Here is a 52,162-nt window from a genome sequence, read left to right as displayed (position 1 = left end):
AATACGCTCAATTATCTTTGTTCCGATGAGCGTACTTATGACAACGGAAGAATACCTTTTGGGGCGGTTCGGGCCATTGATGAGCATCGCGGATATCGCCTCCCTGCTTGGTCGTTCCGCCGACGGCGTCCGCGTTGCCCTTTATTCGAATACCGATGTTTCGCGGCGGCTGAAGCCGACGATGCTTCGCGTTGGGCGTCGGGTGTACTTCCGTACGTTGCAGGTCAAGGACGCGCTGCAACTGGACATTCCTATCTGAGCCGCCGTGGTGGTGACTATGACCGATGCCGTCATCATCAAACGCAAGGTCCGCAGCGACTTCACCATCCTGCCGAATGACCTTATCCGTGACTCACGGCTCTCCTGGGGAGGACTCGGGTTACTCGTATATGTCCTGCATTTGCCAGATAACTTTCGGCTTCGCCTTTCGCATCTGGCGAAGCTAAAAAAATGCGGGCGGGATGCCACAAGGGCAAGGGTGAAGGAGCTGGAAGCTGCAGGCTATCTCACAATACGTCACAGACGGAACGAACGCGGCCAGTACGAGAGTACGGCTTGGGAGGTAACAGACGTCCCCGGGGACGAGTTGGCGCCGGGTACGGAAAAGCCGAACACGGTATATCCGCAGCCGGCCACGCCTACGTTGGAGAAGCCAACGCTAATAAATACAAATACAGAACAAGAACAAGTATCAACAAATACCACTACTACTTCGGCCGAATCTTCGGATTCTCCACTGGTGCTGCCGCAACGACTATCTGCCTCTCAGGCAGCAGCCATTCGCAAGGAGCTCGATCAGCTTCCGAAGGCGGATGCGCAGTTGATATTGAGTGAGCTCGCTTGGGCGATGGAGCGAGGCAAGATCCAGCAGACGCCAGTGCACTGGGTTGTTGGCGTGGTGCGCAAATTTAGGAACGGCAACTTCAATCCTACGGCAGCTAGAAAGACAACGCGCCAACAGGTGAATCCAGACCAGCGATCAGAACGCCCCACCGCGGCTGCCAGCAGAGCCGCAGCGGAGCGCCACCTGCCAGAGATTCGGGCAATGCTTGCCCGCTGGTCCGAGGGAGAGAAGCCATGAAATCTAGTCCAATTCTCAGCGTTCAACTCGGCTACGACCTGAAGCGAAAATGGCGTGATCACTGTGCGAAGAGTGGCGTTACGCCCAGCGCCGCTGTTCGGCAGGTCATTAGACACCTTCTCGGCAATGCAACGCAAAACCATGCCAGCGCACATATCGAGCGCGACCAGCCTGACACTTCACGCCGGCGACTAGAGCTACGACTCACTGAGTCCGAATTGGCAAAGATTCGCGTGCTTGCGGATAGCCTGGAGATGTCGTCCAACCAATGGGTGGTCAATCTCGTTCGAGCCAACTTGACCGCTGAGCCGCAGTTCGGCATGGTGGAGTTGCGAGTGCTCGGCGAATCGAATACCCGGTTGCTGGCCATTGGCCGGAACCTCAATCAGATTGCACGTCGGATCAATGCAGACAGTAGCGAGCATGTGATGTTGAAGGTCGAGCATATCGGAGCCCTCTCCCGACAGATTGTCGCTCACACCGAAAAGGTGTCGGGCATGATCCGCGCCAATATCGATCGGTGGAGGCTGAAATGAGCCGGGTGATCGATGGGATTCTGAAGGAGTGGGGAGAGCTGCTGTACTACGCGCCGGTGAGAGGCCGGTTAGCGAGGCGCACAGTCACTCATTCGAGAGTTACACAGTCCATCAAGCCTCTTAAGGCCGCCGGTACTGCTCGCATCCGCGAAAAGCTTGCCCTGACCACGCACCGGGTCCCAGAAGTGATGGTGAAAATTTCCGGTGGCGGCAAAGGCATGCGCCAAATCAAAGCGCATCTGGACTATATCTCTCGCAACGGTTGCGTCGAGCTCGAAAATGAGGACGGCGAGACTATCGTTGGCCGGGAGGCCGTGCGCGACCTTCGCGATGAATGGAAGAACGGGCAATACGGCATCCCGGAGGAGGGACAGCGCAGGGAAGCACTCAATATTGTCCTGTCCATGCCCCCCGGTACGGATAGGAGGGCAGTCAAAGAGGCTGCTCGCGCTTTCGCGGCGTCGGAGTTTGGCGCGAATCACGCCTATGTCTTCGCTGCCCACGATGACGAAAGGCACCCGCACGTGCATCTTTGTGTCAAATCGCTCGGCATTGACGGCTCACGACTGAACCCGCGTAAAGCCGACCTCCAGCATTGGCGAGAGCGCTTCGCAGAAGCATTGCGCGACTGCGGCATTGAGGCAAACGCGACACCGCGGATTGCGCGCGGCGCGACCCGGCGCGCGGAGAAGCAAGCCGTATGGCACATGGAGAAAGATGGGCGCTTCGAAGCTGTCAGGGAGAGGCGGGGCATCCACGGCGCGAGGCAAGACAATTTCAGCGCAATGAGGAAGGTGGTATATGCCTACGGCAAGCTCGCAAGAACGCTGGTGCCCGGCAATGCGGAAGATCAGCGACTTGCGCTCGCAATCACCCGATTCGTTGGCGAGATGCCGGTTGCGGGCCAGCTGCGCAGCCGGTTCCGTTCGACTGAGCACAAAAAGACGGCCGTCATCGAGAGGGGATCGTCGGAAGCTCGTGCTGATCTTCATGACAGAGAGCGCTGAACGCTGGAGGGAAATGAGATGTCGTTACGTTTCAAGGACCTGGAAAGCTATTGCGATAGCCTCGAGCGTACTGGCGATGTGCAAGTCATCCTACGCGCCGACTATCGGAAAGGATTTGCTTTGGCTGTGTCTGACGGCTCCGTTGAGCTTTCGGTAACAGATGATGGCAATCAGCCATATCGATTCAGAACGGTGGAGATGGCATTGGATGAGCTGGCAAATATCCCCTACCTATCCGAGCGGATTATCGTTGACCGTCAAGCATGGTGGCCGTAAGGCCGCGCGGCGAAGTACTATTTGAACCCGCATCCTTTACTAGGATGTTTCTTTAACTCCACGAGCGCTGATACCCGCCCTAACAACGCGTTGGCGTACTGGGTGCCGGCCTGAAAAGAAGGGCCTGACGATTGGGGACCAATGCCAATCTGACTCGCTGAAAGTGGCGTGACATACGGGTACCGGAAAAGACGGACCCTGACGAACTACGGAAAGACGTGTTGTGATAGCCCTAAGAGCGCCTCGCGCGTGCCGGGTACCGAGCCGAAAAGAAAGCCCTGACTGACGGGAACAGCTACCGTCCGGCGTTCGCCCTCAACTCTTCTTACGGGTGGCGAACATGAAATCTCTCCCCATATCTCTTGTCCTGGCCGCCGGCATGGCTATGTCGCCGGCCACGTTCGCACAAATTCCTGTAACCGTCACCAGCCAAGCGACGGACTCGCCCATGACTGTCGCCGAGTTCGCCGCGAACACGGCCCGGTGGGCGCAACAGGTCGAACAGATGAAGTCGCAAATCGACCAGATGCGACAGCAGTATTCGTCCATCACGGGTTCCCGTGGCCTCGGAACGATCATGAACAACCCGGCGCTGCGCGACTATCTGCCGAAGGACTGGCAGGGTGTCTACGACGCCGTGAAAAACGGCGGCTACGACGGCCTGAGCGGACGAGGGGCGCAAATCTACGCCGATAACAAGGTGTTCGATAGCTGCGCGTTCATCAAGGCCGACGACGCGAAGAAGGCGTGCGAGGCCCGCGCCGTGAAGCCGTCGCAGGACAAGGCCGCCGCGCTCGACGCCTACGATGCGGCGAAGGGCCGGCTTGCCCAAATCGACCAATTGATGGGCAAGATCAACGATACGCAAGACCCGAAGGCCATCGCGGAACTGCAAGCCCGCTTCGGGGCCGAGCTGGCCATGATCCAAGCCGAGCAGACCAAGCTGCATCTGTATCAGATGGTCGACCAGGCCGAAGAAAAGGTGCAGGCGCAGCGGCAACGCGAATTGAATGCCAAAGCAGGCGCTCGGCGTGGCTGGCTTCTGCCACAGCTTACGAATTAAGGGAGGGCGGTCATGATCTACGTTCTCTTGGGTGCGGTTTCGAGCCTATACGCGGCGCTGGTTATAGGCTTCTGGTGTGACGTACGTCGCTTCGGAAAATCGAAGGAAACCATCGCCATCGGTGCCGAAATAAATATGTTCGCTATGGATGGAGTGTCCGTCTACTTGGCCTTCATGGTCTTCTATTTCGCTGCTCACGACTGGTTCGGCTTCACACTTCCGCTGTTTCATGAAGGCCGGCTCATGAGCTGGCAAGCAACGCTCCTAGCTGCCGCGTGTGCAATCACAAGCGTGTCTATCGGCTATTTCAACGGGCTTGAAAGGTTCGCTACGCCGACTCATGCCGGCCGCCGCGAAGCAACGCTACGCTTCCTCGCGTCCCGCCAAATCATTCAAGCCGCCGAGGTCGCTCACGCCTTGGAGGCGCTGCATCAGCATGAAGCTCGCCTCGGCTCCAGCCGAGTCATCGATGTGGAAACGCAGAAGGTGAGGAAATGAAAAAGCCCGCCCTCTCCCTCGTTATCGTCGCCGTCCTGGCCGGCTGCGGCGAGAGCACGCCCGTCCAAACAGTCGATTGGTACAAGACCCATGACACGCAACGAAAAGACATGATCGCCAAGTGCAAGAGCAGCCCCGGCGAACTGGCGGCGTCTCCAAACTGCATCAACGCTCAGCAAGCGCAGAACGAGAAAGACCTTTCGCGACGGGGCTATCTGAAGCTGCCGCCGGTCGATTTCAGCAAGAAAGGGGAATGACATGAACCCGATGATTTTTCAGTTCATAGGCCAGTACCTCGATGCGGCGCTGAATCCGTTCATCAGCGGAACTGTGCGTGAAGTCATTTCGACCTTCACCCCGTTTTTCATTGGTGGTGCTGCCATTCATCTGGCGCTGGTGGGCTATTCCATTGTTTGGGGCTATGTCGAGCTGCCGTTCTCTACATTCATCAAAACGTGCGCCAAATACTTGTTCATCGGTGCCCTGGCGCTGAACGCGGCAACCTACTTGGATTGGGTCATCGGTAGCATCCAATCGCTGGAGACCGGTTTCACCTCGGCCTTTGCCGGGACAGGTGCGGGGGCAAATTCCACGTCGGTCTATTCGGTCGTGGATACAGCGCTCGGCAAGGGATGGGGTATCGCCGCCGACCTTTGGGAGAAGGCCGGGAATCGCGGCATAACCGAGATGGGCACGATGTTCGGGGAATACATCAATGCCACCATCATCGCGCTTGCAACGGGCCTGATTGGAGTGCCGGCCGGCGGCATGATCGTTGTGGCGAAAGCCGCACTGACAATCATGCTCGGCATCGGTCCGGTTTTCGTGGCTCTGCTGCTCTGGCCTGCCACGCCGAGGTTCTTCGATAGCTGGTTCGGTCAGGTCATGACATACATTCTGCGCATCGCCCTGGTGGCGGCCGTCATGGGGCTGGCCTTCAAGGGCTTTGACGTACTGATTAACAGCATCGATCTCGACAGCGATCAAAATACGCTATTCACGTCACTGGTGCTGACCACCTTCACCGTGGTCATGTTCTGGCTGATGGCCGAAACTAACAACGTCGCCGGCCAGCTCGCAGGCGGCATCAGTAGTGCGGCCGTGACGTTACGAGGTATGGCTCAGGGCGCAATGGCACCGATGCGGACGGCGGCCAGGGTAGTCAACGGACCAAGCACGCGCCGCGATATGCAGTCGGGAATGATGGTCACCGCCGGACGCACTAATCACTTGATGGCAGGCAATACGCTCTGGAATCCGGCCTACCGCCAGCATGTGATGCAAAACGTAGGCAAGAACTGGGGGCGCGCCAGCGGTGGCAAGATCGAGAAGGGTTGAACAATGAGGGATAAACCGCACGACGATGCATGCGTTGGCGGTAAATCCCTCGATCTGCACCACGGCCCCGCCGAGGCGGGGCCTTCTTGTTGGTGACAACGGATCTTGCTCGAGCGCGCGATCGCGTCACCATCCGGCCGGAATGGTGACGCCGGCAGCTGCACCAGGTCGACAATCTGTCACCAGTCCGAACGCTCCGCGCTTCTCTTGGGCAACCCCTTCGGTTGCATCCCGCGTCCGATCTTGCCGGACTGGCTGCGGGGGCAGGCCCGGCGGCTTCGCCTTGTTCCTCCCCCTGGCCGATAGGCTGGATGGCTTTCAGGGGCATCAAGGGTAAAGGCTTCGCCCGGAATCCTCGCCCGGTCCCTGCGCTGCGCTCCGGGCTGCGGCCTCCGGTCCCGCCCTTGACACCCCTTCCAGCCGAAACCCCGCCAGGATGCACCAGACGGCCCCACAGTGCCGAGCGGATGACGGGTCAAGGGGTTGGTGCGGCCCGCAGCCCGAAGGGCGAGGACACGGCCCCTTGACGCGGCAGGAGCGACCCCACGCCTTACAGGCAGGGGGCAGACAAGGAGGCGAAGCGCCCCGCCGGCTGCACCCCTGACGACAGAGGGCGACTCGCTCCCTTCCCGCTGGCGGAAGGGCGGGGGGATGGGTGGTAGCGCCGAAGGCGCTTTCAATCCACTACCATTGAATTGATCCGGTTTTTCCCAAAACAAGACAATTTCAGCGTGGTGGGCTACCGGGTCAAGGCCTCAATGTCGGGTTTCAAAGGAAGGGAGGCTAATCCTGCCGGACTCCGTAGTTAGCGCCGCCCCATATTTACGCCTGCCGCTCATCTGGCCATTCGACTACGATCGACCCTCGCTTCCGCACCGCGTGCTGAGGGCAAAGCAACTCGTCATCCGGCATCAGAAGGTAAATACCGCTCTCATCGGCGGGCTTGGGCCGCATGCTGGGCGGCCGCGCCTCTATGGAGCTTAGCCAGGCCGTGACGCGAGCTAGAGCGTCATCGTGGGCCGCCGCAGCAGCTAGCTGTTCATCGTCGATGCCGGCGACAGGTGGGAACACCCGCCGCCCCAACTCACGACCATTCAGCAGAAGGCGCAATAGCCAGCCACCGCCCTGCTGAGCTGGGCGAGCGATCAGTTCGTAGCCATAGTTTTCAGTTGATTCCAACATCTCGGCTCCTCGGGGCGTTTCCTGCGGGAACACGTCATCTTCGTCAGCACGAAAATTTCGTCATGACGAAATTTTTAGAGGGGAGGGAGACCATTGCAAGAAGGGAATGATCCCAGCCGTGGGCAGCGTGCCACCTTGAGCATTCGCCATCTGGGTCATGGCCGAAATTTCGTCATGACGAAGAAAACGCGTCAGCTGTGGACTAGTGCAGGATAGGCTATCGCCGGTGTTTGTCATATATGACGGGTGATATTATGTGCGGACGATACTTTTAATAGGCGCAAGTGTTCGCTTCACGGGGCTATGAAGCGGATGCCGAAGATTGGTAGGGCGTCGGTAAACTTGCCAATGTGCAGAAGATGAGGGGGGCCTTTTGAAACCGCAGATTGTGGAGCGAGAACAAGAGCACGCGGGCCATCAGTGGACCGTTTGCATAAATATCTGCGACTTGCATAACGTGGACGATCCTACGGTCGCACACATGGTCGCTGCGGTACGCGACGCGTATGGCGAAGGCGAGATCTTGGCTGAGCTCGCGGACATCGAGGCCGATCCTGCCGTCGCCCGAACCTTCGACGTCGAGTCTATACTTGCAGGATTTCGCCGCGGGTTGCCGGCGCCGGACGCTGAGGCTGGAAAGCCAGCAAATTTAAGGAACTATCGTTCTGAAACGTCCGAGTTTGTAGCGCGTGAAACATTGAGAATAGTGTTCGACGTGACCACTCCACCGACCCTGCATGCAACGAAGGGCAATGCTCTCCAGCCACTCCTCGGATACGATGGTTGGGGATTGTTGACTGACGAGGATAGTCCAACGGCGCTCGTGCTGATCCAGGTGAAGGGGAGCGATGATCATGCATCTCCTCCCGCTGTGGCGGAAGAACTAGCAGCAGAGTGTCAGCGGGCTGCGACAGAGATTGACAAGCTGGCGCACGCGTTGTCGGCGTGTCTGTTGCGAGTAAAGGGAACACCGCTGGCCGTGCATTTGCTCGAGATGCTCGAGGCGGTGGGGCGGGACGAGCTTCCTGCGATGGTCGTTGCACCGGTGGTCGTTCGCGGGCAAGTTACAGCACAGATGTCGGATTTGCAGCCGTTGAAGGCCTTGTTATCTACACAAGCCCATCCGGTTGCTTTGGGGGTCTCAATCACGATTGGCGCACCGCTAGAGAGGCTGGGTTACGAAGTTATGTCTAGGGCTCGTCAACAATGAGCCTCGATCTCGCTCGTCTGTACGAAAGTGGGGATCTTCTTGAAATTCACAGTGACATCGACTCCACGCTACTCTCGAAGCGCGTCAACCAGAGCGACAAATCGGCCAACGGAGTAAGTAAGCTATCCGTAGCCGCCAACATGGCCACATCGGTACTTTTCGATGGCATGTCGTTGGATGAGTTCTGTCGGGAGGGTTCTAGCGCCGCTGGCGGAGCCACGCTTGAGTGGTGTGTCTCCCATTGGCGCGCGTTCCTGGAGGCGATAGAGAACAATGGTAGCGATCGAGCATCGCTTGATGATCTGCTGTTTTTTGCCGCAACAGGCATTCTGAATCAGCGGCAGGCAGAGGTGCGTACGGCTCTGCGTGCGGAATTCGCACGTGGCATAGTCGATCGAGCGTATCAGCAGCGGAAATCAAAAAATGATTGGAGAGATGTCTGCAGGGTGCATATTGCATGCGCTGTTCTCTTCTTAGTGCGTCAATCAAATCATGCCGACTTGAAGTTCGCGCACAGCGCAATTGACGCTCTCGTTTCCCTTCAGGAGCAGCATCGATCGGAGATTGAATCGCTTGCTTCAGGGGCGACAAAGAGCGGACTGTTGGTGTTAGGGCTTTACCATCTTGCGCATGCGACGACTCGGACTGCTTTGTATCTGATTGCTGGTCGCGTGGAAGGCGAGGATGGCAGAAGTACAAATTTTGAGCCTGAGTTGCGTCGACTACTTGTGAAGGCAGAGGAGCTGATCGAGGCCAGTAGCTCCACTGAGCATCTGATTTGGATGCGCGCGGTTGGCGCGGCGCTATGGAAGATCTTCGACGATTCCATTTGGCGGCAAGCTATTGGCTTGTCGAGCACTATCGATGGCTTGGTGAGCGAGCTCGCCAGGCGCGATCATCCTATTTTTAGTCTTCTGCCATCGCAGCAGGAGGCGTTGCAAGAGCACTTTCTGGATAGTGCGCAGGTGGCCGTCGTACTCCAAATGCCCACGAGTGCTGGCAAAACACTGCTGGCAGAATTCGCTATTCTGCAGGCGTTTGAGGCATATAAAGATGAGACGCGGGTAGTGTACATTGCGCCGACTAGAGCGCTATGTACTCAAACTTATAGAACGCTCGCAAGCGATCTGTCTCCACTTGGAATACAGGTACAGCTTGCGAGCAGTGCGTTCGAAGAAGATCCGTTTGAAGCGTCATTGATTTCTGAAATAAAAAGTGGCGTCGTTATATCGACGCCCGAAAAAATAGACTTGCTACTAAGGGCGCATCCCGAGTGGTTTAATACGGTTAAGCTCGTGGTCGTCGATGAGGCACATCTGTTAAGCGACAACGAGCGCGGCGTGCGCTTGGAACTGCTGTTGGCAAATCTGCGTCGTGAGCAATCTACGGTTCGCTTCTTGCTTCTCACGCCGTTTGTTGACAATGCTGATCAAGTCGCGAGATGGCTAGGCGGCAATCGTGGCGCGCCTATCAATATTAGATGGCGTCCCGCGAGACTGATGATCGGTCTTGCAAAAGCTTCGAGAAGGTCTAGGCGACTCAATTTCTCCATCGATTGGAAGGAGCCGCACGCACAGCGATCGAATCCAAAGCCACTCCATATTACGATCGAAGAAGATATGCCGAGCGGTACGGCGACTGATCGAGTCGTTGCATTGCACTCGAGATTTAGTCGGCTCGGCCTCACTTTGGGTATGTTTCCGTCCTCACGGGCGCAAGCGGAAGAGGCGGCCGTCAGAATTGCAGATCAGTCTTCGATTGAAGCCGCTGAAGCTTCGCCGGAGAAGCAATTCGCTATCGCGCTGGCAGAAGCCGAATATGGCGACGACAGTGCATTGGCATATTGCCTTAGGAGGGGCGTTGCTTTCCATCATGCGGCGCTTTCTCCGGAATTAAGATATTTGGTCGAAGAGCTCGGTCGGTCGAGGCAGTTGAGCTTTCTTGCTGCTACAACTACGTTAGCGCAGGGTATTAATTTTCCGGTTGCGACGGTGCTGGTGCACTCTATCCATAAGCCATTTGCTGGTGGAGATTTGACGCCAAGCGAATTCTGGAATATTGCGGGCCGTGCTGGGCGTGTTGGCTTGGCGGATAAAGGGTTTATCGTTTTTGCAAACAGTGGCCATCGCGAGAAATGGGAGAAATACACTCGACACTTGTCTGAATCTGTTGTTTCGGCGCTTCTGAGTGTGCTGGCTCTGGCAATTAATGAGCCGTCTCTTAAAAATGCATATAGGAAGTTTCCGCAGATTCGCCCGTTTCTGCAGTATCTTGCACACGCAGCCGCAAATATGACAGTGCGCGGCGCATTGACGTCGCTTGAGGAAATTTTAGAGGCAAGCTTCGCGAATTCTATCGCGCCTGGTGGAGCGGCCCCACGTATCTGAGGACACAAGGACTCTCTTAAAATAACGGATAGTCTTGTGCCTATCAGTAAGCCTAATCATTACGTGGAACCCATCGAAATTCTGACCGAGCCGGAGCGCCGTCGCGCCCACCACGCCACGCCGACGTGCGTGACACCGGACAGATCGCCAAGCCCGCCGATGCGCTGAACACTGCGCGTCAGCCAAGGGAATGCGCCGCGCCCACGCACCCCCAGCACATCCCCCGTTTGGATTCGCTCCCGCACTTCTTCGTAGGTCATGGTTCCCTCACTTGGCAGATTGCATCAATTGGGCGAAGGCGGCCTCGGCCTGGGCTTTCATCCCATCGAGCACGGCGGCCACCTCTTCGGGGGTCTTGGCAGCAGACACGGAGTCCTGCGCCTTGCGCTTCAATCCGTCGATCAGCCCGACCGCCTGGGCGAAGAAGTCCGCGTTCTTGATGACCTTCTGCGTGAAGATGTCGAGCGTTTCGCCCTTGATGCCACGCGCCGTGATCTCGGCTTGGAAGGCCGCTTTCTCGGCATCGGTGGCCGTGCCCGCTACGATGGCCTGCGCGATGCGCAGCTTGTTGTTCCAGCCCGCGATTTCCGCGTCGTCCGGCGTGCCCGCGATCAGGGCACGCTTGGACTTGGCAAAGGTGTTGATGCGGTCGAGGGCGTTGGCTTTGGCTGCGTCAAGCAGCCCGGCAACCTTCACCGGATCAAGCGCCCACACGCCGTCTTTCCATGAGTGCGCCGCGCTCGGCATGGCCTTGTCGGTTGCCCCAACGTCAGCAGGTGTTTTTCCGATCTCTCCGATGGTTACCGGACTACCGTCTGTGGTGTTGAACAGCGCGACGCCGCGCCAGTCGGCTTTCGCCTGCCATTGCCCACCAGCGAAAACGGCCACTTCACGGGCGGCTGTCTTCGGCGGCTTGGCAGTGGTGGCAAAAGCGGGGAGAAGAATCACTCCCGGTTCAAGCGGCGACTCGTCTGCTGGCATCTCGTTGATGAACTCGCCGGTTTGCGGGTGGTAGTTGTAGATGGTTTTGTTCATGGTGTCCTCGATCAATACTTGATGCATGCGAGCAGCGCAACGTTGCGTGGACGCGATGTGAATGCAATGAGTCCGCTAGAACCACTTGGGGTCAAGGAAGTTTGCATGTACACACCGGATGTGCCTGTAACTTGGCTGTCCATGTTTTGTGCGATGTTGTCGTTCGGATATGCGCCGTTCGAGTTAATCGGATGCGACACCAACCTTCCCGAAGATGAAGACGACGCATAGACGTACAGGGACGGGAACCGCGTACCGGCTTGCGCAGAGCCGAATGATCGACCTGAATCAATGCCCCGCCCATCGTCAAAGCCGCGCAGGAACTCGCCGCGTAGGTCTGGCAAGTTGAAAGTGGTCGAACCATCGCCTGCGCCGAAGGTGGTGCCAATAGCGGCGAAAAGAGCCGCGTAGGTCGTCCGCGAAACCGCTGCTCCGTTGGCCTTCATGTAGCCAGCCGGTGCTGCGCTCATTGCGAAGAACTGCACTTCGCCGGGCTGCAAAGCTGCAAAGCCCGACAGCTTCACGTAGCGCTCGTCGCCGGTGGCAATGCTGATTTTCTGGAGAAGTGTCTCGGAGAGGATCGGTGCACCGCTGACCGTCGAAATGTTGCCCGCCGTGATCGTGCTCTGGCCGTTGGCAACCGTTACGACGTACAGGCCGACATAGCCAGAGTCCGGCGCTGGCGTAGATTGCGTCCCGGTGGTGGCAGCAATGCCTGCTTTGACGTTCACAGTGCAGACGCCCTTGCGAACAGTGTTCTGCGCGGTACCGCTGTTATTGGGGCCTGCGTACGCCTGCGTCGGGTTGCTGGCGTTGTAGTACGGCAGCACAACGGCGTTGGTGTCGGTGTCCTGATAGGTCGCCTGCACCAGATAGTTGATGCTCTGGCCGCTGGTGGCCGGTGCCGGGCACGACAGCGTGGCCGCGTCCATCATCAGCCCCTGCTTGAGGATCTGGTGCGTCGTGTCAGCGGCCAGCGAACTGTAGGCCGTGCCGTCGAGGTTCTGGAGGCTGTAAATCTCGCCGGGCGCGACTTGCACCTGCATCGAAGCGGGGGCGGTCGGCGTGCAGGCGAGGCCATTCACGAGCGTGGAAGTGCCAAGCACCGCCGCCGCCAGTTTGCCTAGGCCGATCAGGGCGAATCGGTTGGTATCCAGAAGGTCTGTTTCCAGCGGAATCTGCCCCGGATAGATCATCTTTCTGTCCATTGAAGCTCCAGAAGTAAAAAAGCCCGCTTAAGGCGGGCTGGTGATCGAAAGGGAAAGCGGCGAATCAGTTGGCGATGCGTGTCCAGATGGTGGTGCCCACCGGCTTCACGCTGTCGATGGCGGCGTAGATGTCGTCGTCCGTCACCGCCCCCTGAATCATGTTCATCGAGGCGATCTCTGCCTGTGATGCTTGGCCGTAGCCGCCGGTCGATACGCCATAGCCCGCCACGTTCGGGATGCCCGTGCTGGTTGGCCGGAAGGCGGTCACGAATGCCTGGAACGGCAGCAGCATGGAGCCGTAGCCCCCGGCGACGCCGTACCCGATCAGCGGGCCGCCGTAGCTGCCCGTGTCGAGCGGTCGTTGCGGCTCGAACACCACCGGGGCGCGGCCTGTCAGGTCGGTCAGCACATTCACCAGCCCGTTGCGGGTTGCCCGCTCACGGAACAGGTTGATGATGATGCGGTTCCTGAACGATGCGTCGGACTGCCCGGACTTGCGCAGCAGCGACGACCCGAAGAAGTCAGCCGCGATCATGTCCAGCCAGCCATCGGTCGCGGTCTTGATGCGGGTTTGCAGCGCCGCATAGACGATCAGGCCATAGACGAACGACTTGGCGTAGGCGAAGCCACGCAGCAGCGCATCGAGCACCGGCGTGTCATCGCTGAACCACTTCGGGATCAGCGCCTTGATGCGCTGGAACTGGTCTTGTTGGTCACCTGTTGCCATATCACGCCACCGAGATTGTTCCGGCCTTCACGACTTGCTTGGGCGTCGTGGCGATGTCCGCCGTGCCGCCATTGAGCAGCACCGCCAACACGTTCGTCACGCCCGGCGATGCGTCGTAGGCCACCTGCGCCAGCCGCGACCACGCCAGCGGCGTGCCCAGCGGCAGCGAGTTGATGTAGTTGGTCAGCGCCGAGGCCACCAGCGAGGCCGTGGCGATGTGGTCATAGCCCGCCGCCGTGGTGACGGTCATGCCGACGTTCGCGGGCACCACCGTGGGCGCGAACACGCCGAAGGTGCTGGTCACCGGGCGCACCGCGTCGATGGCGTTGTAGACCGTCGCCAAGAACGTCGAGGACGGGTAGCCCGTGCCGTCATCCACCACCAGATAGAAGTAGCCGTTCTGCGTCGTGCCGTTGTACTGCTGGTTTTCGACCAGCGTGTAGGTGATGCCCTGCTTGAGCGACGTGGCCGCGTAGCCCACCGCCGCCTTTGTTGCCTTCGAGAGGCTGGCAACGTAGGCCACGAACCGGGCACGCAGCGCCGAGTCGCTTTCCGCGTCCGCGCCGTTCGTGAAGGCTGCCCCGTTGGTCACGCTGTCCACGCCGGGGATGGCTTGTCCCAGGGTGTTGATGCCATTCACCGAGGCATTGCCTGCGGCCCCCACGGAAACGGCCAGCACAGGGGCATTCACCGAGGCATTGCCTGCGGCCAGCACATAACCGCCCAGGGCGGCGCTGTAGGCCGGGTTGGTGGTGTCCACGGTCACGGCGTACTGCTGCGTGCCGTCGGCGGTCTGCACGATGGCACCCACCGGCACCACGGCCTGCTGCGTGGGCGTGAAGCGCGAGAAGGTCACCACGCCACTGGCGGCGCTGGCCGGTAGGCGCGTGAGGCCGTAGTCGGCGACCCACGAATCCAGATCGGTGCCGCTGGACGTGGCCGCCCGCGTCGTCGCCAGCAATTGCAGGATCAGCCCCTGCAACCAGAGCGCCACGGCGCTGTAAGCCTCGACCACAGAGCGCAGGATGCTGCCGACCGACAGATCGACCAGCACCTTGCTGGTGCCGCCTTGGATCGCCGCGACCTGTTCGCGCACGAGGGTTTGAAAGTCCTTGGCCTGTAGGTTCGCCATATCACTTGCTCACGTTGAAATTGAGATTCACGGGCTGGCCGGAGGCCGCGTCGTGGTACTGGATCGACACAGCGAACCCCCCCCCCACCCCTGCCCTGACCGGCGACACGGTGATGACGGGTGCCGGGGTCTTGGCAACGGAGTCCTCCATCTGAATCTGCCCCCGAATGATGGCGCGAATCTTGGGGATGTCCGCCGGTTGGCCGACGTACTTGGGCAGGCCCGCCCCGTATTCCGGGTGGAAAAGGTAGTCGCCGGGGTTCGTCAACAACCGGCGCAGCACGCGCTGCTGCCCGCGCAGCGTGCCATTGGCCGCTTGCAGGTCGCCGGTGCCGGACGGTGACAGGTCGCCGCCCACGTACTGGCTGAGATCGTTCAGGTTCATTGCGGTTGTCCCGTGTTGCCGCTGCCCGGCTGGACGCCGTTGTGCGTGTGTGTCTTGAGACCGATGCCGTCTGCGGTGACATTGCCGCCGGTGACGGCCAGATTGCCCGCTACGGTTGCGCCAGAACCACCGCTCACGGCCATGCCGCCCTGCCCGGTGATCTTCCCGGTAATGAGCGCGGTGCCGTTGATCTTCACCGGCCCGGTGTGATTCCACTGCGCGGCGCTGCTGGTGATGTTCCCCGTCACGGACACGTTGGCATTGCCCGCCACGGTCGCATTCAGATCGGCAGCCGCTTGGAGTTCGACGCTGCCGTCATTGTGAAACTTGAGCAGCGACCCTGACTTGTGCACCAGCCAGAATTCACCGGATGGGCACGGCAACGGGCGGTCTGCGTCGTTGAAGAAACGCAGGCCGACACTGCCGACACCGGCGTCGTCTTCCTGAAAATCCACCTCAACGGCATCGCCAATCGAGGGCGGGCAGAAAAGCCCCCACCCTTTGCCGATCCACGCCGACTTGAGCGGAATCCAGCCGGTTGGCACGTTGTCCGGTTGCAGCGCAACCTTGACCGCGTAGGCGTTCGGGTCGTAGCTGGTGACGATGCCCTGCCGCGTCGCTGCCCGGCCTTGTGTGGCCTGCTGCGCTGCGGCTTTTTGTGCGTTGAGTAGATCCCGCATCATTGCGTTGCCTCCAGTTCCGGCCCGGTGTTTTTCGCCCGGATGTTCATGCGGTAGCCCTCGTTCATGCTCATGGTGCGGGTGACGCTCTCCGGGTAATAGACCTGATCGAACGTCGTGCCCGTCCCGCGCATGAGCAGCGTCTTGGAGCAGTCCAGCACGTTGTCGGCTGGCAGATAGCCCGTCAGCCGCATTTCGTGCGCGATGATCTGCCGGTAGATGCTCTGTGCCCGCTGTAGCGCCTTGTCCTGCGTCAGCCCGGCGATGGTGTAGCGATACACCTGCGTCTTGGCTGCTGCCTGACCTGGCTGCACCGCCTTGGCTGCCTTCGGCCACGAGGCCGTGAAGCCCTTTTTCTGCTTTGCGTTCCAGCTATGCACCTCGACGGTGATGCCCTTGGCGATGGTCAGGGCGCGGGAAAACTGCAAGCTGATCACGTTGGCGACCGGGTAGCCACGATCAAGGCTCGGTGGCTCCCAGGCGATCACATAGCGGTCGGTCTGCTCCGATGGCCGAGGCTCGAAGTGCAGTTCCTTGCCCTTGACGTACAGGGCGAAGTCCTCGACGTTCGCCAAGAACGTCAGCAACTCCCACTCGCTTTGCTGCTGCGTGGTGCTGGCGTGATCGTCCTTGTAGTAGTCGCCCGCCTTCGTCTTGGTGGCTGTGACCACCGGCGTCAGGCCGTGCCGCTTTGCCAGCGTCGTAGCGATCTGGCTGGCCGTCTGGTTGGCGAAGTGCTCGCTGGTCTTGGTGTCGATCAGCGCCGCCGTCAGGTCGCGCCCGGACAGTTCGATGGTGCCGCGCACCGGGTCGAACATCACCTCGTCAGTCTGCCCGTAGATCAGGCTGTCCAGATCGGCGGGGGTGTAGTTCTCCGGGTCGTCGGGGAAGCCCGCCAGAATCTCGACCATCATGCTCGACTGCTCGGCGAACCACGCCGGGTCACGGGTGGCCGGGAGCATCGAGACAACGAACACGACGCGGAAGGTGTCCGCGCTGCGGTAGGCGTTGTTGTCCACCTCGAACGAGACCCACCCGGCGATCACTTCGCCGTTCAGCTTCACAGCGCCGCGAGGCTGCCGTGCGTGCGGCAGAACGGGCAAGGCGTTCAGGTCAGGCATTGAGCACTCCGTCCGTCTGGTTGTTGTAGGGCGGGATGGTCAGTTGCGCCACGCCGTTGACCTGCGGGTCTTTCAGGCCGTTGGCCTGGGCGATGGCCGTCCATCCCATCGGGTTGCCGTATTCCTTGGCCGCCACCGAGTAGAGGTTTCCGCCCGCCACGGCCACCTGACGGGTGCCACTGTTGATCGTCCCGATGTTCGTGGCCATGCGCCCTAGCACCCGGTCGAGGTTGATCAGCGTCGGCGACTGATTCACTGCGTTGATCTGGCCGAGCAGCTTGTTGGCCTGCTGCGCGATGGGGTTGCCCGGCAGGATGCCGCCCAAGGTGGTCACGTTCTGGATCACCCCGTTGGCCGACTGCATGAGGATGCCTACCTGTGCCCGCACCGCTGCAATCGGCTGGAGCACGCTGTTGATCGTGCTCTGTGCCGCCTGCGCGAAGCTGCTCACCGTAGAAATGGCGCTGTTCAGCGTGCCCATCAGCGAGGACAGCGTGCCGTCTCCCACCGACGATGCCAGCCCGTTCGCCTCGTCCATGTCGTCCGAGATCAACTGGTCGATGCTCGGCGCGGCGATGTAATCCACCGGGTCGGTTAGGTCTTCGACCACCTCGCACGAAATGCGGTACGGCAGCCGGTAGTACCGCTTGAACTCGCAGTGGAACGACTTGATGACCACCGTGAAGGCCAGCGCGTCCCATGTCAGCATCAGCGGCAGCCCGGCCTTGCGCAGCCCGTCGATGTACAGGGCACGCTCGAGCGCGGTATCGCCCACGAAGTGCCCCGACCACTCGACCGGCATGGGCGTCGCGCCCATTGCGTCGATCACGCGCACGCCGCCGACCAGTTCATGCACGTTCAGGCGTTGCTCACCCCCGAAGGGAATCTGCTCGGGGATCTCGAAGCGTGCAAACTCGAAATCACCGAGCACCAAGGTCGTGTCTGGTTTCATCGTGCATATCCAAGTCCGACCGGCCTTGCACCCATCGTTGGGTCAAAGGTCGGTGCGCCCATGCCTGGGCGGTTGGCTTCGCGTGCTTGGTACATCGTGGTGCTGCGTGCAACCTCACGACCATCAAGCTGCGAAACCACCGTCACCTGCATCGGGCGCTCTGTTCCGGGTTTGATGTAGGGGCTTCCCGACTTCTGCGGCAGGTTCGCCTTGGCGTAATCGTCCGCAAAGGTGAGCCGGTTCAACTCCATCGCCTTCGGCAACAGCTTGTTGATGCCCTCGATCAGGAAGTTGAACAGCGACTGCCAGCCGCTCAGGTACATGTGAATGAAGGTGTGGAACCCGGTCTTGATGCTCTCCCACAGTTCCAGCAGCTTCGGCTTGATGCTGTCCCAGTTCTTCCACAGCAGAAAGGCCGCGACAGCGATGCCGGTGACGATCAGGCCAACCGGGTTCATCAACAGCGCACGGCCAAGGAACAGCACGGCCTGCCCAGCCAGCCGCAGGCCGGTGCCGATGCCCGACATGAGGCCGCTGAAAACCGCCCCCAGGCGAGTGAATTGCCAGACGACGACCAGCGCCTTGAACGCGGCAACCACCAGCAGAATGCCACCGGCTACAACGGCAAGCCCTGACAGTGCAGCGAAGCTACCAACCAGAATCTTTGTCAGCGTCGAATGCTCTTTCAGCCACGAGGCAGTAGAAGCCAGCAGCGGATTGAGGAAATTCAAGCCCTTGATAAGCAAGTCCAGAACACCGCCGCTCTGCCCGAGGGTGAGTTGCAAGTCTTCGACCTTCTTGTGGTAGTCCTGTAGCGTGGTCAGCCGCTTGCCTTCTGGCGTGTTGAGCATCTGCGTCGGATTGAGTGCCTTGTCATAGGCGGCAAGAGACCCGTCAATCGTCGGCATCTGGCTCATGATCTTGTTGTAAATCTTCGCCCCGTTAGTGCCGAATAGCTGCGCGTTGACGCGCTCTCGGTCAAGAACAGACGAAATTCCGTGCTGCTCATAGACCTGCAACATCTTCTTTGCAAATCCGGCGGCATCACGCTGCATCAGCGACAACAACTGATCGTTCAAACGAACGCCGCCGTGGTCAGCTACGCCAATCCCAAGTTCAGACAGAATGCCCTGCATCTTCTTGGGCGGCAGCGACATGGCGCCACTCATTCGAGTGAATGCAGTCCGCAGGCCGGTGCCGACGGTGCTGCCGCCAAACTCGCCGATGATTGGTTCCAAGCCCCCGAAGATCGCCCGCATATCCATTGAGTTCGTGGCAGAACTTCCGTATGCGACGAACTGCTTTAGCTGGCGCTCGTCAATCATGCGACCGCTGGACTGCACGGCTTTGAAAATACCGTCGGCGATTTCCGCCGCACGTTTCGGGTCGGTGATACCGCCCATGATTTCGACAGTCTTGTTCAGGTTCTGCATCGCCTGATGCGCCGCAGCCTTGCTATGACCGCTCAACATCTCGCTGGCAGACTCGTACCGGCCAAGTACGGGGGTCATGATCTTGGCCGCGTACAGGGCGTGCTCGCCATCCATCCCGGACTCACGGAATGCGCCCTGCGCCTCGGTGAAGTGGCGAATCATGTCCAGGCGCGACTGCCCCATGATTTTTTGAGCGTCGGCGAATTTCTGCGCCTCTTGAAGCTGCTTGTCACCTAGACCTTGCTGGCGAAGCGTCGCCAACTGGCGCTCATACTCAATCGCCTTTTCGAGAGGTTTTTCGAGCAGTTTCAGGCCAAGCCCACCGGCAGCCAGAGCGCCACCACCCAAAAGGGTCATTTTCCCAATGGTGGACAGGCGCTTTTGCAGTTCTTCCGCGCTCCGGTTGGTTGCGATAAAGTGGCGGGACATGGCGGCCAGTCCTGCCGTCACGTTTTCCAGCAGTGAAATTTTCACCGCTACTTTGTAGGCTTCGATGCTCATGAATATCCTCGATAGAACACAGGAATGGCTTGCTGACCGAGTGAGTTGGGTGCAATACCCGAACTTGCGGAAGGCCGTCAGCAAGCCGGACTGGAAGCCCTATCGAGGCAACCCGTTCATACTCACGGACGAGAACCACACGACGGATAAAGCCCGCCTGTCGTGGATGGCAGCGATTCCACTGCTGCTTGTTTCACTCATGGCACTCATGATCTTGGTGCCACTCCTGCTATTCGGCTTCGTGTTCGTTTGGGGCGCAGTCAGCAGCCTGTTCTAGACCTCGTGGTCGTACTCCAAGCTGGCCGGGATTGACCCGCCGCCCAACAAGCCTTTCACCACCGCGCCGCCGACGATCTTTCTGATCGCCTCGTGGTTGTGCTCGACCGCAGGGCCAAGCACCGGGCGCGGGGGCTGTTTCGTTGTTCCAAGTTCAAACCACACCAGCCTGTCGTCGTTGGAGCCGATCACGGCTTCCAAGCCCTGCGTCTGGTGCTCGATGGAGTCGCGCATCTGCCCGCTGCGCAGGCCCGGATCGTTTTCCGTGTAGCCCTGCCGCACGCGGTCTGCCTTGGTGCTTTCGGCCAGTTCTTCCCATGCCGGGAACGGGCCGACAGCCTCTTGGTACTCGCCGATTTCCTTCTTGGCGGTGTGCTCGATCTTCGTGGCCACCGCCTCCAGCCCCTGATGAAGCTGGAACACGACGCCAGCCTCCAAGGTGGCAATCTCCGCAGCGAACGCCGCGAGGCTTCCGAACTGCTTCATGGGTTTTGCTCCTTGAAGGACATGGTGTTGAGGTCGAATTCAGCGCCTTGGAACTCGCTGAACTTGATCGCCATCCACTGGCGTCGTGCATCCGACACCGCCAGCCAGTTGCTCAGAGTGTCGTCAGGGACACCGAAGGCAACCGACGGCGGGATGCCGTTATGGACGAGCCACAAACACTCGTTTGCGGCTGCGTCCGTCAGGAGTTTTTTAGCTCTTGCCCCTGCTGCTCGGTGACAGCAACCCCGGCGAAGTGCTCGGCAACGCCGCGCATCGCGCATTCGTTGCCCTCGTCGCCCAGGCGCATGTACAGGGCGCGAAGTTCGCCCTCGGTGCTCGGCGTGGCGACCGGCTGGTCGTCAATCGCAGCCACAAACTTTAGGTGGGCGACCTCGGCCAGATAGAGCACGTTTAGGCGGTCGCTGCCTGCTGCCTTGGCAAAGTCGAGATTCGCCAGCGGGCCGGGTTTTTTCAGGCGGATGATGCGGCCAAGTGCATCGGTGACGGTGAAGTCCTTCGCGGATGCGGCAGGCTTGGCTGCGGGTTGATCGGACGGGTTGATGGTTACCTTTGCGCCGCCGACTTGGGCGGTGTGCTCTGTTCCAGACATTGCAACTCCTTGAGGGGATGAAAAAGGCCGGGATCAACCCGGCCCGTGGTGGGAAAACTGCCGCTTACGCCTGCTTGATGCGACGCGATGCAACGAAGGAAATCTTCTGGTGCACCGACTTATCACCAGACCAGTCGCCCGCGTCGTCGTACTTGAGCAGCACGCGCTCATAGCGGTACTGCGACACCTGGCCGTTCGGCTCCACGATGGTCTGTTGCAGGGTGGCGGGCGGTTCATCGACGCCCGCGTAGAAGTTGGCCTCGAGCTTGGCGAAATACACGTCCAGTTCGGGGCCGCGACGCTCGGACTCGAAGGAACCAGACCAACCCTCGTAAAAACGAAGGTGATCCACGATGCCGTCGATGCCTTTCAGCTTCTGATCGGTGGTGTCCTGCTTCGACGTGAACTTGGTGACCTTGCCCATGTTGAGGCTGCTGCCATCGGGCAGGATGATCGCCAGCGTTACGTCGCGCCCAAGCGAATAACCGTTTTGACTCATTTGACGCTCCTAGAAACGGAAAACCCCGCCTGGGGCGGGGTTGGATTGATGGGGGATTACTGCGGCGTGATGCTGGCGACGCTGACCTTGACCGACTGACCACCCTCAACGTTAATGATCAGCTTGGTGATCACCGACAGGTAGGTGACGCGGCAGTCGATCTGCATGTAGCCGAGCGCGACGCGGCTGGACGGGTTGTTGTTCTTGTCCAGTTGGATCGAGAACGGCTGCTTCTGCGGGTCGTTCACGTCGCCGATCATGCCCTGCTGCCAGAGGTTCGACATGAAGGCGTTCACCGTGCCGAAGGCGTCGTTTCGGGTCTTCGGGCTTTGCAGACGACCGACGTACAGGCCCATGCCGCCGTTGAGCGTGTAGGCGATGTAGTTGGTCATGCGCGTGTAGTTGTCGCCGTCGATGACCGCATTGCTGCTGGTGTTGACGCCGATGCGCACGCCGAAGCTGTTGCCAGCCGGGATCGGGTTGGTGATCAGGTCGATGCCCGCCTGTGCCAGCGCCTGCAACTCGGCCTGCGAGTAGGTCAGGTTCTGGTAGCTCTTCTGCGTGCCGACGATGCCGTACAGCGGCTTGTTCAGGCTGGACTGCTCCGGCGACAAACCGGACAGGCGGCCAGCGACAAAGCCCTGGGGCGAGATCAGGCGCGTCTGGCTGTTCACCGTGTCGAGGAAGTAGACCCAATCGCCGAACAGCAGCTTCATGGCGTAGCTGTCGATGCCTGCGGTGGCCTTGACGCTGATCGCGTTGGTGATGGTGTCACCTGCCGGGCCGGTGGCGATCATGTAGATGCCCTCGGACAGGCCGAACGCGACCTGCGTGCTCCACGTCGTGCTGTCGTCGCAGTCGGTGAGCATTGCCACGCTGGTGTAGGTGCCGCGCAGCGCGTACATGCCCTTGCGGGGGATCGTGTCCACGCCCACCAGCGTCGCGCCGGTGATGGTGGCGGTGCCATCGGTACCGCCTGCCAGCGTGTAGGTGGCTGCTGTCGGTGCCGTAGTGCCCGCGCCAGCGGTGGCGACGACCAGGCCGGACTTGCCGCGCAGACCGTCGATGCCGTTGTTGATGGCGCTGGCGATGGCGACCCACAGGGCGTTTCCGGTCAGGCCCGCGCCTATGTTGTCATAGACCTCGGGCACGAGGCCGGGCATTGCCACGACCGCCTTCCAACTGTTCGCCTTGCTGCCGTTGGCAATCGTGACTTGCAGCGAATTGCCGAGGGTGCCGGTGTACTTGGCCGTGAAGGTGATGCAGTTGGTTTGGACAACCACCGAGGCCGCCACGTCGGTGCCGTCGGTGACGCGCACGCAGCGCATGTTGTTCGCGCCATTGAGCACGGCGGCCCACACAGCGGTGCCCATGTCGTACTTGCGGGCTTGGATGTTGCCGAACTGCTGAACGTAGTCGGACAGGCTGCCGACGATGGTGGGCGCGTTGACCGGCCCCCATTGGGCGGTGCCCACGATGCCGAGAATGTTGGTCGGCAGACCATTGAGAAAGTTTTCAGACGGCGGAACGATCTGGACGTACACGTCCGGGACGTAAAGCGCCGTGGTGTTGATTGCACCTTGCCGACTGACTGGCATGTTATGCCCTCCGAAATGAAGAAACCCCCGGAGGCTTGCGCCTGCGGGGGCTTGGGGTTATGGGAATCCGGGGTTACTTCTTGGCGACGTCCTTGTCGGGCTTCGGTTCGCCGGGAACCTTAACCGCGTAGTGCGCCTGCTCGGAGTCCAAAACCCTCTTGATTTCGGCCTCGTCGGTGATTTCGTCGCCGACGGCGTAGCCGCCGAACGGCTGGATGACTTTCAGTTTCACGATTGACCTCACGTGATGATGGTTTTCGCCGGGCCTTGTGCATCAAGCGTGGGGCCGACACTGACGTTGGTTTGGACGTGCTGGATCGCATAGTCCGTTTCGCTCTGCGTGGTGGCGTAGTTCACCGCGTAGAACAGATCGCGCCGGTAGATGCCCTGCTTCTGCTGGCTGTCGTCCTGCACCGAGTTGGCGTAGGACATGACCCCCTGCGACCCGTCGGGGAACGACAGGCGGGTGATGCTCGCCAGTGCGCTGTCGATGGCCTTGGCGACCGGATCGCGGCGCTCAAAGCAACTGGCCCACACGGTGATCTGGAAAGTCCGGGTTTGACGCCGAATTTCCCGAACGCTCACGCCTTGCATGCCGTCGTTGCTCTGCTCCTGCCAGTCGCCGTCACCGGCCATCACTGTCGTCACCCGATCACCGGGGCGCGGGAAGACCGAGATATGCACCTTGCCGCTCCGCAAGTCAGCCTCAAGCTGCTGCGGGACGGGCCAACCCTGATAAATCAGGATCGGGCAGTTGCCCACGGATGGTTGCGCGGTGCCGTTCGGGTAGGCGGCCTGGGCGAGAACATCAACCAGCGCCTGAGCGACTTCTGTGATGTCTGCCATTACGGATGCACCTCCTGCGCGTTGATGCGCCAGCCGATGTCGCTCTGCTCTGCGCCCTCGACGGCATACCGTTTACCGAGGTCATCGGTCAGGATGTCGCCGGAGCGCACCACCACCGGAACAGATGGCGGCATGAGGATGCGCCAGCCGGAGCTCTTCACGGCACCGGGCAGCCCGACGGCAGCCTGACTCTTTCCCCCGAAGAGGATGGCGCACGGCCATCCCACGAATGTGCCGCCGTTGTTGGCCGGGTTGAGGCCGAGCACATCGACCGATTCGGTCGGCGAATCGCACAGGCCGCTGTAGCCCACCGCGCCCACGGCCCCCGGTGCGCCCTGCGGGGCGGCACGTGAGAGGCGCACGGTGCGGTTGCAGTCGATGCAGATGATCGGCAAAAGCTGCTGCTGCGCGGCGATGTACTTCACGTCCATCGGATTGACCGGATGCACGAGGTAGTCGCCCGGCTGCGTCAGCCGCCCGTCGAAGTCGCCATACCAGAAGGCGTCCCCCGGCATGTTGGGCGACTTGTAGGTGTTGTCGCCCGCGTTGAATGCGGCCTTGATCGTGGCGACCTGATTGGACAGCGGGTTGCCGGTGCCCGTGGGCCTGAACACGTTGTAGTCCAGCCCAAGGCGCAGCGCCGCTTTCGCCCTGCCCGCGTAAATCTTCGCGTGGATCTGGTCAGCGTTCATACCACCACCGTCATGCCGCCGCCCTTGCCGAGGTTCGGCCCAGGCGGAATGCCAAGGAAGCCGCACATCTGCCGCCGGAAGTCGAAAAACAGCGCCCGGCGGTCGCGGTGCTCGTTCTTGTTGTGCACCCACACAGCGGCCTGATCGGTGTCGAGGTTCTGCGTGGTCTGATCAACAAGGTCGGTTTCCAGCGTCCGCAGGCGGGGCAGAAAGACCGTGCGCAGCGTGCTTTCCTCGTCCGGCAGCAGAGTGTTCAGCTTGTATTCGAGCGTCCCGTAGGCCGTCGAGAAACGGTAGCCGGACGCTGGAAGTGCCTGCTGGCCGTAGTTGCCATAACCGGCAAACCGGCGAACGTCCACTTTTTCAGCGTCTGCCAGCATGGCGGGTTACTCCAGCGGGGCTTGTCGCTCGACCAGCAGCTTGATGACAGCGGGGTCGGTGACCACCTGCCCGGCCTGCCAGAAGTGGTGTTCGTTGGTCGCTTCGTTGATGAAGCCGTAGGGGGCGGCCATCGTCACGGACTCGGGCAGCGGGGTCTCCTGGGCAGGAGGTGCCGCCGGGGGCTGGTTGCCCTCGTTCGGGTTGGGTTGTGCCGCCGACTCGTCCGCTGCGGTCGTTGCCGGAGCGTTGTCCTGTGCGCCTTCCGCGCCGGTCTGGACGACTTCGCCAGCGTTGGCCGTGGTTTCGTCCGTCGTGGCTGCCGGTGCCTGGGCGGTGTCGGTTGCCTTGGGTGCCGCGTCCTGCGCAGCCTTGGTGCTGTTGCCTTTTGCCATTTGGTTGCCCTCGTTCGGGTTGGGTTGTGCCCGACCACCGAAGTGGCCGGGCTTGGGGTCACGCAGTTACCGCTTAGGCGGCGTGCTCGAGCACCACCGCACGCTTGTAGTAGGTCTGCGAAGCGGTCGGGATGATGGTGCTGTTGGCCGTGGCGTCGGTCGGGGCAACGAAGCCGCCGATCCAGAACCACGCCTGCGACACAATCTGCTGCAAGCGGTCAATCGGAGCGCGAACGACCTGCACAACGTCGTCCACGGTGTGAACCACGCTGTTGATGCCGCTGGCGTCGATGGCGCGTTGCTCCATACCGTCGAAGTCGCCTTCCACCAGAGCGCCGGGGGCGCACAGGATCGGACGGCGGACACCGGAGGGGATGGCGGCGCTGGCAGCCTGAACCGGGGCTTCGGTCGTGGGGATGAAGTTGCAGCCGAGGAACTGGAAGACCTGGCCTTGCTTCATTTCCTGCGAACCGTACTGACCTTGGAAGGCCAGCTTGAAGTCATGATCGGCCCACAGTTGGCGCATGGACACGTTGTCGAGGTACAGGTTGAAGAGTTCGTTCTTCATGCCCGTGTTGTTGCGCAGCAGCGCGACAGCATCCTCGATGGTTGCCAGCGTCAGCTTGTCGGCGGAAGTCAGCGCGGCGACCGAGGCGGTGGCCTGAGTCGCAGAACCGCCGACGTACTTGCCGTTCGGACGAATCAGCGGCGCAGCGTAGGTGCTGGCGACCACGTTACCGGCGGTGCCGTCGGCCACGGTCACGTTGGAGGCGAAAGTCAGCGTGCCGGACACGCCGTTGATGCCGCCGCCGGTGATCAGCGTGGTGGTGACGTTTCTGCCGTCAGCGGTCACGCCGATGCAGTTGTAGACGTTGCCGCCGACCAGCACCGGGAGGGGGTTGCCAGCCGAGACGGGCAGCATCTTGCCGCCGGACAGCGCCACGCCGAAGCCGCGAATGTCATCCACTTGCAGCGTGGTGGAAGCGCGACCGAGGGTCACGCGCACGCGGGTGTTGCCGCCCAGGTGGGCATTGAACAGCGCGTTGCGGGCCAGACGGTCGAGCGACTGAGACGCCTGAATGCCGTTGACCTGCGCGTTCTTGAGGAACTGGTTGGCGATGCCGACCTGCGAAGTCACGGTGTTCAAGTCGATGGCGTCGCCGTACTGGTCGATGCTGAGGGTGTACTGCTCTACCGTGAAGGACGAGGGCGTGATGCCGTTGTCCATGTTGGTGTTGGTGCTCGGAGACAGCGGGGTCGTCACCGGAGCCTTGAGACCGTTGCGGGTCTTGGTCACGGTTTCGCCGACGTTGATCTTGACCGGCTCGCGGTCGGCGACCGAACGAAAGCCGAGCGAAGATGTCAAGGCGTCCTTGAACTCGCGCTCCAGAAAGCCCTGCTGGATGATGGGTTGCAGGGCGGTGGGCATGTTCTGAATAGGCATGTGTCACTCCAAAGAAAATGAGGGTTTGGGTTCATCCCCACTGGTGGCCTGCACCCGATGGGATTGCACTTGGCCGGGGAACTCCGGCCAAGGCGTGGTTACTTGCCGCCCTTGAGCGCAGCCGCTTTCGCAGCCGCGTACTCGTCGGCGGACATTTCCGTCGCCTTCTTGGGCGTCGGAGGGTTGGGGTCGGGAGCCTTCCCAGGGTGGGAAGTCGTCGCCGGTTGCCCGAACAGATAGGGCTTGTCCTTTTTCAGCCCCTCCATGAGGGCGTCAGCACCTTCGAGGGTGCCGTCGTCCTTGAGAGTGACCTTGGAAAGGTCGGCCAGCTTCAACCCGTCGAGGTCAATCATCCCGGCCTTGAGCGCAGCGGCTTTCAGTTCGGCGCGGATGATGCGAGAGTTCGCGTCGGCCTTGGCCTTCGTGGTCGTTTCCTCGGCATCTTTCAGCGCCTTCTGTGCGGCCTCTTCCTGCTCCTTGGCCTTCGTGCGGTAGTGCGCGTTTTCACGGCGCAACTCCTTCACGTAGTCCGCCGAGAAGGTTTCCGGTTCCTTGGGCGTCGGCGCGGCAGGCGCTGGCGTCGGAGCCGGTGCTGGGGTCGGGTTCGGGTTGGGGTTATCGTTCGGGGTGGTCATCAGGACACTCCAATAAAAAAGCCGCCATCAGGCGGCCAGTTGCAGATCCCGCATCAAGCGGGGGTGGGGGAAAAATCAGGCGTCGTACATCAACAGCGACAGCAGCATCTGGTTCGGCACCGTGCTTGCAATCGTGATCTGGACGCGCACCTTGTTCCCCACGGGGTAGAGCTGCATCAGGATCGTGTTGCTGTTGGTGCTCGAGGTCGAGCCGGTGGTCTGCACGGTGTTGGCCGTCTTGATCGGCAGCACTGCGGCAATGGGCAGCGCGGGATCGACCGTCTGCGCGGTCACCACATCGGGGTTGGTGGTGTCCGACCGCTTCGAGACGACCAGCGTCCGCGCCCATTCAGGGATTTCGGTGTCGAAATACAGCACGTCGCCAACGGCCAAGCCGGGCACGGCCTTGACGTTGTAGTGACGCTCGGAGCGATACGCGCCATAGAGCCGCTTCATCGTCTCCTGCACGAGCGCACCGGCCACGGTGTCGAGGTTGTAGGTTGCCATGTTGATCCTCAGTCATCAGATTCGGGGTTCGGCTTCGGCTCCGTGGGAGTCTTGGCCTCTGGTGCGGGCGGTTCCGCATTGATCTTGCGCACCTCGTCCTGCGGGTCTTCGATGTCGTAGCCGTCGGCCAGCGACTTGACCGCCGTTTCCTGCGACAGCAGGCCGCCCGTGCGCAGGGTCGTGAGCGTTTCGGCTTGGGTCTGCTTGTCGGCGTAGGTCGGCGCGTACCAGGCAGGCCAGCGCAGCGTCAGCTTCGCCTTGGCGTTGAGCGGTTCGATTTCCTCGCCGTTCACCTTGAGCGGGTACTTGGCCGAGGCCGCCACGATCTTGCGCAGCAGGGACAGGAGCGCCCCTTCGCCGTAGTTGATCCGCAGCTTGTCGGCCAGCCAGATCAGGGCTTGGTTCATCAACTCCATCGCCCGGCCAGACTGCGCCGCGCTCACCTTGTCGGCGTTGGCGCGGTTGCCGTGGATGGACTCGAGCGCCAGTTCGCGCAGCATGCGCACGTACTCGATCACCGCTTGCGCCGCCGTGCCGTTGATTTCCAGCATCTTTGCGTCGCCCTCGGCGCTGACCACGATGGCATTGCCGCCACCCTTGACGATGGTGCCCTGTTCATCGACCGCCGGTTCCTTGATCAGGAGCGTGGGGTCGGACGAGTACTTGAGGCCACGGCCAGCCTGCGAAAGCTGGTAGTCGATCTCGATGCCGGTGTCGATGGCCTCACGGTTGAACGTGCTCGCGCCGTCTGCGCCCTTGCCGCCGGGCAGGTTCTTCACCCACTCGGCGGGCACAAAGCCCAGGCCGTGCTGTTTGGTCTTGGCGGTGTCCACCACAGGCCCGGCTTTTTCGTCCTTGACCTTCCACGGCAGATACCACGTCTCGGCCTTGTCGTCCCACACACGGCGGAACCAGAAGTCAGCGGCCAAGTCGTCGTCGGCGATGGCGTAGCCGCTTTCCTTGAGCGCCCGCCCCTTCACCTTGTACTGCTCGGTGATGGAGGCCAGCGTGTCGGGGGCGTCGTCGCGCCACACCGGAGTGAGGAACTGCGTGTTCTTGGCCTCGAAAAACACCCGGCCACTGAGCACGCGCATGAAGATCGCCACCGACCCGACGGAGCCGATGGTCGCGGCCTCGATCATCACTGCGTTGAGCTTCGCTTCCTTGACCAGTTCGGTCAGGGTGTCGCGGGTGGTCTCGTCTTCGCAATCCACCGAAGGGAAATGCCCCTCGCTGAACAGCAGCGACACCGAGTCATCCACAACGGTCTTGCACAGTGCGTACTTGACCGAGGGGCGACGGTCGCGCAGCGGGATGTACTCGCCAGCGTCGGTCTTCTCGGTGTGGAAGTCGTGAGGCAGATGGTCGTACAGGGTGCCCTCCAGCACCCGCGTCAGCGTGTCGATGACGAATTGACGCTCCGGGTAGTCCCGGTCGCGGTCAATTTTTGAAGTGATCGTTTTGAACATCGGTTCGGTTCCAAGGTGGCCGTGCCTGCCGCCGCAAAAAACTCGCACAAGGCTAGGAAAGGAGATCGGCTCGTCTCACCACATCACGGCCTGCCGGTTTTATTTCCCCCAAGCCCCGGCGATGGGTTCGCGCTCACCGTGCCATGTGCGGCACACGCACTGCACGCGCCGGGTCGGGCGGTGCAATGAGTTCTGAGAAAGCCCTCGAAAGAGCGTCAATCTGGTCATCGGTCGTCCCATTGGGGAACATCCGCATTTCGTTGATCAGGGCGTCGTTCCACGGCCCGCGAAGCATGAGCACGTTGCCGACGTTGATCTGCGCGGCCAGCGGTTCGGCCCGCGTCACCTTGTCGCCCGATTCCGGGGAGGTGGTGACTGGGTAGCCCGCCAGCTTGCGCGTGAGGTAAAGCACCTGGGTCTTTCCGGCTTGGCCGGGGTCTTGCGGCAGGCTGATGCGCACCGACTTCCCGTCGCGGGATGCCGTGTTCGTCAGCGCCGCGTCCCGTTCATCCGGGCCACAGCGCAGGCGCACCATGTCGCCGATGATGAACCGACCGTCGGGCAACTTGCCGAGCTTTGCGCCCGCAGTGTGGTCGCCATCGACCGAGGCGGCCAAGTCCCACCCGCGCACCCACTTGATGGACTCGGCGGGCAGCGCGTCGATCACGTTGATCGCGTCGGGCTTTATCACACCACCCTCCGGCGGTGCCGGGCGTTGCAGGTACTGACCGGCGAACACGTAGGGCGCGGCCTTCTCCATCCGGCGCAAGTCCTCGATGGTGTGCTTCTCCGGCCACAGCGCGGTGCCGTCGGCCTGAATCGCGGGCAGGCAGACGTGCTCCCACGTCTCGCCGTTGCCGCCGTCGAGCAGCCAGCCCGCCAGATCGTGCTCATGCAGGCGCTGCATGATCAGGATGATCGGCGTGTCCTTGCTGTTCTTCCGGCTTTCCAGCGTGTTCTGAAACCAGTCGATGACACCCTGCCGGATGACATCGCTCTTGGCCTCGTCGGGCTTGTGCGGGTCGTCAATGATGATCGCGCCGCCGAAGCCCTCGCGGTGCTTGCCCGCGCCGAAGCCGGTGATCGTGCCTCCGGCACCGGCGGCATACATCACGCCGCCCTCGGTGGTTGTCCAGTGGCTTTTCGCGTCGGACGCCATGCGGCAGGCAGGAAAAACCTGCTGGTAAGCCTCGTGCTGCAACAGCGACCGCACGTTGGCGCTGTTGTTCACGGCCAGCGGTGCGGCATAGCTCGCGTGGATGAACTCCGCGTCGGGCACATGACCGAGCGCCCAGGCGATGAAATTGACCACCGCGATCTCGGTTTTCGAGTACCGGGGCGGCACGTTGATGATCAGGCGTTTGCACTCCCCGCGAAAAACTCGCATGAGGGCGTCGCAGATTGCCTTGTGGTGCGGCCCGCGCAGCCACTTGTACCGGCGGCGCTGAAAGAACATCCAGCGCGAGAAAAAGTACAGGTCGGCCTGCGCCATTTTTGCAGCCGCGAATTGTTCGTCCGGGCTGAATTGGCGCATGGTCAAACCTCTTCGGCGATGTTCTTGGCGATCTCCCGGAATTCGTCAGGGGTCATGCTCACGCTTTGGATGGGGGCGCCGCCGTTGCCCGTCAGTTCGACGCGCTGCGTGTCCTTCCACCCGGCTTGTGATTTCAGCCAGAAGATGATCGAAGTGGTGTCCCCGCCGATGGCCTTCTTGTAGAGGGTCTGCGCCACCTTGACGTTGGCTTTCAGCTTCCCGGTGTCGAGTTCGACGGCGAAGTTCTTCCGCATCGTCGGCTCGCTGATGGGCTTACCCTTGGCGTCCTTGATGAACAGGCAGATGTCCGAGTGACGCAGGCCGAACGCGGCCAACTGCATCACCAGATCGCGGTGCTCTTCGGTGGGCTTGAACGTAGAGCGGCCAGCGCCCGGACGTTTGCCGCCAGATTTACCTTTCGCTCCCGGCATTTGTGGTCTCCATGCGCTCTTTCTCCACCTGGGCGAATGCGCGTCCGTCTCCGGCCAGCGTTGCATGCTGTCCGGTGAATTCTTGCCAGCGACGGATGATCACGTCGCAGTATTTCGGGTCGAGTTCCATCAACCTCGCCGACCGGCTGTGCTTCTCGCACGCGATCAGGGTGGTGCCGGAACCGCCAAAGAGGTCGAGCACCACATCACCGCCCCGGCTGCTGTTGCACAGCGGGTACTCAATGAGCGCCAAGGGCTTCATGGTGGGATGCACGTCGTTTCGTGCTGGCCGGTCGAAGTTCCAGACCGTCGATTGCTTGCGGTCGGAGTACCAGCGGTGTGCGCCGGTGGCCTTCCATCCGTACAGCACCGGCTCGTGCTGCCAGTGGTAGTCCTGGCGACCGAGCACCAGCGACTGCTTGACCCACACGCAGCTCTGCGCCAGCTTGAACCCGGCGTCGGTCATGGCCTTGCGGAAGTTCACGCCCTCGCTGTCAGCGTGGAACACGTACAGGCCCGCGCCGTCCTTCGCCACGGCGAACATCGCGCCATAGGCGGCCAGCAGGAACTGGTAGAACGCCTCGTCGCCCATGCTGTCGTTCTGGATGGTCAGCTTCTCGGCGGTGCCGCCCTCGTAGGCGACGTTGTACGGCGGGTCGGTGACGATCAGGTCGGCTTTGTAACCGTCCATCAGCCGTTCCACGTCGGCCACGCTGGTGCTGTCGCCGCACATCACGCGATGGTTGCCGAGCACCCACAAGTCGCCGGGGCGCGAAACGGCAACAGCGGCCACCTCGGGCGCGTCGTCGTCATCGGTCAGGCCGATCTTGGCGTCCGGTTCGAGCAGCTTGCCCAAGTCCTCGGCATCGAAGCCGATCAGATCGAGATCGAAGCCGTCGGCCTTGAGTTCGCCGAGTTCGAGCGCCAGCAGTTCCTTGTCCCATCCGGCGTTTTCGGCCAGCTTGTTGTCGGCAATGACGTAGGCGCGTTTCTGCGCTTCGGTCATGTCGCGGATTTCGATGCACGGCACCTCGGTCAGGCCGAGTTTGCGGGCGGCCAGCACGCGGCCATGCCCGGCAATGATGCCGTTCTCGCCATCGACCAGGACTGGGTTCGTCCATCCGAACTCGCGGATGCTGGCGGCGATCTGTGCCACCTGCCCGGCGGAATGGGTGCGGCTGTTCCGAGCGTAAGGGATCAGCGCCTCGACCGGGCGGGTTTGAATGGACAGATCGCGCATGTGAGCAGGAGCCGGAAAAGAAGAAACCCGCGCCAGCACGAGGCCGAACGCGGGTTTCAAAGCCACCTGAAGGTGACGGAGACAAGGGGTCAGAAAGCAAAAAGCCCGCGCTCGGCGGGCTTTGGTCTGCGTCGGGGGCGTACCTCGTTCCCGACAATAGCAAAAATGTACCACAACTGTCTCAGGCGCGGCGAACTTTTTGTAAGGTTCAGAAGTCGCCCACCAGATTCTGCGCCTCGAACATGGGCGCAAGCCGCTCCACGCCTCGATTCAGGAGCAGACGCCCGGTGTTGCGGATGATCTGCATGTCGCGGCCAACTGTCGCCGGTGACAGGCCGTACTCGGCGGCGATCTTGCGCACCGACAGGTCGTCGCGCTGGCGCTGCGTGCCGAACACGCCCCAGGCCATCGTCAGCGTCGCCATGTCGCCCTGCGTGGAAAGCATCGGCGAGCAATAGTCGCGCACGCCACGAACGCCCCCGGCCTTGCACACTTGATACCCGAACCGGGCATGCACCGCGTCGGCTTCCGGCTTTGGCAGGTGGTGAATCACGGCACCGCGCACCATCGCGCACTGCCCCCGGATTTCGAGCGCCGTCAGGCCGCCGAAGTTGATGGTGCCCTTCTCGCGCTCCTGCACGATGCCCATGTCCTCCATCATCCGGTCGATCATGACCTGCATCTGGCTTTTCTGCGTCACGGGCAGGGTTTCCATCAGGAACGAGACGTGAAGCGCCTGCTCGACGGAACGAAAGATGGGGTCGGTGGCGATTTCTGTCATGCGGTCTCCAGTTCCAAAGTGTCTCCGTTGGTGATGCGCCGATGCACTTCTGCAATGGCCTCTCGAATCTCTCGCTGCGTCGCCAGAGCGATCTGCTCGTCGTGCAGCGCCAGCGCCTCGCTCAGTGCGGTCATGGCGGGGCCGTCCAGCCCCCAACTTCCGGTTTTCTGCCCACGTCCGAGGCCGCGCATCAGTCCGTCCTGTGCTGCTTTGACCTGCTCGACCCACTCGGCACCAAAGCCGCGCTCGGCCAGCACCAGGGCGATATTCAGCGTGCAGGCGATGGTGTGAAAGTCGGTCTCCTTGCCGTGGCCGGTGCGCAGCGACTCGAACGACATGCGGTAGGCAATGCTCAGGTCGGTCTGCTGGTCTTGCTCCAAGGGCTTGACGCCCACCAGCGTGCGCAAGAAGGCGCTCGGGTCGCGTCGGGTGGTGAATCGTTTGCCGCGCTTCCTCATGCCTGCTTCTCCCGGTAAAGCTCGCAGCGCACGCCGTAGGTGCGGCGCTTGTACTCGCAGCCGTGGTAGGTCTCGCCCTTCCAGTCGATGCTGACCTTGTGCACGCATTGGCCGCAGGCACGCTCTTGGCGCTGCGCGATGGCCTCGCGGCGTGCCACCACCTCGAACGGGTCGCCGTATTCCCAACGCTCCATCAGCCGACCCTCACTTCCACCTCGACGCGGGGCGTGCCGTACCGCTTGCTGGCGCGGACATCGACCACCTGCGAATCGTCCTTCCACGTCACGCCGTTCGCGCCGTCCTTGACCGCCTTGACGATGTTGTCGAGGTCGGGGCGCTTGGTCGGGGTGATCTCGCCCAGGGCTGCCGCCCGCTGCTTCTTCTGGCTCCAACTGGTCGGGATGCCCATGAACGCCCGGACGATCAGCGCGACCGCGCCTTCCGCCGGGGTCTTTTCGCCCATTGCCTGCTGCGCGGCCAGCTTCACGAGGTTTTCGTACCGGGCGGTCTTGTCCGGGGTGTAGTGGGCGACGTGGCCGTTACGGACGAACGACCGGGCGCGGCCTTTGGCGACCGGCTCGCCGGGGATGGTGAAGGTGATGGTGTCTGGCATTTTTTTTGTCCAAAAAAATCAAATCAGGCCCACTCGCCGAACAGGTGCGGATAGCTCAAAGCAAGGTCTGCGAGGTGCTGCTCGGCGGCACTGAGCGGGATGCCGAGAAGTTCAGCCGGAGACAGTCCAGAACCTCCTGCCGGGTCGGTGCGCCGGGGAACCGGGCAATGGCCGCGAACATCGCTTCCTGATGCGGGCGGGATGGTCTGGCCGAGGCCACAAGTCGGGCACAGCACCGGACGCACTGCATCTGATACCCGCCCCACCACTTGTTCGCTTTGGCTTGTTTGCATTGCTCACACCCTCCCGTGGTTGTCATTGACGATTCCTTTTGCTGCCCCCGACCGATAAAATTCAGGTTTCACCCAACGGAGACGAGACATGCCCACCGCAGAATGGCGAGAAGAAAAATCAGAACTGGTGGTGCAGGCAATTTGCCGTGTGCTGGCATCGCCAGACTTGCCACAAGAGGCGCGGCACGAATTGGGCAACGATGCTTTGTGGAATGCCTTGAAGCTGCACGCCGACGCGCTGCAAGAACGCATTGGCGGCACACGGTGGTCATCCGGGCTGGTTGACCACTTCCGCGAGCATCCTGAGAAGTGCGACGAGTTTCTGGCGCTGATGCAGGAACAAGACTTCACCATCGACGTGAAATACGACTGAGGCATCACAGCTTCCCCCTCATGCTTTCGCCATCGAGGATGACGTACTCACCACCGTCCTCGCGCAGCCGGTCAATCAATCGCTCGCCCAAGTACGAGATGACACCGGGGCGCAATGGCGCATCTGGTGAGTCGTCCTTGCGCCGGTAGTCTTCCAGCGGAATGTTTGCCAGCAGCAGCGTTGGCCTGCGCTTCTCGTACCGTTCGTTGAGGATGTCGAACAGAATGAGCTTTTCGGTTTCGCTGCCGAACTGCTGCCCGACCTCATCGAGAATCAACAAATCAGGAAACACGAACGCATCAACGACCTGGCTTTCGGTTTCAACGCTGCCCTTGTGCCATGTTTCCTTGATGCGACGCACAGCGCGGTACACCGACGTGAACATGACCGTGCGGTTGTCGCGGTGCATGATGCGAAGACCAATGCCGCAGGTCAGGTGCGTTTTGCCTGTCCCCGGCGGGCCGACAAAAATCGCTGACCGTCCGGTTTTCAGAACCTCGTCGAATCCATCCGCGTAGGCAATCGAAAATTCCAGCGCCTTTTCCTGCCGCTTGGTGGTTGGCACATACGATTTCAGGCTGCGGTTTTGGAATCGCTCAGGGATGCCAGCCTCGCCGATGCGTTTCTGCCATGCCTGCAACTTCGCCTCACGGCCTTTGGCTTCCGCTTCTGCTTTTTCCCGTGCCTGGGCTTCGGCGTTGCACGTTGGGCACTTCGACCAGATTTGACCGATGAAGCACTTGGCCTCGAACTCGCCGTGCATTTCGCAGGTGTCGGTGCGCGTCTTTGGCTCGGCATGAATGTCGCAGCCTTTGATCGTTTCGGAGACTTGGTTCATAGCTTGCCCCCGTCGCCATAGTCGATTCCGGCGAAGTTCTCCGCTTTCGGCTGACGCGGTTTGGTCTTGGCCTCTGCTGCCATGCACTGCGCGTCAGCGCGTTGCCCCTTCACGATCCCGATCACGTAGGCGAAGCCCTTGCCCTTCTCGCGGGCAATGCGGGCTGCGCTCACGAATTCCTGAATCTCTGCCCCGTCGTCCAGCAGCGCGATCAGGTCGGGGTGGGCTGGATTGACCGATGCAAGCCCCTCGGCTCTGAGGGCGACACACACCGCGCCTGCGCGTGTGGGAGATCCACTTCCCTGTGTGTCTTTACTGACATGGGTAGTGGTGTCTGGTGATTGGGTAGTGGTGTCTGGTGATTGGGTAGTGGTGTCTGGTGTCTGGTTAGCCGTTGCAGGTGCGTTGCTGGTGCGTTCCTGTTTCGCACCTGTTCGCGTTGCAGGTGCGTTGCCGGTGCGCTTCAAAATCTCGCGCAGTTGCGTGACAGGTGTGTCCCATTTCGGGGTGATTCCAAGCTCCCGAAGCTCGGCGAATAGGCGGGCACGTTCCTCGCGGTGGCGGCGCATCCGTTCCTTCTCGTGCGCGTTCTTCTGCTCGCGCTCGGCGTCGCCTTCCTTGTAGCGGGCGATTTCTTCGTCGCACCGAGCGTTGTGCCAGCCGTCGTCCTGCAAGGTGAAGAACTCGTCCAGCACCGTGGCCACGGCTTCGCGCTCTTCCTTGGTTCGTGCGCCAACAAGCCGCTGCACCGCCTTCTGGTCGGCGGGCAACGGCTTCTCGGTGGCGTAGTACTTCCGAATCAGGCGGCTGTATGCCGCGTCCTCGATGAAGCTCAGGTGGGCGGTGGCTTCGGCGTAGTCGCCGATGTGGTGCTCGTAATAATTCATTCTCGGAGTCCGTAGGCTGATGCGCAGGCCGTCGGCTCGGTTGAACCTGCAAGCAGGTCAAACTGGCGGCCTCCGCGTGTTGTTCGTGACCACTCGACCCGCGCCCAAATGTTCAAATCGGCGAACGTTTCTCGGCGGTCTGCGGGTGTGCGGTCAAAAACCGCCATGACTTCGCGCTCCTTGGGCTGGAGGTAGTCCTTCACCGAAAGCGAGTGAAAGGCGGCGCGGGATGTTTCAGCGACGGCGGTTCTCACTTGATCACCCCCATGCTGCGCAGGTGCTCAAGCTGGCGCATGGCCTTCTGCATCGTGTCGGCTGCGCCGTTGATGGCCTCCACCAGCTTGACCTCTTCGTCCTTCGGCGCTTTGCGATCAGGCCGGGCGTGCAAGGTCTCGTCACACGCGAACATCAGCGGGTCGTAGCACTCGCAGAACTTCATCGCGGCGATGATCTGGCCGAAGGTCAGGCGCTCGTCTTTTTCCGGGTTCAGGCAAGCCTTCAACCGGGCATAGGCCGACTCGGGTTTCAGGTGAGGAAAGAGGTATGCAGCCAGTTCCTTCGCGGATTTCTGGCTGTTGCTGACCATCAGGTTCAGCGCCTCGTATTCGTCCTCGTAGAAAAGCTTGGTTTGCATCGTGTCTCCGTCCATCCCCTAATCGTTAGGGGCGCTTAGGGGTGCCTTTTTTGGGCAAAAAAAAGATGATTTCCATCAGGCGGAAACGCGCTGAAAGTAGTCGGCGAGTTTCTGGACGGTGCGAATACGCGGGTTCTCGATGACGCCCTGGGCGATCTTCATCAGCGTGCTGTAGGGCACGTCGCACTCGCGGGACACCTTGGTGAGAAGCCCCTTGTTCTCGGTCAGCTTGCGCTTGACGAAATCGAGGATGGGTTCTTGGTTCGGTTGCATGGATGGCTACCTCTTGGGTGGAAATGACTTCATTTTATCCGTAAACGGATATTAGTCAAGCCGCACATAGATAGCTATATATGGTTAGATTGACAGATGAAAAAACAGCCCGCTTCCGAGGTGCTGGCGGCGAACGTGAAGTCCTTGCTGGACACGCACAGCACCATCAACACTCAGGCCAAACTCGCGCAAAAGTCGGGAGTTGGTCAGTCTTCGATCAGCCGCATCCTGCGTGCTGACACCCAGGCCACCGCCGAGACCATCGAGGCCATCGCACGCGCTTTCGGCGTGACCGCCGCGCATCTCATGTCGCCCGGCCTGGGCACCACCAACGTCGCACCGGCTGCCATCGGCTCCCGCCATATCCCCCTGATCAGTTGCGTGCAGGCGGGCATGTGGACGGAGATCGCCGACAACTACGCGCCGGGGGGCGCTGCCGAATGGCTTCTGAGCGACTTGGAACTGTCGGAGAACGCCTTCGCGCTCGAGATCAAGGGCGAATCCATGCTCCCGGACTTCAGGCCGGGGGATCGGGTCATCATTGACCCGGCGGTCGCACCGAACCCCGGCGATTTCGTCGTGGCCAAGAACGGCAGCAACGAAGCCACGTTCAAGAAATACCGCCCTCGCGGGATGAACGAGCGCGGCGAACAAGTGATCGAGCTGGTGCCGCTGAACCCCGACTTCCCGTCGTTGCGCTCCGACATTTCACCCCTCGACATCATTGGCACGATGGTGGAGCACCGCCGCTACCGCAAGAAGTAAACATGCCTATTGCCGTTTCTTTCACAACCTCGGCGTCGCATCTGAGTAGTCCATGAAGTCGAAAGCACTCTTGCACGTAAGCGCTATGTTTTTGCTGTTAATTCTAAGCGGCTGCGGGGTTGGAGCGAAAAAGAAGATGACTTCTGATATTCCAGCCGTTGCTATTACATTTGATTATTGGCCTGATGCCTATAATGTGGCATACCCGATAATGTACTCTGAAGGAGTTGTCGGGACATATTTTGTAGACTATCGAACGGTTGACAATGTAACGAAAGACAATGCTTATAACATTGGTCTCACTCGGTACATGTTGACTCAGATGAAAAGCTCTGGCTGGACCATCGGGGCGTATAGCGGCGATAACATGGTCGACAAGCTCAAGCATGGCCGAAGCGAAGCCAATGATTTTCTAAAGACGATCAAATCCGAAATGCGATCATTCGGATTCGATGTACTCTCTTTGGCACCCAATCAGCGAGCATGGAATATGCAGTTGCGCGATTTATCGGAACCTCTGTTTCGTCGTGTCAGGGCGGCCCCTGAAGATTTCTCCAAATTTCAGCCGCTGCCAGTGCGTGACCCACTGTTCATCGACGCTGGTGGCTCTCCTTCTTTATCGTCTTCTGACACAGCCGCGAGTCTAGAATCCGAGCTAGAAACGTTTTTGCGGCAGTCGAGGCCTGGATTATGGTCCATTGTTATCCATAAAGTTGGGGATGCCGCGACGGATCCGTCGGGCATGACAATAGATGTCAAACAGTTTTCGATGTTTATCTCCTATCTCAAGCGGCAGGCGGACATGGGGCGTGTGCAGATCATTGGTTACGATGATATCCCCAGCTAGGCCAGCCTCTACCCAGCACAACAAGTTTCTGATGGGCGACGCAGATGTGGAAAATGTGGATGCCAAGCGTTACCTCACCGAGGCGATCGACACTCACAAAAAATGGGCACTTGTGCAGCAAACCAAAGTCGCAGCTTTGTCAAAGGGCGACATCGACACAGTAATGGAAATGAGAGAACAGGCCGACAAGCTGGCAATGCAAGAGGCGCTATCCCTGAGCATGGCATTCAAAGCCATCGGCCTGCCCATCGAATGATTCGCATCGCATTCATTGCCCTGGCTGCGGTGATAGCGTTTCCATGCAACGCCAAAACTCACCGTAGCGCGGCAGCAAAACACGAATTCCAGCGCCAGCAACCATGTCCGGCCACCGGGCAGACACGGGGCAAGTGCCCTGGCTATGCCATCGACCACATTACCCCCCTTTGTGCGGGCGGCCCTGACACTCCGCAGAACATGCAGTGGCAAACCATCGCCGATGCGAAGTCGAAGGACGTGGAAGAGCATCGGTACTGCCGTGCACTAAAAGGCACCCACTAGCACCCCGTCCAGCCCCACCAGAACCCGCCATTGGCGGGTTTTTTGTTGCCTGCTCCGAAAAAATATCCGTTTACGGCTTGACAAATAACCGCGCACGGATATTATTCAATCCATCGGCGGATATTTCAAACCGCCGGAAAGGAGCAAACGATGCAACCAAACGCCCACGTTCACCCCGCCTTCGCGGGAGTCCTGAACAGCTTTGCAGCCATCCCGCAGCAGGTTGCCGCCGCCCGCGCCGTCAAGTGCCGGGTAACGGCCAAGACCGAAGACGGCGAACAGACCTATGACGGCCTGTTTCCCAGCACCTGCGACGCAGTAATCGACGCCGCCGAGCGCGTCGGCCTGCCCTGCAAGGTCAGCGCGAGGGCCATCAAATGAAGAAGTTCGTCGCCGATTTCCTTTACTACGTCCGCCGGGGCTACGGCCTGCGCAAGTCGTGGAATCTGGCAAAGGTCACGCTATGAGCATCTACAGCATGCCTTGCGCGGTCACGGCTGACCTGAACAGGTATTTGGCCCGGCTGGACGAAGACGACCGCCGCGACGAAGCCATCGACCAGCGAACCGACGAACTGCTGGCCGGGACGGAATACGGCCCATTTACACCCGCGAACCTGTCCGAAGCCCTTGGCGAACTGGACATGACCGGCATCGAAGCGCTTTGCAAGCTGCTGACCGCCGGGAACACCGCAGGCGCTGGCTTGGCGCTGAAAACCCTGATTGGCGACTACTGGGAGCGCGCAGCGCGCCGGGAAGCAGAACGCCAGATCGATGACGAAATTGCGAACGCCTGCCCGCGCTGCCGGGGCCGGGGCTGCCGCCATTGCTACGAAGACTGATTTTTCAAGGAGAAAACATGAACGCACCAGCAGTCAGGAAGGAATCGCTGCCCGCCTTGGCGATGTCCGAACAGGAACTGATGAACGTCCTGCGCAATTCGCTGTATCCGGGCGCGCAAGACGATTCGATCAAGATGGTCATCGGCTACTGCAAGGCTTCCGGCCTTGATCCCATGCAGAAGCCTGTCCATATCGTACCGATGTGGGACAACAAGGCCAAGTCGATGCGCGACGTAATCATGCCGGGCATCGGCAGCTACCGGACGCAGGCCGCCCGATCCGGCGAATACGCCGGGGTTTCGGAACCGGAATTCGGGCCGGACGTAACCGAAGAAGTCGGCAATCTGTCCATGACTTATCCGGCATGGTGCCGCGTCGTCGTCAAGCGCCTGCTGCCGAATGGCCTGATCGCTGAATTCGCGGCGACCGAACGCTGGAAGGAAAACTACGCGACCGCAGGCAAGGATTCCCAAGCCCCGAACGCGATGTGGAAGCGTCGCCCCTATGCCCAGCTTGCCAAATGCGCCGAAGCCCAAGCGCTGCGCAAGGCGTTCCCCGAATTCGGCGCGCAGCCGACCGCCGACGAAATGGAAGGCAAGAGCCTTGACGACGGGGCTACGGTCATCGACGGCAATACCGGCGAAATCCTGAACAAGAAGGACGCGCCGAAGGAACTGCTCGCCTATACCGACGCGCAACTGGAAAAGAACCTGCCAGCTTGGCAGGACGCCATCAATGCCGACCGGACAACGGCGGCCAAGATCATCGCCAAGGTCACCAGCGGCTACCGCCTGACCCCGGCGCAGGCCGACCGCATCCGCGCCCTGAAAAAGCAAGAAGTCGATTCTTTCGTCGACGACATGGAAGCCGCTGAACAAGGGGAACAGCAATGATCACGCACAACCTGCAACAAGGAACCCCCGAATGGCATGCTTTCCGCGCTGCCCATTTCACCGCCAGCGACGCCCCGGCCATGATGGGCGAATCGCCCTACAAGTCCCGGAACGAACTGCTGCGCGAAAAGGCGACCGGCGTCAGCGCCGAAGTCGATGACGCGACCCAGCGCCGCTTCGATGACGGTCATCGCTTTGAAGCGCTGGCCCGCCCGCTGGCCGAAGAAATCATCGGCGCGGAGCTTTACCCGGTCGTCGGTTCCGAAGGCAAGCTGGCCGCCAGCTTCGACGGCCTGACCATGCTGGAAGACATTTGCTTCGAGCATAAGACCCTGAACGACGACATTCGGGCCTGCCAGACCGCCGACGCGCTACCCCTGCATTACCGCATCCAGATGGAACAGCAGTTGATGGTTTCCGGCGCGGAAAAATGCCTGTTCATGGCAACAAAATGGGACGGAAACGACCAGCTTATCGGCGACCCGTTCGCCCGCTGGTACGAATCCGACCAGGCCCTGCGCCAGCGCATCGCCGACGGCTGGGCGCAGTTTGAAAAGGACTTGGAAGCCTACCAGCATGTCGAAGCCAAGCCCGAAGTCGCCGGACGCGCCCCGGATGCGCTGCCCGCCCTGCGCATCGAAGTTTCCGGCGCTGTAACCGCGTCGAACCTTGCCGAATTCAAGGCGCGCGCCATCGAAGTCTTCAACGGCATCAAGACCGACCTTGAAACCGACGAAGACTTTGCGAACGCCGACAAGACAACGAAATGGTGCAAGGAAGTCGAAGATCGGCTGGAAGCTGCCAAGCAGCACGCGCTTTCGCAGACGGCCAGCATCGACGAACTGTTCCGCACGGTCGATGCGATCAAGGAAGAAGCCCGGCAAAAGCGCCTGACCCTTGAAAAGCTGGTCAAGCAGCGCAAGGAAAGCATCCGCGTCGAGAAGGTCGAGGAAGCCCGGAAGCAGTTTTACGCCCATGTCGCCGCGTTGCAGGCCGAAATTACCGGCGTCCATCTGGTCGTCGCCCAGCCCGACTTCGGCGGGGCCATCAAGGGGCTGAAAACGCTGGTCAGCATCCAGAACGCCCTTGATACGACGCTGGCTTCCGCGAAGATCGACGCCGACGCCTACGCCAAGGACGTGCGCGAAAAGCTGGCATGGTGCCGCGAAAACGCCGCCGGTCATTCCGCCCTGTTCCCTGATCTGCAACAGATCATCGTCAAGCCGATGGAAGACTTCGCCCTGACGATCAGCAGCCGGATCGAACAGCACAAGAAGGCCGAAGCCGACCGTCTGGAAGCCGAACGCGAACGCATCCGCCAAGAAGAAGCCGCGAAGCTGGCAGCCCAGCAGCAGGCCGCCCAGCCTGCGCCCGCCCCGGCATTGCAGCAGGTCGAAGTCGCGCAGCCGGTCAGCCCGGCCCCGGTTCAGGCCGTCGCCAGCAGCGCGCCGCGCAGCGCCCCGACCCTAAAGCTGGGCGCGATCCATGACCGCCTTGGATTCACCGTTACCGCCGATTTCCTGCGGTCGCTTGGCTTCGCCCCGCATGCCGAAGGCGCTGCAAAGCTGTACCACGAAGAAGACTTCCCCCTGATCTGCCGCGCGATCGTGCAGCACGTCGAGGCGGTCGCCGGTCATCAATTGAAGCGCGCAGCCTGAGGGGAACGACATGACGCAGAAATTCCGATTTTCCGGCAAGGCCGAAATCCTGCATCTGAACGCCCAGAAGGAAGGCCCGGACGACGACAAGCAACTGGCCGTCGATGTAAAGCTGCGCGCGGCCGTCCTGCATTACTTCGACGACATGCTGGGCCAGCTTTTCTAATTTACGTGAGGACAAAAATGCTTAACGAAAGCGTACTTGTGATTCGCACCAGCGACAAGAACCGCAAAGCCTACAACGGCTTCCAATGGCCCGAATCTGGTCTCGTTGAATGTCCTGATTGGAATCCGCGCGCAGAGTGCGGCAATGGACTCCACGGCATTCTATGGCCCGAAGGCAACTGGAGTGACATCAAGGATTATGGCGGCGATGAGACGTGGCAAGTCGTCAAGGTCGCAAAGTCCGATCTGATCGAAATCGGCGGCAAGGTCAAATTTCCGAAGGGCGAAGTCGTCTACAGCGGAACGTTCGCCGTCGCTTTCAACATGGTCGCAAAGAAGTGGCTCGACCAAATGCCGGCTTGGACGAAAGCGATTCAAGACGAAGCGAAAGTTGAGTTGAAGGATGGGGAAGTCGATAGCGGCAACTCCGCCCGGATCGGCAGCAGCGGCAACTCCGCCCAGATCGGCAGCAGCGGCGACTCCGCCCAGATCGGCAGCAGCGGCGACTACGCCCAGATCGGCAGCAGCGGCTACTCCGCCCAGATCGGCAGCAGTGGCGACTACGCCCAGATCGGCAGCAGCGGCGACTACGCCCAGATCGATGTGGCTGGAGAAAAGGCTGTCATCGCCTGTGCAGGCTCCGTCGAGCGTTTCAAGGCGGGTGCCAATGGTTGCATTGCTGCGCCTTGGTGGGATGAGAAATCGGAGCGCACGCGATTTGCAGTCGGTTATGTCGGAGAGAACATCAAGGCGGACACTTGGTACACGGTGAACGAGTCTGGCGAATTCGTGGAGATCGAGCAATGAGCTACATGGACCCACGCCCCGAGGGGCTGAATACCGAGCCTGCGCCGCCGTCTGTGGTGGAGACGCTGCGTGCCGGTGGACGACGCTGGCTCACGAAGAAAGCGGCATATCGCGCTGCCGCACGCGAGAAATTGCGCCAGCGCTGCGAATGTGACCGAGGCGACGAGTTCACACCGGGCGAAACGTGCCGCCTTCACGCCGATCCGGTGCGCTATCAGAAACTGATCCGTCGCCTGGCTTTCCACTATGCCAGCGTCGACGCAACGAAGCCGCCGCAGTCACTGTTTGGGGACCGCTCATGAGACAGAACGAGATCATTCTGGGCGACTGACATGCGCGGCGCCTACTACAACGAGTTTGACGAGTACGTCGCCGACTGGCTCCGCAACCTAATCGCCGCCGGGCATATCGCGCCCGGTGACGTGGACACGAGAGATATCCGAGATGTTCGACCCGATGACATCCGAGGCTACACACAGTGCCACTTCTTCGCAGGCATCGGCGTCTGGTCGTATGCCCTGCGCATGGCTGGATGGCCTGACGATCGACCTGTTTGGACCGGTTCCTGTCCGTGCCAACCTTTCAGCGCGGCAGGCGCAGGACTTGGGTTTGCTGACGAGCGGCACCTGTGGCCTGCGTGGTACTGGCTCATTGCACAGTGCCGACCTGTCGATGTGCTTGGGGAGCAAGTTGCAAGCGCTGCCGGACTCGGTTGGCTCGATCGAGTTTTTGCCGACCTCGAAAACTCGAACTACGCCTGCGGGGCGGTCGATCTCTGCGCTCGCCGCGTCGCATTTCCGATTCGACGGTCGCGCCTTTTCTTTATGGCCCACTCCAACGGTCAACGACAGCCGCGGCGGCCGGAATCGCACCGCCGTGCGCTCAAACCCGAGCAGCGCGCATCACGACGGAGTCACTTTGGTGGATGCAGCCCGGCTGCATTGCCTAACTGGCGAGATGTTGTCGGCGCCGACGGAAATCGTCGGTTGCTTGAATCCGGCACTGAGCCGCTCATTGATGGGACTGCCGGTCACGTGGGACGCCTGCGCGCCTACGGCAACGCGATCAACGCGGAAGCGGCTGCCGAGTTCATCCGGTGCGCCGCCGAAGTGATCGAGGAAATAGCATGACCACCCACCCGGCCACGGCCGAAGCACTGAGCCGAGCGCCGCCCTCGGCACCGGTTATTTACGATGTTTGGAAAGCGGGGACGCCCTTGTTAGCGCGTCCCCGTTTGCATTTAAAGACGCGGCGTTGCCGCGAGAGATTGGGGAGTGGAGAAATGAACCTTACCCTATCAGAAAAAGAGTTGCGCGAATTGACGCAGCGTCAAAAGTACACGGCGCAAGTGAAGGTCCTACGTGCCATGGGCATCGAACATCGCATCAGGCCCGACGGTACGGTAGCGGTGCTGCGATCCCATTTGGAAAGCCTCATGGGGGGTGCTCGAAAGACGCGCAAGGAAACGGAGTGGCAGCCTAATTGGAGTGCAGCGTAATGTCTCGCATACGCAAACCAGAGAATCGTGGTCTGCCAAAACGGTGGACATTCAAGCACAACGCCTACTATTACCAAGTGCCGCGCGGGCTCGAGTCAATGTGGGATGGGAAGCGATTCTTTCGCCTCGGCTCCTCGCTACCAGAGGCATACAGGGAATGGGCGAAACGCCTAGAGACTGCTGGTGATGCGCGAACTGTCGGTGACCTTCTAGAGCGCTATGAGCTTCAGGTTGTACCGACAAAGGCGCAAACGACGCAATCTCAGAACGCCGTCGCCATCAAGCGATTGCGCGCCGTCCTAGGAGCGATTCCCATTTCAACTGTAAAGCCAAAGTTGGTCTATCAGTATGTCGAGCGCCGCCAAGCGAAAACGGCTGCGCGACGTGAGATTGAGATTCTTTCGCACGCCTTCACCAAGGCCGTTGAATGGGGCATCATCGATTCGCACCCATTCAAGGGTGAGGTGAGACTGGCGGGAGAGAAGCCGCGCACGCGGTATGTCGAGGATTGGGAAATCGTCGAATGCCTATCGCTCGAATCGAGGCGGAAAGCGGGGAGTGTGTTGGCCGTCCAGGCATATATCCGCATCAAGATGATCACCGGCCTTCGCCGGGGAGACCTGCTGCGACTCACAATGTCCGATTTGCAGGATGATGGCATTCACGTCACCCCTAGCAAGACGGCCGGCAGCACTGGCAAGCGCGTGATCTTGGCATGGACCGCTGAACTTCGCGCGGCGGTCGAGATGGCTAAAGCGTCGCGGCCGGTGCGCATTGCACCGTGGCTATTCTGCAATCTTCGGGGGGAGTGCTATGTCAGCGACGAGACGGGGCGCGCTGGCGGATGGGACTCGATGTGGCGCGGATTCATGGACCGCGTATTGAAGGAAACTGCAGTGAAGGTGCGGTTCAACGAACACGACTTGCGGGCCAAGTGCGCGTCAGATGCGGCAACACTGGAGCATGCGAGGGCATTGATGGCGCATGCGGACAGTCGGATCACGGAGCGCGTTTATCGACGCAAACCGGAGGTGATTCAGCCTTTGCGGTAGCAATTCAATAATACACGGCAGGTTTAATAATACCGCAGAAGTGCTTGCTAACCCGCAAAGCCTTATGTGTCGGTGGCGGAGAGAGGGGGATTCGAACCCCCGATAGGCTATTAACCTATACACGCTTTCCAGGCGTGCGACTTAAACCACTCATCCATCTCTCCTGAAGGTCGCGCATTATAGCAGATCGTCGGCAACATCCCATACCTTTTGGGTGCGCCACCCTCAAATTTCTTCGCCGCCCACTCTCACGGGCGACGCAGATGGTCCACCAGATGGCGGTCTCGCTCGCCCGCACGGCCGCCCAGCAAACTGAACAGGATCGCCACCGCAAACCCGACCGGCACCCCGAACGCTCCCGCCGCAATCGGATCTACGCCCCACCAGCGCGTCCCCGCAAAGCCCGTCAGCCGGGTGAAGAACGGGTACGTCGTCGTGATGTAGTACACGCACACCAGCAGCCCGCTCACCATCCCTGCCGTCGCGCCCAGCCGCGTGGTCCCCTTCCAGAACACTCCCAGCACCAACGCCGGAAAAAGGCACGACGCCGCCAACGAAAACGCCGCGCCCACGAGAAACAGAATGTTCCCCAGCTTCAGCGACGTTACGTAGGATGCAAACATCGCCACGCACAACAATAGGATCTTCGAGGTCGTCACTCGCTTCTGGCTCGACGCGTTCCGGTCGATCATGTGGAAATACACGTCGTGCGACAACGCATTCGCGATCGTCAGCAGCAACCCGTCCGCCGTCGACAGCACCGCCGCCAGCGCCCCTGCCGCGACCAGCCCCGAAATCACATACGGCAAACCCGCAATCTCCGGGCCCGCCAGCACCAGCATGTCCGGCTGCATCCAGATTTCGCCCCACTGCACCACCCCGTCGCGATAGACGTCGGCGACGTCGAGTTGCACCGGCGTCGCGTGCCGCCATTGCGTCACCCACCCGGGCAGGTTGTCGTAGCGCGCCCCCACGAGATGCAGCAGCACGTCGTACTTGAGCATCACCGCCAACGCCGGCGCGCTCACGTACAGCAACGCCACGAAAAACAGCGTCCATCCCACCGAACTGCGCGCGCCCTGCACCGTCGCGGTCGTGCCGTATCGGGTCAGGATGTGCGGCAAGCTCGCCGTGCCGATCATCAGACACACCATCAACAGCACGAAGTTCAGGCGCTGCGCGCTGCGCGTCGTGCCGTCGCGCGCGGGAAACGGATCCGTCATCGCGTGTGGCGGCTCGCTGCGCTCGGCATACTGGTTGCGCATCTCGAGCCACTGTGTATGCGCTTCGCCCACGTCGCGCGGAAACGCCTCGAGCTTCGCCTCGAGCACCTTCACGTCCCGCAACGGCCCGTTGCGGCGCTTCGTATCGAGCAACTGGCGCTCAAGCTCCGCGCGCTCGCTGTAGAAACTGTCGGGCAGCCCGTCGAGCCGCCGCTGCATCTGCTCGGCCTGCTCGCGATAGTGCTCGCGCACCTCGCGCTCAGGCACCGACTGCAGAATCTCGCGCTCCAGGGACTCCACCTTCGCGAGCGCCTGTCCGTAGGTGAACTGTGGGAACCAGCCGTTGCCGGTCTGATGGCCGATCATCGCCGTGGGTAGCAGGAACGCCGTGATCATGATGATGTACTGGGCCACCTGAGTCCACGTGACCGCGCGCATCCCTCCGAGGAACGAGCACACCAGGATGCCCGCCAGCCCGAAGAAGATCCCGATCGTGAACTCGACACCGATGAAGCGTGACGCAATCAGCCCCACGCCCTGAATCTGCGCGACGAGATAGACGAACGAACACAGGATCGTCGAGAAAACGCCCAGCGCCCGCACGAGGTTGCTGTCGTATCGCGTGCCGAGGAAATCCGGCACCGTGTAGCGCCCCATCTTGCGCAAATATGGCGCCAGCAAGAACGCCACGAGGCAGTACCCGCCCGTCCATCCCATGACATACGCGAGACCGTCGTAGCCGGAGACGTACAGCGAGCCCGCGAGCCCCATGAACGACGCCGCGCTCATCCAGTCGGCCGCGCACGCCATTCCGTTGAACACGGGCGGCACGCGACGCCCCGCCACGTAGTACTCGGTCGCATCGGACGTCCGCGAAATCAGGCCGATGACCGCGTAGACGGCAATCGTCACGAACAGAAACGCATAACCGATCCACACGCCCGGGCCATTGACCCGTTCGAGCAAACCGATCATCAGCACGAACGCGAGAAATCCCGCCGTGTAGTAGAGGTAATAACGCAGCAGTCTGCGCGTGAAACTCATCGGAGGTCGGGCGCCGGATCGGCGCGGGAGGTGCTGGAGGCGCGGGAGGTGCCGGAGGTACGGGAAGCACCCGAGACGGGGAACGTGCGTGAGGAAGCGCGTGAGAAAGTGCGTGAGGAAGCGCGCCCGGACGTGGCAGATGCCCGATCGTCGGCGAGAGCCTCGTCGTCGAGGCCGAGACTCGCGCGATGCGCCTCGCGCAACGCATGCAGCTCGCGCCGGTAGCGCGCATCGTTGCTGCGCTGCAGCCACGCGTAGATGACGATCAGGCCAATGTCGGTCAGGATCGAGCCCTGCGCGCCCATGTAGAACGGCAACGGCCATCCGGCAAAACGCACTCCGGCCCATTCGCGCGCCCAGAACTGCGGCACGAACGTTACCGCGAACCCGATCACCATCAACACCGCGACGAGCCCCAGGGTGCGCCGCCAGTGACGTGCGGCGATTTGCGCGGCAGCGCCGTGCCAGTCGAGCTCGGCCCCGCCGGCCGCGGCCGGCGTCGCGCCCACAGCCTCGCGCTCGCCAGTCTGCGAACGTTTGTGCATGGCAGCCGGGGGCGGGGCCGCGCGCTTATTGCGCCTGCTTGAGCTGGTCCAGAATGGCCGGATTCTCGAGCGTGGACGTGTCCTGCGTGATTTCCTCGCCCTTGGCGATCACGCGCAGCAAGCGCCGCATGATCTTGCCCGAACGGGTCTTCGGCAGGTTGTCCCCGAAACGGATGTCCTTCGGCTTGGCGATCGGACCGATCTCCTTGCCCACCCAGTTGCGCAGTTCGAGCGCGAGCTGCTTGGCCTCGTCGCCGGTCGGACGCGCCCGCTTGAGCACCACGAACGCCACGATGGCCTCGCCCGTCGTGTCGTCCGGACGGCCCACCACCGCCGCCTCGGCCACGATCGGATTGGCCACCAGCGCCGACTCGATCTCCATCGTGCCCATGCGGTGCCCCGACACGTTCAGCACGTCGTCGATACGGCCCATGATGGTGAAATAGCCGGTCTTCGTGTCGCGGATCGAGCCGTCGCCGGCCAGATAGATCCTGCCGCCCAGCTCCGCCGGGAAGTAGCTCGACTTGTAACGCTCCGGGTCGCCCCAGATCGTCCGGATCATCGACGGCCACGGGCGCTTGATCACCAGCATGCCGCCCTGACCGTTGGGCACGTCCTGGCCCGTCTCGTCGACGATCGCCACGTCGATGCCCGGCAAGCCCAGCGTGCACGAGCCCGGCACGAGCGGCGTTGCGCCCGGCAGCGGCGTAATCACATGGCCGCCGGTCTCGGTCTGCCACCACGTATCGACGATCGGACAACGGCCGCCGCCCACGTTCTCGTAGTACCACATCCACGCTTCCGGATTGATCGGCTCGCCGACCGAGCCGAGAATGCGCAGGGACGACAGATCGTACTTCTTCGGATGCACGTCCGGCGACTGCTCGGCCGCCTTGATCAGCGAGCGGATCGCCGTCGGCGCGGTATAGAACACCGACACCTTGTGACGCCCGATCATTTCCCAGAAACGCCCGGCGTTCGGGTACGTCGGCACGCCTTCGAACACGACCTGCGTCGCGCCCACCGCCAGCGGGCCATAGGCGATGTACGTGTGGCCGGTGATCCAGCCGATGTCGGCCGTGCACCAGAAAACGTCGTCCGGCTTGATGTCGAACGTCCACTGCATGGTGAGCGACGCCCACAGCAGATAGCCGCCGGTGCTGTGCTGCACGCCCTTGGGCTTGCCCGTCGAGCCGGACGTATAGAGGATGAAGAGCGGATGCTCGGCGCTCACCCACTCGGGCTCGCACTGGTCCGACTGGCTCGCGACGAGATCCTGCAGCACCTCGTCGCGACCGGCCTGCATCGTCACGTTGCCGCCCGTGCGGCGGTAGACGATCACCGACTTCACATGCTCGCAACCGCCCATGGCGAGCGCCTCGTCGACGATGGCCTTGAGCGGCAGCGCCTTGCCGCCGCGCATCTGCTCGTCGGCCGTGACGATGGCCACGGCGCCCGCATCGATCACGCGTTCGTTGAGTGATTTGGCCGAGAAGCCGCCGAACACCACCGAATGCGTGGCGCCAATGCGCGCACAGGCCTGCATGGCAACCACGCCCTCGATCGACATCGGCATGTAGATCACCACGCGGTCGCCCTTTTTCACGCCCTTGGCCTTGAGCGCATTGGCGAAACGGTTCACGCGCGCGAGTAGGTCGCGATAGGTCACGGGCGTGACGGTGCCGTCGTCGGCTTCGAACACGATGGCGGGCTTGTCGCCCAGGCCCGCTTCGATCTGGCGGTCCAGGCAGTTGTACGATGCGTTGATCAGCCCGTCCTCGAACCACGTGTAGAACGGGGCACGGGTCTCGTCGAGGACTTTGGTGAACGGTTTGTGCCAGGCCAGGTTCTCGCGCGCCTGACGCGCCCAGAATCCCTCGTAATCCTTGTCGGCCTCGGCGCACAGCGCCTCATAGGCGGGCATGCCGGAGATCTTCGCGTTGGCGACCAGCGCCTGCGGCGGCGCGAAGACGCGCTGCTCCTGCAATACCGATTCGATTGCTGCCATGAGTTGTCCCCTCTTATGGATTTGCAAAAACGATTGCAATCAAGCCAAAACAAATCGCTAACGTGACATTAAGACGAGCGACTTACTAACGCCTTACACTGGTGCACGCGCCGCGCGCGCCTCACGCGCGGGACTCGCGCGAAACGCATCGCCGCCGTGCCGCAGAGTGTGGCGTATTCGCTACAATCCTACCCGCATCCCCTCTGTCCCGCCACCCCGGACTGCCCCGGAGCGCCCGTGAATTCGACATCTTCACCCCCCTCGTCCCTGCCCGACGCGAACGCCGCCCCCGCGTCCTCGCGCGCCGAGCGCCTGTTCGCGCGCTTCCCGAGTT

At 61.2% G+C, this 52,162-nt stretch carries 66 protein-coding genes, 1 tRNA gene and 1 pseudogene (1 of these 68 cut by a window edge); 27 read left to right on the top strand and 41 right to left on the bottom strand.

Annotated elements, in window-relative coordinates; all coding sequences use genetic code 11:
* The first annotated feature begins 37 nt into the window (after positions 1-37).
* The 9 genes from CDN36_RS12930 (at position 38) to CDN36_RS12890 (ending at position 5,799) form a co-directional block, all read left to right on the top strand.
* Positions 38-259: a plasmid-related protein gene (locus CDN36_RS12930; RefSeq protein WP_287496934.1), complete on the top strand. Its 222-nt coding sequence runs from the start codon at positions 38-40 to the stop codon at positions 257-259.
* An 18-nt stretch (positions 260-277) separates the two neighbouring features.
* Entirely contained in the window at positions 278-1,081 is an 804-nt protein-coding gene (locus tag CDN36_RS12925; protein WP_287496933.1) for a hypothetical protein, read from the top strand.
* Positions 1,078-1,617 (top strand): hypothetical protein, encoded by a 540-nt coding sequence (locus tag CDN36_RS12920; protein WP_287496932.1) that lies wholly within the window; start codon positions 1,078-1,080, stop codon positions 1,615-1,617. The genes CDN36_RS12925 and CDN36_RS12920 overlap by 4 nt, the downstream gene beginning before the upstream one ends.
* Positions 1,614-2,624, top strand: a complete 1,011-nt coding sequence (locus CDN36_RS12915; protein WP_287496931.1) for a relaxase/mobilization nuclease domain-containing protein — start codon at positions 1,614-1,616, stop codon at positions 2,622-2,624. The genes CDN36_RS12920 and CDN36_RS12915 overlap by 4 nt, the downstream gene beginning before the upstream one ends.
* Before the next feature lie 18 nt (positions 2,625-2,642).
* Complete coding sequence (locus tag CDN36_RS12910; RefSeq protein ID WP_287496930.1) at positions 2,643-2,900, top strand: hypothetical protein; 258 nt, start codon at positions 2,643-2,645, stop codon at positions 2,898-2,900.
* Positions 2,901-3,240: 340 nt separating this feature from the next.
* Positions 3,241-3,963 carry a P-type DNA transfer protein VirB5 gene (gene virB5, locus CDN36_RS12905; protein WP_287496971.1) on the top strand — a complete coding sequence of 241 codons (723 nt, stop codon included), beginning with the start codon at positions 3,241-3,243 and terminating at the stop codon, positions 3,961-3,963.
* Between the two features lie 12 nt (positions 3,964-3,975).
* Positions 3,976-4,461, top strand: a complete 486-nt coding sequence (locus tag CDN36_RS12900) for a hypothetical protein (protein ID WP_287496929.1) — start codon at positions 3,976-3,978, stop codon at positions 4,459-4,461.
* Positions 4,458-4,718 (top strand): EexN family lipoprotein, encoded by a 261-nt coding sequence (locus CDN36_RS12895; protein ID WP_287496928.1) that lies wholly within the window; start codon positions 4,458-4,460, stop codon positions 4,716-4,718. The genes CDN36_RS12900 and CDN36_RS12895 overlap by 4 nt, the downstream gene beginning before the upstream one ends.
* 1 nt (position 4,719) lies before the next feature.
* A complete protein-coding gene (locus tag CDN36_RS12890) occupies positions 4,720-5,799 on the top strand; it encodes a TrbL/VirB6 family protein (RefSeq protein ID WP_287496927.1) in 1,080 nt (359 codons plus the stop codon).
* Between the two features lie 822 nt (positions 5,800-6,621).
* On the opposite strand, the gene CDN36_RS12885 is transcribed toward CDN36_RS12890, so the two are convergent.
* Entirely contained in the window at positions 6,622-6,981 is a 360-nt protein-coding gene (locus CDN36_RS12885) for a hypothetical protein (RefSeq protein ID WP_287496926.1), read from the bottom strand.
* A gap of 373 nt (positions 6,982-7,354) precedes the next feature.
* On the opposite strand from CDN36_RS12885, the gene CDN36_RS12880 reads away from it, so the two are divergent.
* Positions 7,355-8,191, top strand: coding sequence for a hypothetical protein (locus CDN36_RS12880; protein WP_287496925.1), 837 nt, complete (start codon positions 7,355-7,357; stop codon positions 8,189-8,191).
* Entirely contained in the window at positions 8,188-10,578 is a 2,391-nt protein-coding gene (locus tag CDN36_RS12875; RefSeq protein WP_287496924.1) for a DEAD/DEAH box helicase, read from the top strand. The genes CDN36_RS12880 and CDN36_RS12875 overlap by 4 nt, the downstream gene beginning before the upstream one ends.
* A gap of 59 nt (positions 10,579-10,637) precedes the next feature.
* Here the strand turns inward: CDN36_RS12875 and CDN36_RS12870 are convergent, their stop codons facing one another.
* The 10 genes from CDN36_RS12870 to CDN36_RS12825 all read right to left on the bottom strand — a co-directional run bounded on the left by CDN36_RS12870 (position 10,638) and on the right by CDN36_RS12825 (position 19,752).
* A complete protein-coding gene (locus CDN36_RS12870) occupies positions 10,638-10,838 on the bottom strand; it encodes a hypothetical protein (RefSeq protein WP_287496972.1) in 201 nt (66 codons plus the stop codon).
* Positions 10,839-10,845: 7 nt separating this feature from the next.
* Positions 10,846-11,613, bottom strand: coding sequence for a hypothetical protein (locus CDN36_RS12865; protein ID WP_287496923.1), 768 nt, complete (start codon positions 11,611-11,613; stop codon positions 10,846-10,848).
* A gap of 11 nt (positions 11,614-11,624) precedes the next feature.
* Entirely contained in the window at positions 11,625-12,821 is a 1,197-nt protein-coding gene (locus CDN36_RS12860) for a phage tail protein (RefSeq protein WP_287496922.1), read from the bottom strand.
* A 64-nt stretch (positions 12,822-12,885) separates the two neighbouring features.
* Positions 12,886-13,548, bottom strand: a complete 663-nt coding sequence (locus tag CDN36_RS12855) for a UCP028438 family phage-derived protein (protein WP_287496921.1) — start codon at positions 13,546-13,548, stop codon at positions 12,886-12,888.
* A 1-nt stretch (position 13,549) separates the two neighbouring features.
* A complete protein-coding gene (locus tag CDN36_RS12850) occupies positions 13,550-14,680 on the bottom strand; it encodes a baseplate J/gp47 family protein (RefSeq protein WP_287496920.1) in 1,131 nt (376 codons plus the stop codon).
* Between the two features lies 1 nt (position 14,681).
* A complete protein-coding gene (locus CDN36_RS12845) occupies positions 14,682-15,065 on the bottom strand; it encodes a phage tail protein (protein ID WP_287496919.1) in 384 nt (127 codons plus the stop codon).
* Positions 15,062-15,745, bottom strand: coding sequence for a phage baseplate assembly protein V (locus CDN36_RS12840; RefSeq protein ID WP_287496918.1), 684 nt, complete (start codon positions 15,743-15,745; stop codon positions 15,062-15,064). Before CDN36_RS12840 ends, CDN36_RS12845 begins: the two co-directional genes overlap by 4 nt.
* Complete coding sequence (locus CDN36_RS12835; RefSeq protein WP_287496917.1) at positions 15,745-16,866, bottom strand: phage late control D family protein; 1,122 nt, start codon at positions 16,864-16,866, stop codon at positions 15,745-15,747. The genes CDN36_RS12840 and CDN36_RS12835 overlap by 1 nt, the downstream gene beginning before the upstream one ends.
* Positions 16,859-17,818 (bottom strand): LysM peptidoglycan-binding domain-containing protein, encoded by a 960-nt coding sequence (locus CDN36_RS12830; protein WP_287496916.1) that lies wholly within the window; start codon positions 17,816-17,818, stop codon positions 16,859-16,861. The genes CDN36_RS12835 and CDN36_RS12830 overlap by 8 nt, the downstream gene beginning before the upstream one ends.
* Positions 17,815-19,752 carry a phage tail tape measure protein gene (locus CDN36_RS12825; RefSeq protein WP_287496915.1) on the bottom strand — a complete coding sequence of 646 codons (1,938 nt, stop codon included), beginning with the start codon at positions 19,750-19,752 and terminating at the stop codon, positions 17,815-17,817. Before CDN36_RS12825 ends, CDN36_RS12830 begins: the two co-directional genes overlap by 4 nt.
* Between CDN36_RS12825 and CDN36_RS12820 the strand changes: the two genes are divergently transcribed.
* Entirely contained in the window at positions 19,751-20,029 is a 279-nt protein-coding gene (locus tag CDN36_RS12820) for a hypothetical protein (RefSeq protein WP_287496914.1), read from the top strand. The genes CDN36_RS12825 and CDN36_RS12820 overlap by 2 nt on opposite strands.
* Here the strand turns inward: CDN36_RS12820 and CDN36_RS12815 are convergent.
* From CDN36_RS12815 to CDN36_RS12715, 21 genes are all read right to left on the bottom strand, one after another.
* Positions 20,026-20,514 carry a phage virion morphogenesis protein gene (locus CDN36_RS12815; RefSeq protein ID WP_287496913.1) on the bottom strand — a complete coding sequence of 163 codons (489 nt, stop codon included), beginning with the start codon at positions 20,512-20,514 and terminating at the stop codon, positions 20,026-20,028. The two genes, CDN36_RS12820 and CDN36_RS12815, sit on opposite strands and share 4 nt — an antisense overlap.
* The gene (locus tag CDN36_RS12810; protein ID WP_287496912.1) at positions 20,511-20,690 is read right to left on the bottom strand and encodes a hypothetical protein; all 180 of its coding nucleotides are present in this window, start codon (positions 20,688-20,690) and stop codon (positions 20,511-20,513) included. Before CDN36_RS12810 ends, CDN36_RS12815 begins: the two co-directional genes overlap by 4 nt.
* A 23-nt stretch (positions 20,691-20,713) precedes the next feature.
* Entirely contained in the window at positions 20,714-21,124 is a 411-nt protein-coding gene (locus CDN36_RS12805) for a hypothetical protein (RefSeq protein WP_287496911.1), read from the bottom strand.
* Between the two features lie 64 nt (positions 21,125-21,188).
* On the bottom strand, positions 21,189-21,623 hold the full coding sequence (locus CDN36_RS12800) for a hypothetical protein (protein WP_287496910.1): 435 nt from the start codon (positions 21,621-21,623) through the stop codon (positions 21,189-21,191).
* 56 nt (positions 21,624-21,679) lie between these two features.
* The gene (locus tag CDN36_RS12795; RefSeq protein WP_287496909.1) at positions 21,680-23,221 is read right to left on the bottom strand and encodes a phage tail protein; all 1,542 of its coding nucleotides are present in this window, start codon (positions 23,219-23,221) and stop codon (positions 21,680-21,682) included.
* Between the two features lie 73 nt (positions 23,222-23,294).
* Entirely contained in the window at positions 23,295-23,453 is a 159-nt protein-coding gene (locus CDN36_RS12790) for a hypothetical protein (protein ID WP_287496908.1), read from the bottom strand.
* Positions 23,454-23,461: 8 nt separating this feature from the next.
* Complete coding sequence (locus tag CDN36_RS12785; RefSeq protein WP_287496907.1) at positions 23,462-24,067, bottom strand: hypothetical protein; 606 nt, start codon at positions 24,065-24,067, stop codon at positions 23,462-23,464.
* Positions 24,067-24,759: a hypothetical protein gene (locus tag CDN36_RS12780; RefSeq protein ID WP_287496906.1), complete on the bottom strand. Its 693-nt coding sequence runs from the start codon at positions 24,757-24,759 to the stop codon at positions 24,067-24,069. The genes CDN36_RS12785 and CDN36_RS12780 overlap by 1 nt, the downstream gene beginning before the upstream one ends.
* On the bottom strand, positions 24,756-25,139 hold the full coding sequence (locus CDN36_RS12775) for a hypothetical protein (protein ID WP_287496905.1): 384 nt from the start codon (positions 25,137-25,139) through the stop codon (positions 24,756-24,758). The genes CDN36_RS12780 and CDN36_RS12775 overlap by 4 nt, the downstream gene beginning before the upstream one ends.
* 6 nt (positions 25,140-25,145) lie before the next feature.
* Positions 25,146-25,532, bottom strand: a complete 387-nt coding sequence (locus CDN36_RS12770; protein WP_287496904.1) for a hypothetical protein — start codon at positions 25,530-25,532, stop codon at positions 25,146-25,148.
* Between the two features lie 73 nt (positions 25,533-25,605).
* Entirely contained in the window at positions 25,606-26,976 is a 1,371-nt protein-coding gene (locus CDN36_RS12765) for a major capsid protein (RefSeq protein ID WP_287496903.1), read from the bottom strand.
* A 98-nt stretch (positions 26,977-27,074) separates the two neighbouring features.
* A complete protein-coding gene (locus CDN36_RS12760; protein WP_287496902.1) occupies positions 27,075-27,611 on the bottom strand; it encodes a phage scaffolding protein in 537 nt (178 codons plus the stop codon).
* Positions 27,612-27,686: 75 nt separating this feature from the next.
* Positions 27,687-28,118, bottom strand: a complete 432-nt coding sequence (locus CDN36_RS12755; protein WP_078221556.1) for a hypothetical protein — start codon at positions 28,116-28,118, stop codon at positions 27,687-27,689.
* Between the two features lie 8 nt (positions 28,119-28,126).
* A complete protein-coding gene (locus CDN36_RS12750) occupies positions 28,127-29,587 on the bottom strand; it encodes a phage portal protein (protein ID WP_287496901.1) in 1,461 nt (486 codons plus the stop codon).
* A 133-nt stretch (positions 29,588-29,720) separates the two neighbouring features.
* Complete coding sequence (terL, locus tag CDN36_RS12745; RefSeq protein WP_287496900.1) at positions 29,721-31,121, bottom strand: phage terminase large subunit; 1,401 nt, start codon at positions 31,119-31,121, stop codon at positions 29,721-29,723.
* Positions 31,122-31,123: 2 nt separating this feature from the next.
* Complete coding sequence (locus CDN36_RS12740) at positions 31,124-31,552, bottom strand: hypothetical protein (RefSeq protein WP_287496899.1); 429 nt, start codon at positions 31,550-31,552, stop codon at positions 31,124-31,126.
* Positions 31,533-32,792: a site-specific DNA-methyltransferase gene (locus CDN36_RS12735; protein WP_287496898.1), complete on the bottom strand. Its 1,260-nt coding sequence runs from the start codon at positions 32,790-32,792 to the stop codon at positions 31,533-31,535. The genes CDN36_RS12740 and CDN36_RS12735 overlap by 20 nt, the downstream gene beginning before the upstream one ends.
* Positions 32,793-33,000: 208 nt before the next feature.
* Positions 33,001-33,573, bottom strand: coding sequence for a DeoR family transcriptional regulator (locus CDN36_RS12730; RefSeq protein ID WP_287496897.1), 573 nt, complete (start codon positions 33,571-33,573; stop codon positions 33,001-33,003).
* Entirely contained in the window at positions 33,570-34,031 is a 462-nt protein-coding gene (locus tag CDN36_RS12725; RefSeq protein ID WP_287496896.1) for a hypothetical protein, read from the bottom strand. The genes CDN36_RS12730 and CDN36_RS12725 overlap by 4 nt, the downstream gene beginning before the upstream one ends.
* A complete protein-coding gene (locus tag CDN36_RS12720; RefSeq protein WP_287496895.1) occupies positions 34,028-34,225 on the bottom strand; it encodes a hypothetical protein in 198 nt (65 codons plus the stop codon). The genes CDN36_RS12725 and CDN36_RS12720 overlap by 4 nt, the downstream gene beginning before the upstream one ends.
* Positions 34,225-34,644 (bottom strand): RusA family crossover junction endodeoxyribonuclease, encoded by a 420-nt coding sequence (locus CDN36_RS12715; RefSeq protein WP_287496894.1) that lies wholly within the window; start codon positions 34,642-34,644, stop codon positions 34,225-34,227. Before CDN36_RS12715 ends, CDN36_RS12720 begins: the two co-directional genes overlap by 1 nt.
* 381 nt (positions 34,645-35,025) lie before the next feature.
* Between CDN36_RS12715 and CDN36_RS12710 the strand changes: the two genes are divergently transcribed.
* Entirely contained in the window at positions 35,026-35,310 is a 285-nt protein-coding gene (locus CDN36_RS12710) for a hypothetical protein (protein WP_287496893.1), read from the top strand.
* A gap of 4 nt (positions 35,311-35,314) precedes the next feature.
* Here the strand turns inward: CDN36_RS12710 and CDN36_RS12705 are convergent, their stop codons facing one another.
* The 5 genes and pseudogenes from CDN36_RS12705 to CDN36_RS12685 form a co-directional block, all read right to left on the bottom strand.
* Positions 35,315-36,148 carry an ATP-binding protein gene (locus tag CDN36_RS12705; protein ID WP_287496892.1) on the bottom strand — a complete coding sequence of 278 codons (834 nt, stop codon included), beginning with the start codon at positions 36,146-36,148 and terminating at the stop codon, positions 35,315-35,317.
* Complete coding sequence (locus tag CDN36_RS12700; RefSeq protein WP_287496891.1) at positions 36,145-37,035, bottom strand: YdaU family protein; 891 nt, start codon at positions 37,033-37,035, stop codon at positions 36,145-36,147. The genes CDN36_RS12705 and CDN36_RS12700 overlap by 4 nt, the downstream gene beginning before the upstream one ends.
* Positions 37,032-37,148: pseudogene (locus CDN36_RS12695) on the bottom strand (phosphoadenosine phosphosulfate reductase domain-containing protein); the annotation flags it as partial. The pseudogene CDN36_RS12695 and the gene CDN36_RS12700, both read right to left, overlap by 4 nt.
* 137 nt (positions 37,149-37,285) lie before the next feature.
* On the bottom strand, positions 37,286-37,669 hold the full coding sequence (locus tag CDN36_RS12690; RefSeq protein WP_287496890.1) for a hypothetical protein: 384 nt from the start codon (positions 37,667-37,669) through the stop codon (positions 37,286-37,288).
* A gap of 75 nt (positions 37,670-37,744) precedes the next feature.
* The gene (locus tag CDN36_RS12685; protein ID WP_287496889.1) at positions 37,745-37,942 is read right to left on the bottom strand and encodes a hypothetical protein; all 198 of its coding nucleotides are present in this window, start codon (positions 37,940-37,942) and stop codon (positions 37,745-37,747) included.
* A gap of 96 nt (positions 37,943-38,038) precedes the next feature.
* Here CDN36_RS12685 and CDN36_RS12680 point away from each other — a divergent pair, with 96 nt between their 5' ends.
* From CDN36_RS12680 to CDN36_RS12620, 13 genes are all read left to right on the top strand, one after another.
* Positions 38,039-38,707 (top strand): LexA family protein, encoded by a 669-nt coding sequence (locus tag CDN36_RS12680; RefSeq protein WP_287496888.1) that lies wholly within the window; start codon positions 38,039-38,041, stop codon positions 38,705-38,707.
* Positions 38,708-38,759: 52 nt separating this feature from the next.
* Positions 38,760-39,554, top strand: coding sequence for a polysaccharide deacetylase family protein (locus CDN36_RS12675; protein WP_287496887.1), 795 nt, complete (start codon positions 38,760-38,762; stop codon positions 39,552-39,554).
* A gap of 31 nt (positions 39,555-39,585) precedes the next feature.
* The gene (locus CDN36_RS12670; RefSeq protein ID WP_287496886.1) at positions 39,586-39,810 is read left to right on the top strand and encodes a hypothetical protein; all 225 of its coding nucleotides are present in this window, start codon (positions 39,586-39,588) and stop codon (positions 39,808-39,810) included.
* Positions 39,811-40,244: 434 nt separating this feature from the next.
* On the top strand, positions 40,245-40,475 hold the full coding sequence (locus CDN36_RS12665; RefSeq protein ID WP_287496885.1) for a hypothetical protein: 231 nt from the start codon (positions 40,245-40,247) through the stop codon (positions 40,473-40,475).
* 82 nt (positions 40,476-40,557) lie between these two features.
* The gene (locus CDN36_RS12660; protein WP_287496884.1) at positions 40,558-40,935 is read left to right on the top strand and encodes a hypothetical protein; all 378 of its coding nucleotides are present in this window, start codon (positions 40,558-40,560) and stop codon (positions 40,933-40,935) included.
* 17 nt (positions 40,936-40,952) lie between these two features.
* Positions 40,953-41,828: a phage recombination protein Bet gene (gene bet / locus CDN36_RS12655; RefSeq protein ID WP_287496883.1), complete on the top strand. Its 876-nt coding sequence runs from the start codon at positions 40,953-40,955 to the stop codon at positions 41,826-41,828.
* Positions 41,825-43,486 carry a lambda-exonuclease family protein gene (locus CDN36_RS12650; RefSeq protein ID WP_287496882.1) on the top strand — a complete coding sequence of 554 codons (1,662 nt, stop codon included), beginning with the start codon at positions 41,825-41,827 and terminating at the stop codon, positions 43,484-43,486. Before bet ends, CDN36_RS12650 begins: the two co-directional genes overlap by 4 nt.
* 10 nt (positions 43,487-43,496) lie before the next feature.
* A complete protein-coding gene (locus CDN36_RS12645) occupies positions 43,497-43,652 on the top strand; it encodes a hypothetical protein (RefSeq protein WP_287496881.1) in 156 nt (51 codons plus the stop codon).
* 17 nt (positions 43,653-43,669) lie between these two features.
* Positions 43,670-44,458, top strand: coding sequence for a DUF7666 domain-containing protein (locus CDN36_RS12640; protein ID WP_287496880.1), 789 nt, complete (start codon positions 43,670-43,672; stop codon positions 44,456-44,458).
* A complete protein-coding gene (locus CDN36_RS12635) occupies positions 44,455-44,760 on the top strand; it encodes a hypothetical protein (protein ID WP_287496879.1) in 306 nt (101 codons plus the stop codon). The genes CDN36_RS12640 and CDN36_RS12635 overlap by 4 nt, the downstream gene beginning before the upstream one ends.
* A gap of 30 nt (positions 44,761-44,790) precedes the next feature.
* Positions 44,791-45,588, top strand: coding sequence for a DNA cytosine methyltransferase (locus CDN36_RS12630; protein WP_287496878.1), 798 nt, complete (start codon positions 44,791-44,793; stop codon positions 45,586-45,588).
* Positions 45,585-45,956, top strand: a complete 372-nt coding sequence (locus CDN36_RS12625) for a DUF4224 domain-containing protein (RefSeq protein WP_287496877.1) — start codon at positions 45,585-45,587, stop codon at positions 45,954-45,956. Before CDN36_RS12630 ends, CDN36_RS12625 begins: the two co-directional genes overlap by 4 nt.
* A complete protein-coding gene (locus CDN36_RS12620; RefSeq protein WP_287496876.1) occupies positions 45,956-47,008 on the top strand; it encodes a tyrosine-type recombinase/integrase in 1,053 nt (350 codons plus the stop codon). The genes CDN36_RS12625 and CDN36_RS12620 overlap by 1 nt, the downstream gene beginning before the upstream one ends.
* Positions 47,009-47,081: 73 nt before the next feature.
* On the opposite strand, the gene CDN36_RS12615 is transcribed toward CDN36_RS12620, so the two are convergent.
* The 4 genes from CDN36_RS12615 to acs form a co-directional block, all read right to left on the bottom strand.
* Positions 47,082-47,172: transfer RNA gene (locus tag CDN36_RS12615), tRNA-Ser, on the bottom strand.
* An 84-nt stretch (positions 47,173-47,256) separates the two neighbouring features.
* Positions 47,257-49,275, bottom strand: coding sequence for a sodium:solute symporter family protein (locus tag CDN36_RS12610; RefSeq protein ID WP_287496875.1), 2,019 nt, complete (start codon positions 49,273-49,275; stop codon positions 47,257-47,259).
* The gene (locus CDN36_RS12605) at positions 49,272-49,820 is read right to left on the bottom strand and encodes a DUF4212 domain-containing protein (protein WP_287496874.1); all 549 of its coding nucleotides are present in this window, start codon (positions 49,818-49,820) and stop codon (positions 49,272-49,274) included. Before CDN36_RS12605 ends, CDN36_RS12610 begins: the two co-directional genes overlap by 4 nt.
* Positions 49,821-49,845: 25 nt before the next feature.
* Positions 49,846-51,828, bottom strand: a complete 1,983-nt coding sequence (gene acs, locus CDN36_RS12600) for an acetate--CoA ligase (RefSeq protein ID WP_287496873.1) — start codon at positions 51,826-51,828, stop codon at positions 49,846-49,848.
* Between the two features lie 237 nt (positions 51,829-52,065).
* Here acs and CDN36_RS12595 point away from each other — a divergent pair, with 237 nt between their 5' ends.
* On the top strand, positions 52,066-52,162 hold the start of the coding sequence (locus CDN36_RS12595; protein ID WP_353846863.1) for a DMT family transporter. 956 nt of this gene lie beyond the right edge of the window; only the first 97 of its 1,053 coding nucleotides appear in the window; it begins with the start codon at positions 52,066-52,068; its stop codon lies beyond the right edge, outside the window.

This window comes from Pandoraea sp. CB10b_02 (genome assembly GCF_002216225.1).
Lineage (GTDB): Bacteria > Pseudomonadota > Gammaproteobacteria > Burkholderiales > Burkholderiaceae > Pandoraea > Pandoraea nosoerga.
Note: the sequence above shows the minus strand (reverse complement) of the source record. Positions and strands in the feature narration are given on the sequence as shown.

What these genes read in the sequence shown, in the direction of transcription:
- CDN36_RS12930 (WP_287496934.1), top strand. Translation starts at nt 38, where the DNA reads ATGACAACGGAAGAATACCTTTTGGGGCGGTTCGGGCCATTGATGAGC.
- CDN36_RS12925 (WP_287496933.1), top strand. Translation starts at nt 278, where the DNA reads ATGACCGATGCCGTCATCATCAAACGCAAGGTCCGCAGCGACTTCACC.
- CDN36_RS12920 (WP_287496932.1), top strand. Translation starts at nt 1,078, where the DNA reads ATGAAATCTAGTCCAATTCTCAGCGTTCAACTCGGCTACGACCTGAAG.
- CDN36_RS12915 (WP_287496931.1), top strand. Translation starts at nt 1,614, where the DNA reads ATGAGCCGGGTGATCGATGGGATTCTGAAGGAGTGGGGAGAGCTGCTG.
- CDN36_RS12910 (WP_287496930.1), top strand. Translation starts at nt 2,643, where the DNA reads ATGTCGTTACGTTTCAAGGACCTGGAAAGCTATTGCGATAGCCTCGAG.
- virB5 (WP_287496971.1), top strand. Translation starts at nt 3,241, where the DNA reads ATGAAATCTCTCCCCATATCTCTTGTCCTGGCCGCCGGCATGGCTATG.
- CDN36_RS12900 (WP_287496929.1), top strand. Translation starts at nt 3,976, where the DNA reads ATGATCTACGTTCTCTTGGGTGCGGTTTCGAGCCTATACGCGGCGCTG.
- CDN36_RS12895 (WP_287496928.1), top strand. Translation starts at nt 4,458, where the DNA reads ATGAAAAAGCCCGCCCTCTCCCTCGTTATCGTCGCCGTCCTGGCCGGC.
- CDN36_RS12890 (WP_287496927.1), top strand. Translation starts at nt 4,720, where the DNA reads ATGAACCCGATGATTTTTCAGTTCATAGGCCAGTACCTCGATGCGGCG.
- CDN36_RS12885 (WP_287496926.1), bottom strand. Translation starts at nt 6,981, where the DNA reads ATGTTGGAATCAACTGAAAACTATGGCTACGAACTGATCGCTCGCCCA.
- CDN36_RS12875 (WP_287496924.1), top strand. Translation starts at nt 8,188, where the DNA reads ATGAGCCTCGATCTCGCTCGTCTGTACGAAAGTGGGGATCTTCTTGAA.
- CDN36_RS12870 (WP_287496972.1), bottom strand. Translation starts at nt 10,838, where the DNA reads ATGACCTACGAAGAAGTGCGGGAGCGAATCCAAACGGGGGATGTGCTG.
- CDN36_RS12865 (WP_287496923.1), bottom strand. Translation starts at nt 11,613, where the DNA reads ATGAACAAAACCATCTACAACTACCACCCGCAAACCGGCGAGTTCATC.
- CDN36_RS12860 (WP_287496922.1), bottom strand. Translation starts at nt 12,821, where the DNA reads ATGGACAGAAAGATGATCTATCCGGGGCAGATTCCGCTGGAAACAGAC.
- CDN36_RS12855 (WP_287496921.1), bottom strand. Translation starts at nt 13,548, where the DNA reads ATGGCAACAGGTGACCAACAAGACCAGTTCCAGCGCATCAAGGCGCTG.
- CDN36_RS12850 (WP_287496920.1), bottom strand. Translation starts at nt 14,680, where the DNA reads ATGGCGAACCTACAGGCCAAGGACTTTCAAACCCTCGTGCGCGAACAG.
- CDN36_RS12845 (WP_287496919.1), bottom strand. Translation starts at nt 15,065, where the DNA reads ATGAACCTGAACGATCTCAGCCAGTACGTGGGCGGCGACCTGTCACCG.
- CDN36_RS12840 (WP_287496918.1), bottom strand. Translation starts at nt 15,745, where the DNA reads ATGCGGGATCTACTCAACGCACAAAAAGCCGCAGCGCAGCAGGCCACA.
- CDN36_RS12835 (WP_287496917.1), bottom strand. Translation starts at nt 16,866, where the DNA reads ATGCCTGACCTGAACGCCTTGCCCGTTCTGCCGCACGCACGGCAGCCT.
- CDN36_RS12830 (WP_287496916.1), bottom strand. Translation starts at nt 17,818, where the DNA reads ATGAAACCAGACACGACCTTGGTGCTCGGTGATTTCGAGTTTGCACGC.
- CDN36_RS12820 (WP_287496914.1), top strand. Translation starts at nt 19,751, where the DNA reads ATGAATATCCTCGATAGAACACAGGAATGGCTTGCTGACCGAGTGAGT.
- CDN36_RS12825 (WP_287496915.1), bottom strand. Translation starts at nt 19,752, where the DNA reads ATGAGCATCGAAGCCTACAAAGTAGCGGTGAAAATTTCACTGCTGGAA.
- CDN36_RS12815 (WP_287496913.1), bottom strand. Translation starts at nt 20,514, where the DNA reads ATGAAGCAGTTCGGAAGCCTCGCGGCGTTCGCTGCGGAGATTGCCACC.
- CDN36_RS12805 (WP_287496911.1), bottom strand. Translation starts at nt 21,124, where the DNA reads ATGTCTGGAACAGAGCACACCGCCCAAGTCGGCGGCGCAAAGGTAACC.
- CDN36_RS12800 (WP_287496910.1), bottom strand. Translation starts at nt 21,623, where the DNA reads ATGAGTCAAAACGGTTATTCGCTTGGGCGCGACGTAACGCTGGCGATC.
- CDN36_RS12795 (WP_287496909.1), bottom strand. Translation starts at nt 23,221, where the DNA reads ATGCCAGTCAGTCGGCAAGGTGCAATCAACACCACGGCGCTTTACGTC.
- CDN36_RS12785 (WP_287496907.1), bottom strand. Translation starts at nt 24,067, where the DNA reads ATGGCAGACATCACAGAAGTCGCTCAGGCGCTGGTTGATGTTCTCGCC.
- CDN36_RS12780 (WP_287496906.1), bottom strand. Translation starts at nt 24,759, where the DNA reads ATGAACGCTGACCAGATCCACGCGAAGATTTACGCGGGCAGGGCGAAA.
- CDN36_RS12775 (WP_287496905.1), bottom strand. Translation starts at nt 25,139, where the DNA reads ATGCTGGCAGACGCTGAAAAAGTGGACGTTCGCCGGTTTGCCGGTTAT.
- CDN36_RS12770 (WP_287496904.1), bottom strand. Translation starts at nt 25,532, where the DNA reads ATGGCAAAAGGCAACAGCACCAAGGCTGCGCAGGACGCGGCACCCAAG.
- CDN36_RS12765 (WP_287496903.1), bottom strand. Translation starts at nt 26,976, where the DNA reads ATGCCTATTCAGAACATGCCCACCGCCCTGCAACCCATCATCCAGCAG.
- CDN36_RS12760 (WP_287496902.1), bottom strand. Translation starts at nt 27,611, where the DNA reads ATGACCACCCCGAACGATAACCCCAACCCGAACCCGACCCCAGCACCG.
- CDN36_RS12755 (WP_078221556.1), bottom strand. Translation starts at nt 28,118, where the DNA reads ATGGCAACCTACAACCTCGACACCGTGGCCGGTGCGCTCGTGCAGGAG.
- CDN36_RS12750 (WP_287496901.1), bottom strand. Translation starts at nt 29,587, where the DNA reads ATGTTCAAAACGATCACTTCAAAAATTGACCGCGACCGGGACTACCCG.
- terL (WP_287496900.1), bottom strand. Translation starts at nt 31,121, where the DNA reads ATGCGCCAATTCAGCCCGGACGAACAATTCGCGGCTGCAAAAATGGCG.
- CDN36_RS12740 (WP_287496899.1), bottom strand. Translation starts at nt 31,552, where the DNA reads ATGCCGGGAGCGAAAGGTAAATCTGGCGGCAAACGTCCGGGCGCTGGC.
- CDN36_RS12735 (WP_287496898.1), bottom strand. Translation starts at nt 32,792, where the DNA reads ATGCGCGATCTGTCCATTCAAACCCGCCCGGTCGAGGCGCTGATCCCT.
- CDN36_RS12730 (WP_287496897.1), bottom strand. Translation starts at nt 33,573, where the DNA reads ATGACAGAAATCGCCACCGACCCCATCTTTCGTTCCGTCGAGCAGGCG.
- CDN36_RS12725 (WP_287496896.1), bottom strand. Translation starts at nt 34,031, where the DNA reads ATGAGGAAGCGCGGCAAACGATTCACCACCCGACGCGACCCGAGCGCC.
- CDN36_RS12720 (WP_287496895.1), bottom strand. Translation starts at nt 34,225, where the DNA reads ATGGAGCGTTGGGAATACGGCGACCCGTTCGAGGTGGTGGCACGCCGC.
- CDN36_RS12715 (WP_287496894.1), bottom strand. Translation starts at nt 34,644, where the DNA reads ATGCCAGACACCATCACCTTCACCATCCCCGGCGAGCCGGTCGCCAAA.
- CDN36_RS12710 (WP_287496893.1), top strand. Translation starts at nt 35,026, where the DNA reads ATGCCCACCGCAGAATGGCGAGAAGAAAAATCAGAACTGGTGGTGCAG.
- CDN36_RS12705 (WP_287496892.1), bottom strand. Translation starts at nt 36,148, where the DNA reads ATGAACCAAGTCTCCGAAACGATCAAAGGCTGCGACATTCATGCCGAG.
- CDN36_RS12700 (WP_287496891.1), bottom strand. Translation starts at nt 37,035, where the DNA reads ATGAATTATTACGAGCACCACATCGGCGACTACGCCGAAGCCACCGCC.
- CDN36_RS12690 (WP_287496890.1), bottom strand. Translation starts at nt 37,669, where the DNA reads ATGCAAACCAAGCTTTTCTACGAGGACGAATACGAGGCGCTGAACCTG.
- CDN36_RS12685 (WP_287496889.1), bottom strand. Translation starts at nt 37,942, where the DNA reads ATGCAACCGAACCAAGAACCCATCCTCGATTTCGTCAAGCGCAAGCTG.
- CDN36_RS12680 (WP_287496888.1), top strand. Translation starts at nt 38,039, where the DNA reads ATGAAAAAACAGCCCGCTTCCGAGGTGCTGGCGGCGAACGTGAAGTCC.
- CDN36_RS12675 (WP_287496887.1), top strand. Translation starts at nt 38,760, where the DNA reads ATGAAGTCGAAAGCACTCTTGCACGTAAGCGCTATGTTTTTGCTGTTA.
- CDN36_RS12670 (WP_287496886.1), top strand. Translation starts at nt 39,586, where the DNA reads ATGGGCGACGCAGATGTGGAAAATGTGGATGCCAAGCGTTACCTCACC.
- CDN36_RS12665 (WP_287496885.1), top strand. Translation starts at nt 40,245, where the DNA reads ATGCAACCAAACGCCCACGTTCACCCCGCCTTCGCGGGAGTCCTGAAC.
- CDN36_RS12660 (WP_287496884.1), top strand. Translation starts at nt 40,558, where the DNA reads ATGAGCATCTACAGCATGCCTTGCGCGGTCACGGCTGACCTGAACAGG.
- bet (WP_287496883.1), top strand. Translation starts at nt 40,953, where the DNA reads ATGAACGCACCAGCAGTCAGGAAGGAATCGCTGCCCGCCTTGGCGATG.
- CDN36_RS12650 (WP_287496882.1), top strand. Translation starts at nt 41,825, where the DNA reads ATGATCACGCACAACCTGCAACAAGGAACCCCCGAATGGCATGCTTTC.
- CDN36_RS12645 (WP_287496881.1), top strand. Translation starts at nt 43,497, where the DNA reads ATGACGCAGAAATTCCGATTTTCCGGCAAGGCCGAAATCCTGCATCTG.
- CDN36_RS12640 (WP_287496880.1), top strand. Translation starts at nt 43,670, where the DNA reads ATGCTTAACGAAAGCGTACTTGTGATTCGCACCAGCGACAAGAACCGC.
- CDN36_RS12635 (WP_287496879.1), top strand. Translation starts at nt 44,455, where the DNA reads ATGAGCTACATGGACCCACGCCCCGAGGGGCTGAATACCGAGCCTGCG.
- CDN36_RS12630 (WP_287496878.1), top strand. Translation starts at nt 44,791, where the DNA reads ATGCGCGGCGCCTACTACAACGAGTTTGACGAGTACGTCGCCGACTGG.
- CDN36_RS12625 (WP_287496877.1), top strand. Translation starts at nt 45,585, where the DNA reads ATGACCACCCACCCGGCCACGGCCGAAGCACTGAGCCGAGCGCCGCCC.
- CDN36_RS12620 (WP_287496876.1), top strand. Translation starts at nt 45,956, where the DNA reads ATGTCTCGCATACGCAAACCAGAGAATCGTGGTCTGCCAAAACGGTGG.
- CDN36_RS12610 (WP_287496875.1), bottom strand. Translation starts at nt 49,275, where the DNA reads ATGAGTTTCACGCGCAGACTGCTGCGTTATTACCTCTACTACACGGCG.
- CDN36_RS12605 (WP_287496874.1), bottom strand. Translation starts at nt 49,820, where the DNA reads ATGCACAAACGTTCGCAGACTGGCGAGCGCGAGGCTGTGGGCGCGACG.
- acs (WP_287496873.1), bottom strand. Translation starts at nt 51,828, where the DNA reads ATGGCAGCAATCGAATCGGTATTGCAGGAGCAGCGCGTCTTCGCGCCG.